Annotated in this window: 49 protein-coding genes, 6 tRNA genes and 1 pseudogene (1 of these 56 running past the window's edge); 32 read left to right on the forward strand and 24 right to left on the reverse strand. The window is 64.4% G+C overall.

Annotated features, from left to right (window positions below):
• Positions 1-72: 72 nt before the first annotated feature.
• The 4 genes from F6X40_RS23995 to F6X40_RS24010 form a co-directional block, all read right to left on the reverse strand.
• A complete protein-coding gene (locus F6X40_RS23995) occupies positions 73-870 on the reverse strand; it encodes a UDP-2,3-diacylglucosamine diphosphatase (protein ID WP_184067678.1) in 798 nt (265 codons plus the stop codon).
• 63 nt (positions 871-933) lie between these two features.
• On the reverse strand, positions 934-1,428 hold the full coding sequence (locus F6X40_RS24000) for a peptidylprolyl isomerase (protein WP_184067681.1): 495 nt from the start codon (positions 1,426-1,428) through the stop codon (positions 934-936).
• A 126-nt stretch (positions 1,429-1,554) separates the two neighbouring features.
• On the reverse strand, positions 1,555-2,136 hold the full coding sequence (locus F6X40_RS24005; protein ID WP_184022474.1) for a peptidylprolyl isomerase: 582 nt from the start codon (positions 2,134-2,136) through the stop codon (positions 1,555-1,557).
• Positions 2,137-2,186: 50 nt separating this feature from the next.
• A complete protein-coding gene (locus F6X40_RS24010) occupies positions 2,187-2,978 on the reverse strand; it encodes a tetratricopeptide repeat protein (protein ID WP_184057269.1) in 792 nt (263 codons plus the stop codon).
• Positions 2,979-3,228: 250 nt separating this feature from the next.
• Here F6X40_RS24010 and cysS point away from each other — a divergent pair, with 250 nt between their 5' ends.
• The 6 genes from cysS (at position 3,229) to F6X40_RS24040 (ending at position 10,383) form a co-directional block, all read left to right on the forward strand.
• A complete protein-coding gene (gene cysS / locus F6X40_RS24015; RefSeq protein ID WP_187629509.1) occupies positions 3,229-4,626 on the forward strand; it encodes a cysteine--tRNA ligase in 1,398 nt (465 codons plus the stop codon).
• 47 nt (positions 4,627-4,673) lie between these two features.
• On the forward strand, positions 4,674-5,768 hold the full coding sequence (locus F6X40_RS24020; RefSeq protein ID WP_187629510.1) for a DNA-3-methyladenine glycosylase family protein: 1,095 nt from the start codon (positions 4,674-4,676) through the stop codon (positions 5,766-5,768).
• Between the two features lie 128 nt (positions 5,769-5,896).
• Positions 5,897-6,868: an acetyl-CoA carboxylase carboxyltransferase subunit alpha gene (locus tag F6X40_RS24025; RefSeq protein ID WP_090800690.1), complete on the forward strand. Its 972-nt coding sequence runs from the start codon at positions 5,897-5,899 to the stop codon at positions 6,866-6,868.
• A 53-nt stretch (positions 6,869-6,921) separates the two neighbouring features.
• On the forward strand, positions 6,922-8,442 hold the full coding sequence (tilS, locus tag F6X40_RS24030) for a tRNA lysidine(34) synthetase TilS (RefSeq protein ID WP_187629511.1): 1,521 nt from the start codon (positions 6,922-6,924) through the stop codon (positions 8,440-8,442).
• 416 nt (positions 8,443-8,858) lie between these two features.
• Positions 8,859-10,109: an aspartate kinase gene (locus F6X40_RS24035; RefSeq protein ID WP_090800687.1), complete on the forward strand. Its 1,251-nt coding sequence runs from the start codon at positions 8,859-8,861 to the stop codon at positions 10,107-10,109.
• Between the two features lie 180 nt (positions 10,110-10,289).
• Positions 10,290-10,383 (forward strand) — tRNA-Ser (locus F6X40_RS24040).
• 275 nt (positions 10,384-10,658) lie between these two features.
• On the opposite strand, the gene F6X40_RS24045 is transcribed toward F6X40_RS24040, so the two are convergent.
• The 3 genes from F6X40_RS24045 to F6X40_RS24055 form a co-directional block, all read right to left on the reverse strand.
• Positions 10,659-11,843 (reverse strand): porin, encoded by a 1,185-nt coding sequence (locus tag F6X40_RS24045; RefSeq protein ID WP_090800656.1) that lies wholly within the window; start codon positions 11,841-11,843, stop codon positions 10,659-10,661.
• Positions 11,844-11,904: 61 nt separating this feature from the next.
• The gene (locus F6X40_RS24050; RefSeq protein WP_187629512.1) at positions 11,905-14,340 is read right to left on the reverse strand and encodes a glycoside hydrolase family 31 protein; all 2,436 of its coding nucleotides are present in this window, start codon (positions 14,338-14,340) and stop codon (positions 11,905-11,907) included.
• Between the two features lie 19 nt (positions 14,341-14,359).
• A complete protein-coding gene (locus F6X40_RS24055) occupies positions 14,360-15,646 on the reverse strand; it encodes an MFS transporter (protein ID WP_187629513.1) in 1,287 nt (428 codons plus the stop codon).
• 464 nt (positions 15,647-16,110) lie between these two features.
• Here F6X40_RS24055 and F6X40_RS24060 point away from each other — a divergent pair, with 464 nt between their 5' ends.
• The 6 genes from F6X40_RS24060 to F6X40_RS24085 all read left to right on the forward strand — a co-directional run bounded on the left by F6X40_RS24060 (position 16,111) and on the right by F6X40_RS24085 (position 23,196).
• A complete protein-coding gene (locus F6X40_RS24060; protein WP_184066281.1) occupies positions 16,111-16,458 on the forward strand; it encodes a hypothetical protein in 348 nt (115 codons plus the stop codon).
• 192 nt (positions 16,459-16,650) lie between these two features.
• The gene (locus F6X40_RS24065) at positions 16,651-18,573 is read left to right on the forward strand and encodes an extracellular solute-binding protein (protein ID WP_187629514.1); all 1,923 of its coding nucleotides are present in this window, start codon (positions 16,651-16,653) and stop codon (positions 18,571-18,573) included.
• Positions 18,574-18,622: 49 nt separating this feature from the next.
• Positions 18,623-19,660, forward strand: coding sequence for a microcin C ABC transporter permease YejB (locus F6X40_RS24070; RefSeq protein ID WP_013089745.1), 1,038 nt, complete (start codon positions 18,623-18,625; stop codon positions 19,658-19,660).
• Complete coding sequence (locus tag F6X40_RS24075) at positions 19,660-20,766, forward strand: ABC transporter permease (RefSeq protein WP_187629515.1); 1,107 nt, start codon at positions 19,660-19,662, stop codon at positions 20,764-20,766. Before F6X40_RS24070 ends, F6X40_RS24075 begins: the two co-directional genes overlap by 1 nt.
• Entirely contained in the window at positions 20,763-22,394 is a 1,632-nt protein-coding gene (locus tag F6X40_RS24080; RefSeq protein ID WP_187629516.1) for an ABC transporter ATP-binding protein, read from the forward strand. The genes F6X40_RS24075 and F6X40_RS24080 overlap by 4 nt, the downstream gene beginning before the upstream one ends.
• A gap of 136 nt (positions 22,395-22,530) precedes the next feature.
• Positions 22,531-23,196 carry a C40 family peptidase gene (locus tag F6X40_RS24085; RefSeq protein ID WP_187629517.1) on the forward strand — a complete coding sequence of 222 codons (666 nt, stop codon included), beginning with the start codon at positions 22,531-22,533 and terminating at the stop codon, positions 23,194-23,196.
• A gap of 113 nt (positions 23,197-23,309) precedes the next feature.
• Here F6X40_RS24085 and F6X40_RS24090 read toward each other — a convergent pair whose 3' ends face one another.
• Positions 23,310-24,257: a patatin-like phospholipase family protein gene (locus tag F6X40_RS24090; RefSeq protein ID WP_187629518.1), complete on the reverse strand. Its 948-nt coding sequence runs from the start codon at positions 24,255-24,257 to the stop codon at positions 23,310-23,312.
• Positions 24,258-24,745: 488 nt separating this feature from the next.
• Between F6X40_RS24090 and gltX the strand changes: the two genes are divergently transcribed.
• The 8 genes and pseudogenes from gltX (at position 24,746) to F6X40_RS24125 (ending at position 28,222) form a co-directional block, all read left to right on the forward strand.
• Positions 24,746-26,155: a glutamate--tRNA ligase gene (gene gltX, locus F6X40_RS24095; protein WP_187629519.1), complete on the forward strand. Its 1,410-nt coding sequence runs from the start codon at positions 24,746-24,748 to the stop codon at positions 26,153-26,155.
• A 118-nt stretch (positions 26,156-26,273) separates the two neighbouring features.
• Positions 26,274-26,349: transfer RNA gene (locus F6X40_RS24100), tRNA-Ala, on the forward strand.
• 187 nt (positions 26,350-26,536) lie between these two features.
• Positions 26,537-26,612 (forward strand) — tRNA-Glu (locus tag F6X40_RS24105).
• Between the two features lie 87 nt (positions 26,613-26,699).
• Positions 26,700-26,776, forward strand: a tRNA-Asp gene (locus tag F6X40_RS24110).
• A 61-nt stretch (positions 26,777-26,837) separates the two neighbouring features.
• Positions 26,838-26,913 (forward strand) — tRNA-Glu (locus tag F6X40_RS24115).
• Positions 26,914-26,993: 80 nt separating this feature from the next.
• Positions 26,994-27,070, forward strand: a tRNA-Asp gene (locus F6X40_RS24120).
• A gap of 468 nt (positions 27,071-27,538) precedes the next feature.
• A pseudogene (locus F6X40_RS42500) lies at positions 27,539-27,622 on the forward strand (group II intron reverse transcriptase/maturase); the annotation flags it as partial.
• A 135-nt stretch (positions 27,623-27,757) separates the two neighbouring features.
• Positions 27,758-28,222 (forward strand): GNAT family N-acetyltransferase, encoded by a 465-nt coding sequence (locus F6X40_RS24125; RefSeq protein WP_018417609.1) that lies wholly within the window; start codon positions 27,758-27,760, stop codon positions 28,220-28,222.
• 48 nt (positions 28,223-28,270) lie between these two features.
• Here the strand turns inward: F6X40_RS24125 and F6X40_RS24130 are convergent, their stop codons facing one another.
• Complete coding sequence (locus tag F6X40_RS24130) at positions 28,271-29,170, reverse strand: AraC family transcriptional regulator (protein WP_187629520.1); 900 nt, start codon at positions 29,168-29,170, stop codon at positions 28,271-28,273.
• Positions 29,171-29,352: 182 nt separating this feature from the next.
• On the opposite strand from F6X40_RS24130, the gene F6X40_RS24135 reads away from it, so the two are divergent.
• Entirely contained in the window at positions 29,353-29,754 is a 402-nt protein-coding gene (locus tag F6X40_RS24135; RefSeq protein ID WP_184066255.1) for a gamma-glutamylcyclotransferase, read from the forward strand.
• A gap of 127 nt (positions 29,755-29,881) precedes the next feature.
• On the opposite strand, the gene aceB is transcribed toward F6X40_RS24135, so the two are convergent.
• Positions 29,882-31,474 (reverse strand): malate synthase A, encoded by a 1,593-nt coding sequence (aceB, locus tag F6X40_RS24140; protein WP_187629521.1) that lies wholly within the window; start codon positions 31,472-31,474, stop codon positions 29,882-29,884.
• Between the two features lie 80 nt (positions 31,475-31,554).
• Entirely contained in the window at positions 31,555-32,361 is an 807-nt protein-coding gene (locus F6X40_RS24145) for a haloacid dehalogenase type II (protein WP_184066249.1), read from the reverse strand.
• A gap of 151 nt (positions 32,362-32,512) precedes the next feature.
• Between F6X40_RS24145 and F6X40_RS24150 the strand changes: the two genes are divergently transcribed.
• Both F6X40_RS24150 and F6X40_RS24155 read left to right on the forward strand, forming a co-directional pair.
• Positions 32,513-33,415 carry a LysR family transcriptional regulator gene (locus F6X40_RS24150; RefSeq protein WP_184004033.1) on the forward strand — a complete coding sequence of 301 codons (903 nt, stop codon included), beginning with the start codon at positions 32,513-32,515 and terminating at the stop codon, positions 33,413-33,415.
• 127 nt (positions 33,416-33,542) lie between these two features.
• Positions 33,543-33,977: a universal stress protein gene (locus F6X40_RS24155; protein WP_090800630.1), complete on the forward strand. Its 435-nt coding sequence runs from the start codon at positions 33,543-33,545 to the stop codon at positions 33,975-33,977.
• 270 nt (positions 33,978-34,247) lie between these two features.
• Here F6X40_RS24155 and aceA read toward each other — a convergent pair whose 3' ends face one another.
• A complete protein-coding gene (aceA, locus tag F6X40_RS24160; protein WP_187615533.1) occupies positions 34,248-35,552 on the reverse strand; it encodes an isocitrate lyase in 1,305 nt (434 codons plus the stop codon).
• A gap of 400 nt (positions 35,553-35,952) precedes the next feature.
• A complete protein-coding gene (locus F6X40_RS24165; protein ID WP_187629522.1) occupies positions 35,953-37,560 on the reverse strand; it encodes a DEAD/DEAH box helicase in 1,608 nt (535 codons plus the stop codon).
• 8 nt (positions 37,561-37,568) lie between these two features.
• Here F6X40_RS24165 and F6X40_RS24170 point away from each other — a divergent pair, with 8 nt between their 5' ends.
• On the forward strand, positions 37,569-37,892 hold the full coding sequence (locus tag F6X40_RS24170) for a hypothetical protein (RefSeq protein WP_184066241.1): 324 nt from the start codon (positions 37,569-37,571) through the stop codon (positions 37,890-37,892).
• A gap of 169 nt (positions 37,893-38,061) precedes the next feature.
• Here F6X40_RS24170 and F6X40_RS24175 read toward each other — a convergent pair whose 3' ends face one another.
• The gene (locus F6X40_RS24175) at positions 38,062-38,331 is read right to left on the reverse strand and encodes an acyl-CoA-binding protein (protein ID WP_187629523.1); all 270 of its coding nucleotides are present in this window, start codon (positions 38,329-38,331) and stop codon (positions 38,062-38,064) included.
• Positions 38,332-38,498: 167 nt separating this feature from the next.
• Between F6X40_RS24175 and tsaB the strand changes: the two genes are divergently transcribed.
• The 4 genes from tsaB to F6X40_RS24195 are packed head-to-tail and all read left to right on the forward strand — an operon-like array spanning position 38,499 to position 41,824.
• Positions 38,499-39,335, forward strand: coding sequence for a tRNA (adenosine(37)-N6)-threonylcarbamoyltransferase complex dimerization subunit type 1 TsaB (gene tsaB, locus F6X40_RS24180; RefSeq protein ID WP_187629524.1), 837 nt, complete (start codon positions 38,499-38,501; stop codon positions 39,333-39,335).
• Positions 39,332-39,826, forward strand: coding sequence for a ribosomal protein S18-alanine N-acetyltransferase (gene rimI / locus F6X40_RS24185; protein WP_187629525.1), 495 nt, complete (start codon positions 39,332-39,334; stop codon positions 39,824-39,826). Before tsaB ends, rimI begins: the two co-directional genes overlap by 4 nt.
• Positions 39,813-40,796 (forward strand): uracil-DNA glycosylase family protein, encoded by a 984-nt coding sequence (locus tag F6X40_RS24190; protein ID WP_187629526.1) that lies wholly within the window; start codon positions 39,813-39,815, stop codon positions 40,794-40,796. The genes rimI and F6X40_RS24190 overlap by 14 nt, the downstream gene beginning before the upstream one ends.
• Entirely contained in the window at positions 40,793-41,824 is a 1,032-nt protein-coding gene (locus F6X40_RS24195) for a DUF1853 family protein (protein ID WP_410452511.1), read from the forward strand. Before F6X40_RS24190 ends, F6X40_RS24195 begins: the two co-directional genes overlap by 4 nt.
• 6 nt (positions 41,825-41,830) lie before the next feature.
• Here F6X40_RS24195 and thiD read toward each other — a convergent pair whose 3' ends face one another.
• The gene (gene thiD, locus F6X40_RS24200) at positions 41,831-42,637 is read right to left on the reverse strand and encodes a bifunctional hydroxymethylpyrimidine kinase/phosphomethylpyrimidine kinase (RefSeq protein ID WP_187629527.1); all 807 of its coding nucleotides are present in this window, start codon (positions 42,635-42,637) and stop codon (positions 41,831-41,833) included.
• Positions 42,638-42,698: 61 nt separating this feature from the next.
• Positions 42,699-44,006: a lysophospholipid transporter LplT gene (gene lplT / locus F6X40_RS24205; protein ID WP_184066227.1), complete on the reverse strand. Its 1,308-nt coding sequence runs from the start codon at positions 44,004-44,006 to the stop codon at positions 42,699-42,701.
• 218 nt (positions 44,007-44,224) lie between these two features.
• Here lplT and alr point away from each other — a divergent pair, with 218 nt between their 5' ends.
• The 3 genes from alr (at position 44,225) to F6X40_RS24220 (ending at position 47,107) form a co-directional block, all read left to right on the forward strand.
• Positions 44,225-45,295, forward strand: a complete 1,071-nt coding sequence (gene alr, locus F6X40_RS24210) for an alanine racemase (RefSeq protein ID WP_187629528.1) — start codon at positions 44,225-44,227, stop codon at positions 45,293-45,295.
• Between the two features lie 3 nt (positions 45,296-45,298).
• Complete coding sequence (radA, locus tag F6X40_RS24215; protein WP_184056927.1) at positions 45,299-46,675, forward strand: DNA repair protein RadA; 1,377 nt, start codon at positions 45,299-45,301, stop codon at positions 46,673-46,675.
• 153 nt (positions 46,676-46,828) lie between these two features.
• Positions 46,829-47,107 (forward strand): DUF2866 domain-containing protein, encoded by a 279-nt coding sequence (locus F6X40_RS24220; protein WP_090800615.1) that lies wholly within the window; start codon positions 46,829-46,831, stop codon positions 47,105-47,107.
• Between the two features lie 70 nt (positions 47,108-47,177).
• On the opposite strand, the gene F6X40_RS24225 is transcribed toward F6X40_RS24220, so the two are convergent.
• Both F6X40_RS24225 and F6X40_RS24230 read right to left on the reverse strand, forming a co-directional pair.
• Positions 47,178-48,233: a CaiB/BaiF CoA transferase family protein gene (locus F6X40_RS24225; RefSeq protein WP_187629529.1), complete on the reverse strand. Its 1,056-nt coding sequence runs from the start codon at positions 48,231-48,233 to the stop codon at positions 47,178-47,180.
• A gap of 108 nt (positions 48,234-48,341) precedes the next feature.
• A complete protein-coding gene (locus F6X40_RS24230) occupies positions 48,342-50,297 on the reverse strand; it encodes an ATP-binding cassette domain-containing protein (protein WP_187629530.1) in 1,956 nt (651 codons plus the stop codon).
• 166 nt (positions 50,298-50,463) lie between these two features.
• On the opposite strand from F6X40_RS24230, the gene F6X40_RS24235 reads away from it, so the two are divergent.
• Positions 50,464-50,943, forward strand: coding sequence for a glutathione peroxidase (locus tag F6X40_RS24235; protein WP_090800611.1), 480 nt, complete (start codon positions 50,464-50,466; stop codon positions 50,941-50,943).
• Positions 50,944-50,953: 10 nt separating this feature from the next.
• Here F6X40_RS24235 and cls read toward each other — a convergent pair whose 3' ends face one another.
• The 6 genes from cls to dapC form a co-directional block, all read right to left on the reverse strand.
• Positions 50,954-52,441, reverse strand: coding sequence for a cardiolipin synthase (gene cls, locus F6X40_RS24240; RefSeq protein WP_184066218.1), 1,488 nt, complete (start codon positions 52,439-52,441; stop codon positions 50,954-50,956).
• A 201-nt stretch (positions 52,442-52,642) separates the two neighbouring features.
• A complete protein-coding gene (gene prmB, locus F6X40_RS24245; RefSeq protein WP_187629531.1) occupies positions 52,643-53,527 on the reverse strand; it encodes a 50S ribosomal protein L3 N(5)-glutamine methyltransferase in 885 nt (294 codons plus the stop codon).
• Positions 53,528-53,541: 14 nt separating this feature from the next.
• Positions 53,542-54,681, reverse strand: coding sequence for a succinyl-diaminopimelate desuccinylase (dapE, locus tag F6X40_RS24250; RefSeq protein ID WP_187629532.1), 1,140 nt, complete (start codon positions 54,679-54,681; stop codon positions 53,542-53,544).
• A 141-nt stretch (positions 54,682-54,822) separates the two neighbouring features.
• The gene (locus F6X40_RS24255) at positions 54,823-55,188 is read right to left on the reverse strand and encodes an ArsC family reductase (RefSeq protein WP_018417635.1); all 366 of its coding nucleotides are present in this window, start codon (positions 55,186-55,188) and stop codon (positions 54,823-54,825) included.
• Positions 55,188-56,015, reverse strand: coding sequence for a 2,3,4,5-tetrahydropyridine-2,6-dicarboxylate N-succinyltransferase (gene dapD, locus F6X40_RS24260; protein ID WP_184066209.1), 828 nt, complete (start codon positions 56,013-56,015; stop codon positions 55,188-55,190). Before dapD ends, F6X40_RS24255 begins: the two co-directional genes overlap by 1 nt.
• Positions 56,016-56,088: 73 nt before the next feature.
• Positions 56,089-56,885, reverse strand: partial view of a succinyldiaminopimelate transaminase gene (gene dapC, locus F6X40_RS24265; RefSeq protein ID WP_187629533.1) — the 3' portion only. The gene runs 424 nt beyond the window's last position; only the last 797 of its 1,221 coding nucleotides appear in the window; its start codon lies off the right edge, out of view; it ends in the stop codon at positions 56,089-56,091.

Genomic DNA, 56,885 nt, shown 5'->3' on the forward strand with positions numbered 1-56,885 from the left:
GTGGAGGGGCTGGCGGGGGAGCGCTAGGTATCGGCGCCTCGGCAGCGCGAAGCGCACGCCGTATCCACGAGGTCAATCCAGCGGCAACGCTCGAATCCCGTCGGCATCGATCTTCAGATAGCCGCCCCGGCGCTCGCCGTGATCGAGATCCCAGTCGGGCAGAACCCAGCGCGTGCCGCCCGGCTCGCGATGCCGCGCGGGCAGATGGGTATGCCCATGAATGATCGTCGCGGTCTTCGATTTCCTGAACAGCGCGGCGACACCTTGCGGGGTCACGTCATACTTGATCGGCATCGGCCGCGTGCGGCCATGCTCGCTCTTCGAGCGCATGTTCTCGGCGAGCTTGCGACGCCAACGAAACGGCCACGCGAGAAACAGAATCTGCGCGAGTCGATTGCGCGCGAAACACCTGAACAACTGATAGCCGCGATCCGCGGTGCACAGACCATCGCCATGGGCGAGCGCAATGCGCGTGCCGAACGCGGTAATCACGAACGGATCGGGCAGCCAGATCGCGCCGGCCGCTTTCATGAAGCGCTTGCCCAGCAGAAAGTCGCGGTTGCCGTGCATGATGTAAAGCGCGATGCCGCGCTCGGACAGCGTGTGCAGCAGCGCCGCAATATGGGCGACGAACGGCTCGCTCAGCATGTCGTCGCCGACCCAGTAGTCGAACAGGTCGCCGAGGATGAACACCGAGTCGGCCGCCTCCGCGCTCACGCGGATGAAATGCTCGAACGCGGCGACCGTGCGCGGAATCGCCTCGCTCAGATGCAGATCGGAGAGGAAGAAAAAAGGGCGCGCGGCGTGCGGGCGTCGGCCCTCGCCTGGCACGCCCGCGGCGACGCTTCGCAGCGGCGTCTCTTGCAGCATTGAAGGTGCCTGATTTCAGTTCAAAGGAGTCGACGCCCGCATGAGGCGCGACTCACTCACGGTTTAGTCGACGACGACAGCTTTTTCGATCACGACGTCATCGACCGGCACGTCCTGATGGAAGCCCTTCGAACCGGTCTTGACCTTCTTGATCTTCTCGACCACGTCCATGCCTTCGACGACCTTGCCGAACACCGCATAGCCCCAGCCTTGCGGCGTCGGCGACGAGTGGTTCAGGAAGTCGTTGTCGTTCACGTTGATGAAGAATTGCGCGGTTGCCGAATGAGGGTCGTTGGTACGCGCCATCGCGATCGAGCCGTTCTCGTTCTTCAGACCGTTGTTCGCCTCGTTGGTGATCGGCTCGGCCGTCGGCTTCTGCTTCATGCCGGGTTCGAAGCCGCCGCCCTGGATCATGAAGCCGTCGATCACGCGGTGAAACACCGTGTTGTCGTAGTGGCCGGCCTTCACGTAGTTCAGGAAGTTCTCGACCGACTTCGGCGCCTTTTCGGCATTCAGCTCGAGTTTGATGAGGCCGTGGTTCGTATGCAGTTCAACCATGATGGAATCCTTTGATGAACAGGTGGATAAAAGGCGCGGCGCGTCGTCATGTGCTGACGACCGGCCGCGCCGGGGCGTTGGTTGGGGCCGGGCTTCGGCCGCGCGGGTTTGCTTGCCCGTTCGTTTTTACTTGCTCACCACCGTCGCCGACTGGATCACGACCGGCTTCTGCGGCACATCGCTCATCGGGCCGCGCGTGGTGGTGGGCGTGGCTTCGATGCGTTTCACGACGTCCATGCCGCTCGTGACCTTGCCGAATACCGCGTAGCCGTTGCCGTCCGGATTCGGGTAGTCGAGATTGGCATTGTCCACCGTGTTGATGAAGAACTGCGCGGTGGCCGAATTCGGGTCGCTGGTGCGTGCCATCGCGATCGTGCCAGCGGTGTTCTTCAGACCGGTGCGGCTCTCGAGCGGAATCGGCGCGCGCGTTGGCTTCTCGACGAAGCTCTGCGTATAGCCGCCGCCCTGGATCATGAAGCCCGGAATCACGCGATGGAAGATCGTGCCGCTATATTGGCCGGCTTTCACGTAGTCGAGGAAATTGGCGACCGTCTTTGGCGCTTTCTCGGGATACAGCTCGACGCGGATGTCACCCTCCGACGTCTTCAGCAGCACGGAAGGATGAGCGGCCTGCGAACCGGACTGCGCAAAGGCGGGTGCGTTTGCGATCAGGGCGGCGCTGCCGAGCGCCAACATCAACCATTTCATGAAAGTCCTCGGGGTTGGAGAAAACTTGCGGCAGGCGACGAGCCCGGCGCTCAGCGCGACGGCGCCATGTACGGCGGCATGGCGAGCGAGCCATTCGGGCCGCCGAACTGGAAGCTCGGGCTGTCCGTGATGTTCGACGTGGGGTGCGCGGCGGGCACGGTCGTCTGCTCGGCGGCAGGCTGTGACGCCGCGGCAGCGGGCGTTGCCGGCGACACGACCTTCTGGATATCCGCGAGACGCTGCGCGGTCCTCGGGCTCGCCTTGCCGAGGCTCTCCGCGCGACGGTACGCGGCATCGGCGAGGCGCAGATAGAGGTCACCGAGGTTCTCGAACGCGAGGCCGTAGTTCGGATTGACCTGGGTGGCCATCTCGAGCGCCGCGCGCGCTTCGGTCAGACGGCCTTGTCTCGCGAAGAGTGTGGCGAGGTTGTTGTACGGCTCGGGCAACTCGGGATACAGCTGCGTGAGTTCGGTGAACGCTGTGATCGCTTCGTCGTCGCGATTCAGGTGCACGAGCACGTTTGCGCGTTTGAACTTCGCTTGTGCGTCGCGCGGATTCGCGGCGACGCGCGCATCGAGTTGGGTCAGCGCGGCTTGCCAGTTTTTCTGCGCGATCGAGGCGTCGATTTCCGGCGTATTGTCACGCACGGCGGGGCCTTGCGGCATCACCGCGGTCTTCTGCGCATAAGCGCTCGCGACCGGCACCGCGGCAAGTGCGGCAACGACGGTGACGCGCCACGCGAGGGCACGCGCCGCTTCGAAAGTAACGCCACCGACAACGTTGCCAAACGCAGTCGCGGCGAGGGTCGCAGCGCTGTGCGCGCGGCCGCTGGAGTGTTTCATAGGCTCAGGTCTCGATGTTATACTCCGAGCCATTCTAACAAAAGGTCTGCGCGTTCCGTCGAACCGCCGACTGTCTTTTCGCCACTCGTGGCCGTCTCCGCCCGGTTCGCAGCCTCGTCTGCAGCCTGATCGCCGCACGAGGTGCGCCGGTTTCAGCTGTATGCGATGTACCCGTTATCCTGTTCGTTTCGCGGGTCGCGGCGCGCATGAAGCACAATGCGGACTTCTTTCGGCCCACGCACCGCTCTCTATGGAATCTCTGCGCATTTACAACACGCTCGCGCGTGACAAACAGACTTTCGTGCCGCTGCGCGAAGGTGTCGTGCGGATGTACGTCTGCGGGATGACCGTGTACGACTATTGTCACGTCGGTCATGCGCGGGTGATGGTCGTGTTCGACATCGTGCAGCGCTGGTTGCGTGCGCTTGGCTACAACGTGACTTACGTGCGCAACATTACCGATATCGACGACAAGATCATCAAGCGTGCAGTCGAGAACGGTGAAACCATCAAATCGCTGACCGATCGCTTCATCGCCGCGCTGCATGAAGACGCGGACGCGCTCGGCATCGAGCGTCCGGACATCGAGCCGCGCGCGACCGACTTCATTCCGCAGATGCTCGGCATGATCGAGACGCTCGAGAAAAACGGCTACGCCTACCAGGCGAGCGACGGCGACGTCAACTACGCGGTACGCAAATTCGCAGGCTACGGCAAGCTGTCGGGCAAGTCGCTCGAAGACCTGCGCGCTGGCGAACGCGTCGCGGCCAACGACGCAAAACAGGACCCGCTCGACTTCGTGCTGTGGAAGCAGGCGAAGCCCGAGGAACCGGCCGACACCGGCTGGGATTCGAAGTACGGGCGCGGTCGTCCCGGCTGGCACATCGAGTGCTCGGCGATGGGCTGCACGCTGCTCGGTGAACAGTTCGACATTCACGGTGGCGGCCAGGATCTGCAGTTTCCGCACCACGAAAACGAGATCGCGCAAAGTGAGGCCGCGACCGGACAAACATTCGTCAATTACTGGATGCACAACGGCTACGTACAGATCGACAATGAGAAGATGTCGAAGTCGTTGAACAATTTTTTTACGATTCGCGAAGTGCTCGCGCAGTACGATGCAGAGGTGGTGCGTTTCTTCATCGCGCGCGCGCATTACCGCTCGCCGTTGAACTACAGCGACGTACATATCGGCGACGCGCGCAATGCACTCGCGCGTTTGTACACGGCGTTGAAAGACGTGACGCCCGATAGCGCCGTGCTCGACTGGAACGAAGCGCACGCGCAGCGTTTCCAGGCGGCAATGAACGACGACTTCAACACGCCGGTGGCCGTGTCGGTGCTGTTCGAGCTGGCCACCGAAGTGAACCGCACGCGCGACCCCGCGCTGGCCCGTCAATTGCGCGCGCTTGGCGCGGTGCTCGGGCTGCTCGGACGCGAACCGCGTGCATACCTGCAGCAGGCAGCGGGTGCTGCAGCCGAAGGCGCGCTCGAGCCCGTCGCGATCGAAGCGAAGATCGCCGCGCGCATCGCCGCCAAGCAGGCAAAGGACTATGCGGCAGCAGACCGGATCCGGGCCGAATTGCTCGATGCCGGCGTTGCCCTTGAAGACAAACCCGGCGGGTTGACCGAGTGGCGGCGCGTGTGAGCGCACCTCGTACTTCCCTCTGAACGACTCGCCAGGCAGGAGGCAGGATGGCAACGGCCACGAAGACGCCGGCTAAACGCGCGGCGTCTCAAACCAGTGCGGCTGCCGCAGCATCGGCTGCCGCAGCTCAGTCGACTCGTGCGGGCGGCGGCGCGGTAGACAAAGCGCCCTCGAAGGCGGGCGGGGCGGCGGCGAAAGCCGACTCGACCGCGGCAAAGAAGAGCGCAGCCAAACGCTCGCTCAATGGCGCGGCCACTGAAGCTGCGCACGCGCCTGCGAAACGCGCGAAAACGGCGTCGCGTGCGAAGGGCAACGGTGCGTTGCCGGCCAAACTCGCGGCCGAGCTTGCCGGCGACGTGCAGGAACTCGCGCGCGACACGAACGCGGGCGAAGTCGTGCGCAAGACGCGCGTATCGGCCACCTCGGCGAGCACGGCCAGCGCGGGCGGCGAAGCGGCCGGTGTCGCATCGCTCGCGAACGAAGTCGCGGTGCCGGTGCAGATCGGCGGTCTCGCGCCTGAAGTCACGCGTCCCGCGTATTGGGACAAGGCGTGCGCGGATCTCGTCAAGCGCGATCGCATTTTGAAGAAGCTGATTCCGAAGTTCGGCCCCGTGCATTTGCTGAGTCGTGGCGATCCTTTCGTCACGCTAGCGCGCTCGGTGGTCGGCCAGCAGATCTCGGTCGCGTCGGCACAGGCCGTGTGGGCGAGGGTCGAAGTCGCGTGTCCGAAGCTCGTGCCGCAGCAGTTCATCAAGCTCGGTCTCGAGAAGCTGACCGCGTGCGGTTTGTCGAAACGCAAGGCCGAATACGTGCTCGATCTCGCGAGGCATTTCGTGTCGGGCGCGTTGCACGTCGGCAAGTGGACGTCGATGGACGACGAGGCGGTGATCGCCGAACTCACGCAGATTCGCGGCATCGGCCGCTGGACCGCGGAGATGTTCCTGATTTTCAACCTGTCGCGTCCCGATGTGCTACCGCTCGACGACCTCGGCCTGATCCGCGCGATCAGCGTCAACTATTTCAGCGGCGAACCCGTCACGCGCAGCGAAGCGCGCGAGGTTGCCGCGAACTGGGAGCCGTGGCGCACGGTGGCGACCTGGTACATGTGGCGTAGTCTCGATCCGTTACCGGTCGACTACTAAAGAAGAACAGGAAACGAAGCCGTTTCAAAGACTATCGCGTATATGATATCGATAGTTGAGAAATGGTTTTGACATCGGCGCACGCGGTTAGAATACGCGCTGCCCGGTAAGTCCAAGGATTACAACCAATGAAGACCACGTTTCTGGATTTCGAACAGCCGATCGCTGAACTCGAAGCGAAGATCGAAGAATTGCGCTTCGTGCAGGACGACTCGGCCGTCGATATTTCGGAAGAGATCGAGCGGCTGTCCAAGAAGAGCCAGCAGCTCACCAAAGATCTGTATGCGAACCTCACACCGTGGCAGGTTTCGCAAATCGCCCGTCATCCGCAGCGTCCGTACACGTTCGACTACGTGAGCGAGCTGTTTACCGATTTCCATGAACTGCATGGCGACCGCAACTTCGCGGACGATCTGTCGATCGTCGGCGGTCTCGCGCGGTTCAACGGCCAGGCGTGCATGGTGATCGGTCATCAGAAGGGCCGCGACACCAAGGAGCGCGCGCTACGCAACTTCGGCATGCCGCGTCCGGAAGGCTATCGCAAGGCCGAGCGGCTGATGCGCCTCGCCGAGAAGTTCGGCCTGCCGATCTTCACGTTCATCGACACGCCGGGCGCGTACCCGGGCATCGGCGCGGAAGAGCGGGGCCAGTCCGAAGCGATCGGCCGCAATCTGTACGTGATGGCCGAGCTGAAGACGCCGCTGATCGCGACGATCATCGGTGAGGGCGGCTCGGGCGGCGCACTCGCTATCGCGGTGGGCGACAGCGTGCTGATGTTGCAGTTCTCGACCTACTCGGTGATCTCGCCGGAAGGCTGCGCATCGATCCTGTGGAAAAGCGCCGCCAAGGCACCGGAAGCAGCGGAGGCGCTCGGCCTGACCGCGCATCGTCTGAAGGCGCTCGGTCTGATCGACAAGATCGTCAACGAGCCGCTCGGCGGCGCGCATCGCGATCCGAAGGGCATGGCGGCGATGCTGCGCCGTGCGCTCGCCGATTCGCTGCGCCAGTTCCAGGGTATGAGCACCAACGACCTGCGCGAACGCCGTTTCGAACGGCTGATGGCGTACGGCAAATTCAAGGAAACGACGCCGGGCGCATAAGCCCGCGCGTTGGCCTGTCTCTTTCGTCCACCGGCGCTTTCCGCGCTAACGACGTGACCACCACCGCCGACTCATCCGCCGAGCGCCTCGTGATCGAGGCGCTCGGCGCCGCGCTGTCCGGGCTCGATTCGAACGCGCGCATTGCGGTCGCATTCAGCGGCGGCGTCGATTCGAGCGTGCTCCTCGATGCGGCGGTGCGCGTCGCGGGTGCGTCGCGCTGTATCGCGCTGCACGTGCATCATGGTTTGAGTCCACATGCCGATACGTGGCTTGCGCACTGCGAGGCTTTCGCGCGCGAACGTGGCGTCGAATTCGACGCGCGACGCGTGGATGTTTCGCGCGCGCCGGGCCTGAGCATCGAGGCCGCGGCACGCGACGCGCGTTATCGCGCGCTCGACGCGATGTGCGCAACGCACGGCATTAGCACGCTATGGCTCGCGCAGCATGCGGACGATCAGGCCGAGACCGTGCTGCTGCAACTGCTGCGCGGCGCGGGGCTCGCGGGTCTCGCGGCGATGGCGCCCGGCACGCTGCCGACAGGTGCGTCGACGACACGTGTGCGGCCGCTTTTGCATCTGCTGCGCGCGCAGCTCGAACACTATGCGAGCGCGCGCAAGCTGCGCTGGATCGACGACGAATCGAACGCGGACACGCGTTATGCGCGCAACGCCTTGCGTCATCAGGTGATGCCGGCGCTCGCGGTGCACTTCCCGGGCTTTCGCGATGCGCTCGCGCGCACGGCCGCGCATTCGGCATCGGCGCAGCGATTGCTCGACACGCTCGCGCGCGCCGACATGGAAAGCGCGTCGCGCGATGAAGGACGCGCCCTCGCGCACGACGTGCTGCTCGCTCTCGACGACGATCGCGCGCTGAATCTGCTGCGCTACTGGATGCGTACGCTCGGCTTCGTCGCGGCATCGAGCGCGCGTGTCGCGGATGCACTGCGGCAGTTGCGCGAAGTGGCTGCGGGGCAGGACGGACATCGGCTGCGCATCGATCATGCGGGGCATGCGTTGCGCAGCTATCGCGGCCTCGTCTACTGGGAAGCCGGCGATAGCAGCGAACCCGCCGACGAAACCGCGCTCGTCGAGCGCGAGATCAGTGAACTCGCGTGGCAAGGGCAAGAGATCTGGCATTTGCCGCAATGGCGCGGCACGTTCGTGTTCGCGATGGTGGATGCAGCCGCTGTGGATGCAGCCGCTGTGGATGCAGCCGCTGTGGATGCAGCCGCTGCTTCCGACGTAGCCGATGCAGCGCACGCAGCGCCACGTAACGAAGCATGCGACATCGTTCCCGTCAGCGTCCTGCAACGAGCCTCTCTAAGCGTGCGGGCGCGCCGCGGCGGAGAACGCATGCGCGTCGGTGTGCCGAACACGCCCAGCCGCACGCTGAAGAACCTGTTTCAGGAGCGCGGCATTCCCGCATGGAAGCGCGACGTGCCATTGCTTTACGTTGGCGATGAACTGCTGTTCGTGCCGCTGATCGGCGTGAATCGCGGGACCGTGCGCGACGCATCTCCGGAGCGCGAAGCGTGCGTGAAAATCGTCTGGCGCGAGGATCTGCTGATCGCCTGAGCGTCGGTCGGACAGTCGCGCAAGCCGTGCGTGCAGATGTCGAAAGCGTGAAACAGGGCGCAAATCAACGATAAAACAGGCCATTGCAGGCCTGATTCGACGCATTTGAGCGCTCGTTGCGTCTTGTCTTTTTGCGCCTAATCAGGTACTTTAGCTTGTTTGCCCGACCCGATTTCGCCGTCGCTTTTGTCGCTATCGGTCGTTAGTGCCGGCGGGCGTGCGTGATCCGTCGTCGCCGTTCAATTCCGATCAGCCATTTGCGATTTTCATCCCGGGCAAATCCGCGCGTGCTGCACGCGTGCTGCATCTACGCCGCCACACACTTTGCCGCCGTTCACGAGACGTTGCGCCCCTGTGCTTTCTGTGCGGTCGTCTCCAGCGCGCCAGCGCGGTTTCTCTTCCAGTTCAGAACGACAATGGCACTCATCGTACATAAATACGGCGGCACCTCGATGGGCTCGGTCGAGCGCATCAAGAACGTCGCCAGGCGCGTCGCGAAATGGCACAAGGCCGGCCATCAGATGGTCGTCGTGCCGTCGGCAATGTCCGGCGAAACCAATCGCCTGCTTGGCCTCGCGAAAGAAATCACGACTCAACCGAGCCCGCGTGAGCTCGACATGATCGCCGCCACCGGCGAGCAGGTCAGCTCGGGTCTGCTCGCGATCGCGCTGCAGGAAGCCGGCGTCGAAGCGGTCAGCTACGCAGGCTGGCAGGTGCCGGTCAAGACCGATAGCGCGTTTACGAAAGCGCGCATCAGCGACATCGACGGCGAGCGCGTCATGCAAGACCTCGCAGCCGGCAAGGTGGTCGTGATCACCGGCTTCCAGGGCATTGACCCGGACGGCCACATCACGACGCTCGGCCGCGGCGGCTCGGACACGTCGGCAGTCGCGGTCGCGGCCGCGCTGAAGGCCGACGAGTGCCTGATCTACACGGACGTCGACGGTGTGTACACGACGGACCCGCGCGTCGTTGAAGAAGCGCGCCGGCTCGACCGCGTGACGTTCGAAGAAATGCTGGAAATGGCCAGCCTGGGTTCGAAGGTGCTGCAGATCCGCTCGGTGGAATTCGCCGGCAAATATCAGGTGAAAACGCGCGTGCTGTCGAGCCTGACCGATCCGCTGATGCCACTCGACGAAGAAATGAAGTCGGGCACCCTGATTACTTTTGAAGAAGACGAGACCATGGAAAAAGCAGTCATCTCGGGTATCGCGTTCCAGCGCGACGAAGCTCGTATCGCCGTGATGGGCGTGCCCGACAAGCCGGGCATCGCGTATCAGATTCTCGGCCCGGTGGCGGACGCGAATATCGATGTCGACATGATCATCCAGAACCAGAGCGTCGAGGGCAAGACGGCATTCACGTTCACGGTTGGCCGCGGCGACTATGCGCGTGCAATGGAAATCCTCACCGGCACGGTAAAGGCGCACGTCCAGGCCGAGCAGGTGCTGGGCGACCCGAAGGTGTCGAAGGTGTCGGTGGTCGGCGTCGGGATGCGCTCGCACGTCGGCATCGCCAGCAAGATGTTCCGCACGCTGTCGGAAGAGGGCATCAACATTCAGATGATCTCGACCTCGGAGATCAAGATTTCGGTGTTGATCGACGAAAAGTACATGGAGCTCGCGGTACGCGCGCTGCATAAGGCCTTCGAACTCGATCAGGCATAAGTGGCGGGAAAAACGGGGCGCTCTGGAGCGTCCCGTTTGTTTTGTGGCGTTCATGTGAATGAATTGCGTGATGAGACGCCACGTTGGCACAAATAATGTTCGTCAGACATTGACCTTATCGGCCCGGCCCGCTATGATCTTGGCTTCGTCGCACTGACTCCCTGTGCGACAGAAAGTTTGGGAGACGTGGCCGAGAGGTCGAAGGCACTCCCCTGCTAAGGGAGCATCTGGGCCAAAACCTGGATCGAGGGTTCGAATCCCTCCGTCTCCGCCAGCAATGGTGGCGAAACCCCGCAGAGTCTAGGCTCTGCGGGGTTTTTGTTTTTGCGGGGCTTGATTTTGATCTCGCTCGATACTTCAGCGATGTCAGCGGCATTCCCAGCCCTCCAGCGTGTGACCACGTCCTACGTGAATAGGCAGCTCTGCTGATCAATGCATGGCGCCGTTAGCCCGCCACGCTGGTCCGCAGAAAACCGCGCCAGATCCGGCGCGGCAGGCAAGGAGTCCGCATGACTGATCCCGTCGTGCCGCTGACCGAGACCGCCTCGCTTAGAACGCGTGCCGCAACCCCACCATGCCGACGAACTGAGACGGACCCGATGACGGCGTCGTGTTCTGCGAGTCGCCGACCACCGCGACCGCGTCGGCGATGGTCACACCGCTGCCCGACGAGATCAGCGACTTGCCGCCTGCATGCTGATAGGCCTCGAGCGCGTACAGCGTGGTGCGCGTCGACAGGTTGTAGGTTTGTTCGAGCGAGATCTGATGATAGTGCGCCGGATCGCTGATGCCGTTCGCCTTGCTTGCCTGGGTGAAGCTATAGCCGCCGCCGACCGTCACGCTCGGCGTGATCCGGTACGTCGCGATCGCACCGTACGTGTTGAACACGGCCTTGTCGAAGAACAGCGAGCCGTGGCCCGGCGCGTACTGCACATTCGAGTAGTTGAGGCCCACCATCAGATCGTGCCACGTATAGCGACCCGCCGCGGCGAACAGCTGCGCGCTGCGCGCGCTCGCGTAACCGTTGTTGACCGGCGAGTTGATCGCGAAGCTGCCGAGCGCCGCGCTCGTCGAAATGTCCTTCAGCTTCACGTAGCCGGCTGCGAGCGACACGGGCTGGAAGTCATAACGCAGCGCCGCGCTGAACAGGCTGCCGTTCGCGACGCTGCCGGGCACGCCGCCGAGACCATACTGCGCGCTTGCCTGCAGGCCCCCGATCGTCGGCGATAGGTAGGTTACCGAATTATTGAAGCGCAGCGTCGTGTCGAGGGCGTCGAGATCGCCGGGGTGCGCGCCGGTCGCGCCGGTCAGCACGCCGGTCGGTCCGAGCGCGCCGACCATCTGGAAGTAGGGTGTGTACTGGCGGCCGAGCGTCACCGTGCCGTAGCGGTCGTTCGCGAGGCCGACATAGGCCTGGCGATTGAACAGGTAGCCCGCGGTGCTTTGCGCGCCAGTCAGCGAATTGAAGCCGCTCTCGAGCCGGAAGATCGCCTTCGTGCCGCCGCCGAGATCTTCCGAGCCGAGGAAGCCGAACTTGCTCGCCTGCAGGTTGCCCTGGCTCATATAGAAATTCGAATGCCCCTTCTGGTTGCTGGCATAGGCGAACGCATTGTCGACGACGCCATACAGCGTGACGCTGCTTTGCGCCGATGCGCTGGTGGACAACGCGGTGCCCGCGAACGGCAGGCAGCAGAGGACGAACGCGCGGGTGCGCGCGCGCTGGTTTATTTTCATGATTGGGATGTCTCCAGACTGATGGGACGGCCTGATCCCTCGGGCCGGTGCGGTGTGTTGTTCAGTGCGGCACCGAAATCGTCAGGCAGCGCCAGCCGTCCGCGGTGTGATCGGTGACGAGCGTGCCGTTAGCGCAGACGACCGCGCGTGTTTCGCGCATCGGCACGAACACGCGCACTTGCGGCTGCACGCGCGGCATCCATTGCGAACGCTCGAGCGTCACCCGCAAAGTGTTTGCGTCGCCCGTCAGCGTGACGTTCCAGCGGCCTTGCTCGCCGTTGCGCCAGGCTTCGGTCTCGCCGTCGTCCTCGATCGAGCCGCCTTGCGCGGTGCCCGCGTCGGCATACGGAACCGCGAGGAATGCGCGTTCGTCGGCGGGGCGGCCAAAATGCTGCTCGGCGATGTTGAGCGGAATCACGCTGCCTTCACGCAGCAGGAACACCGGCCGCTCGAACGGCGCGGGCAACGTGACGGTCTGGCCGCCGTCGAACGTTTCGCCGCTCCAGTACGACACCCAGCGCGAACCGGCCGGTAGATACACGGCGCGCGTGCTCTGGCCCGGATCGACCACTGGCGCGACCAGCATCGACGGGCCGAGCATCATGTCGTCGCCATCGACGAGGCAGCGCGGATCGTGCGGAAACTCCGCGAACAGCGGCCGCAGCACCGGCTCGTACGCGCTATGCGATTGCCACAGCAGCTCGTAGAGATAAGGGATCAGGCGATAGCGCAGCTTGATCAGGTCTGCCACGTGCCGCGTGACTTCGGGATGCATCCACGGCTCGTTGACGGTGCCGTCGTCGTTCCACGAGTGAATCGAAAAGCGCGGCAGGAAGATGCCGAACGCGACCCAGCGCGCGAACAGCTCCGGCTCCGGGGCCGGACCCGAGAAGCCGCCGATGTCGTGACCGCTATTCGACACGCCCGACATCGCGAGCCCGAGCCCCATCTTCAGATTGAAGCGCAGCGTTTCCCACGACGTGTAGTTGTCGCCCGACCACGTCTGCACGTAGCGATGCATGCCGACGCCGCCCGAGCGCGACACGAGGAACGGGCGCCTGTCAGGCGCGTGCTCGCGCTGCGCGTCGTGCGACGCGCGCATCATCAGCTGCGTCTGCAGCACCTTCGCCTGGTGTGCCGGATACGGCTTGCCGAAGCCGCGCGCGATCGCATGCGGCGACCAGATCTCGAACTCGTTGTTGTCGTTCCAGGTGGCCGCGATGCCGTATTTGAGCAGTGCGTCCTTCACGCGAGCTTTCCACCAGTCGATCGTCGCGGGATTCGTGAAGTCGAGGTACGCGCCGACTTCGTCCCAGAACTGCACCCATGCGGGATCGCCATCGGGCGCTTCGATCAACAGGCCGGCGTGGGCGACGTCGTCGAACGCTGGGTGGTCTTGCAGCAGACACGGCTTGATGTTCGCGCACAGACGCACGCCGAGATCGAGATAGCTCCGCACGAAGCCGTCGATGTCCGGAAACTTGCCGTGATTCCAGTTGAACACGTAGCGCTTCGGCCCGATCGACGTATAGCCCGACGACAGATGGAACGAATCGCACAGCACGTCGTGTTCGCGGCAACGCTCGATGAATTTGCCCATCTGCTTTTGCGCGTCCGGCGCGTCGGTATAGCTCATCGTCGAGCCCGAGTAGCCGAGGCCCCACTTCGGCATCCACGCGGGACGTCCGATGAGCCACGTGAAGCGGCGCACCGCGTCGAGCGGCGAGCCGGGCGATGCGATGAAGTAGTAGTCGAGATCGCCATGCTCGGCGATGAAGTGCCGATAGTGACCGTGATAGTTGTCGAGCTCGCGGCCCATGTCGAAGCGGCAATCGGCGAGCGTGTCGTAGAACAGGCCGAAGCCCGTCGACGTCTGCGGCTGCCACGTCACGTAGAACGGGATGTGCTTGTACAGCGGGTCCGTGGTGCGCGCGCTGTAGCCCATCGCGTCGATGTTGCGCATCTCGTAGCTTTGCCGCGCGCGATCGAGCGAGCCGGCACGCTCGCCGAGGCCCACGTACATTTCGTCGCGGCGCCGCTCGACGTAGTGATAGACGCGCGAGTCCCACCAGCCGAAGTTGTACGCCTGGGTCTTGCGATCGCTCATCACGCGATGCCATGTGCCTTCGTGAAGGATGTCCCAGGCGCAGGCGCCGCCTTCGAGCGCCACGCTCACGCGCACGCGCGCCGTTTCGATCACGATGTGACCGGCTGCTTCGTTCACCGTGAACGGCGGCGGCGTGAAGCCGCTCAGGTCGCGGCGCTCGCGGCCTTCGAGCGGCACGTCGTCCATCCCGGGCGCGATCGCCCATGTGCGCGGGCCGCGCGTTTCGCCGTCCGGCAGCACGAGCACGCGGATGATGTCCTCGGCGAGCACGAACAGCTCGATGCGGCAATTCGGCTGCGCGCTTAGCACGACCGGGTTGGCCGCCGGGTTGCCAGCGTGGGGGACGAGCGCGAAACGCGGCGGATGTTTGAGATTGATCTGTGAACGCATGATGAGTCTTCGAGGAAGGTCAGGCAGCAGTGTTGACGCTCAGTTCGACGCGGCGCGCGCGGCCGTGGCGCGGCACACCGCGCATCAGGATGATCAGCAGCGTCGCGCCGATGATGTCGAATGCGCCGAGCGCACCGAACAGCGGCGTGTAGCCGATCGAATCGGCGAGCGCGCCGACCATCAGGGAGAAGCCGAGGCCGCCGATCCACGCGGCCATGCCCGCGAAGCCGGCGACGGTGCCGACTTCGCCCGGATCGAATACGTCGGCGGCGAGCGTGTTGACGAGCGCCGAGATCATCTGGTGCGCGAAGCCGCCGACGCAGAAGAGGGCGATGGCCTGGTAGGGCGACGCGACGAGACCGATCGATGCCGGCCCGATCATCATCAGCGCGCCGAGCACGACGCCCGAGATGCGCGACCAGATCAGCGGCACGCGAAAATGCTTCATCAGGAATGGCGACAGATAGCCGCCGAACAGACCGCCCAGGTCCGCGGCTAGAAACGGCAGCCACGCGAACATCGCGATCTGCTTCAGATCCATATGACGCTGCGTGGCGAGATAGAGCGGAATCCAGAAGCTGAACGTCTGCCACGCGGGCTCGGCGAAAAAGCGCGCTTGCGCGATCGCCCAGAAGCGGCGCGTGCGCAGCACTTCACGCACGCTCGCGCGGCGCGCGGCGGGCGGTGCCTGGCCTTCGACGATCGCGGCGCGCTCGGCATCGCTCACGCGCTTGTGCTCGGCGGGCGAGCGGTACAGCACGAACCATGCGGCGGCCCACACGAAGCCGAGCGCGCCAGTCACCGCGAACGCGCTCTGCCAGCCGTAGCGCAGCGACAGGAAAACGACGAGCGGCGGCGCGAGCAGCGAGCCGAGCGAGGTGCCCGCATTGAAATAGCCGACCGCGACGGATTTCTCGCGATCGGGAAACCATTCGGCGACGACCTTCATGCCGGCCGGAATCGCGACCGCTTCGGACAGGCCCATGAAGCCGCGCAGCGCCGCGAGCGAAAACCAGCTGCCCGCGAAACCGTGGAACACGCCGGTCAGCGACCACAGGCACGCGAACAGCGCGAAGCCGAGGCGCAGGCCGATCAGATCGATGATCAGGCCGCAGACGGGCTGCATCACCGTATAGCCGACCTGGAACGCGCCGACCACGTACGAGTACTGCCGCGTGTTCATGTGCAGCAGTTTCATCAGCTCGGGCGCCATCACGCCGAGCGCGTTGCGCGACAGATAGTTGACGATCGTCCCAACGCACACGAGGGCGATGATCCACCAGCGCAATCCCTTGATCGTTTTCAAAATCAGTCTCCGTGGCGCATTGAGCAGTTGCTTCCGACGCAGTGCTCGGGTATGCGCGAATTCGAACATTTCTTGATTTTCAATGGCAGTCATCCTATCACTTGGAATCGACCTGGATATCCGGGAAAACCATAGTTGTTGCCATGTTTTTCCTTGATTTTTCGGGATAATTTGATATTTTTTTGCCTGGTATCGGAGTGGTGATCGGATGACTATGGTGAAAAATATCGAACAGATATGTTCTTTCGAACTTTAAAATGTTCGTTTTCGGGATGTCAGCCAGGCCGCGAGCCGGCGCCCGCGCGGAGGGTGCTTTTTCACCGCCGTCTGGCGTGTGTAACCAGACATTACGCCGCCGCCGGCGAGGCGATTTTCAGCATCAGTTATTACAAAGTTGAAATACGCGTGTTGCTGCCTTTGCGTTATATTTCCGCCAACAAAACATGTTCCTACAAAGGTGATCAATGAAGTCCGCTCGTCTTGTTCCGCTTGTGTTCGGCGTGTTGACGTTGGCTGCATCGGGTGCCGCGATGGCCGCGGGGCTCAACGTCGGGGTCAATATCGGCATTCCCGCGCCGGTCTACGTCACACCGGCGCCGGTCTACGCACCGCCGCCGCCGCCGCCGCCGCCCGTCGTCTATCAGCCGGCTCCCGTGTACTACGGCGGTCCGCAAATCGTGATCGGCTGGCATGGCGACCGTTACTGGGACGGCCATCGCTACTGGGCGCGCAACGACTGGTATCGCCACCATCCGCCGGGCCGCGGCGACTATGCGCGCGGTCACTACGACCAACATCGCGGCTGGCACTGAGTCGCCATTGCGTCAGCGCTGAAGCGCGCCAACCGGCCGCAGCGATGACAGAACCGCCCTTGGAGGGCGGTTTTGTTTTTTGTGCTGAAACATCCGTCGCTGACGCATTTCGTCGCAGTCGGCCGCCAGATCGCGCAAGCTAATTGGGTAGAATCCCCCACATCGCCACTGCCCATTTACCAGCAGGACTCCATGACAACTGGCTCGCGACGGGTTCAAACGCCTGAGGGACTTCGACACAGCGTGATCCATGGACCCTTGCGCGCCGCGCTCGCCGTCGCGTTGCTGTGCGCGAGTCTGCTCGTCGCGCCGCACGCGCATGCCGCGCATGCGATCGCGCAATACGGCGAGCCCAAATATCCGGCCGGCTTCAAGCACTTCGACTACGTCAATCCCGATGCGCCGAAAGGCGGCACGCTCGTGCTCGCGAACCCGAGCCGTCTAACGAGCTTCGACAAGTTCAATCCGTTCACTCTGCGTGGCAATGCGGCGCCCGGCCTCGAATTGATGTTCGAGAGCCTGACGATCGGCAGCAGCGACGAAGTCGCGTCCGCCTACGGGCTGCTCGCCGACGACATCGTCGTCGCGCCCGACGGTCTGTCGGTCACGTTCCACATCAATCCGCGCGCGCGCTTTTCGAACGGCGACCCTGTGACCGCCGACGACGTCAAGTTCTCTCTCGACACGCTGAAGAGCCCGCAGGCCGCGCCGCAGTTCGCATCGCTTTTCAGCGAGATCAAGCGTGCGGTCGTCGTCGATCCGGCCACGGTGCGCTTCGAGTTTCGCGAGCGCAATCGCGAGTTGCCGCTGCTCGCGGGCAGCATGCCGGTGTTCTCCCGCAAGTGGGGGATGAAGCCCGACGGCAGCCGCGTTCCGTTCGACCAGCTCGCATTCGAAAAGCCAATCGGCAGCGGGCCGTATCTGATCGACAGCTACGACAACGGCCGCACGATCACGTTCAAACGCGACCCGCACTATTGGGGCGCCGATCTGCCGGTGCGCGTCGGCATGAACAACTTCGATCGCATCGTCTACAAGCTGTATGCCGATAGCACCGCGCGGCTCGAGGCGTTCAAGGCTGGCGAGTACGACGCGCTGGTCGAATACATCGCGCGCAACTGGGTGCGGCGCGACGTCGGCAAGAAGTTCGACAGTGGCGAGTTGATCAAGCGCGAGTTTGCGCAGCACAACGGCACCGGCATGCAGGGCTTTTTCCTGAACACGCGCCGGCCGCTGTTCCAGGATGTGCGGGTGCGCAAGGCGCTCGATCTCGCGCTCGACTTTCAGTGGCTGAACCGCCAGCTGTTTTTCAACCAGTACACGCGCATCGACAGCTATTTCGCCAACACCGAATGGCAGGCGAAGGGGCTGCCTTCGCCTGGCGAGCTCGCGCTGCTGGAGCCGTTTCGCGCCCAACTCGACCCGGCGGTATTCGGGCCGCCGCCGAAGCAGCCCGATACCGATCCGCCCGGCTCGCTGCGCGCGAATCTGCTGCAGGCGCGCGATCTGCTGCAGCAGGCCGGCTGGACCTATCGTGACGGCGCGCTGCGCAACGCGAAGGGCGAGCCGTTCCAGTTCGAGATACTCGACGACTCGGGTTCGGCCTCGTCGATGGAGCCGATCATCGCGACCTTCACGCGCAATCTGCAAAAGCTCGGCATTACCGCGAACTTCCGCACCACCGACTTCGCGGTCTATCAGAAGCGGCTCGACGCATTCGACTTCGACGTGACGACGATTCGCATGCCCGACGTGCAGGTGCCGGGCTCCGAGCAGATCACCCGCTTCGGCAGCAAGGCCGCCGATACCCCCGGCTCGGACAACGCGATCGGCCTGAAGTCGCCGGCCGTCGACGCGGTGCTCGACGCGCTCGTGCATGCGCAAACGCGCGAGCAGCTGACCGATGCCGCGCACGCGCTCGATCGTCTGCTGACGCATGGCTACTATGTGGTGCCGCACTGGTACAGCGGCACGCATCGCGTCGCGTTCAAGCGCGGGCTCGCGTGGCCGAAGACGCTGCCGCTGTACTATGGCGCGGAGGGCTGGATCACGACGATGTGGTGGTACGAGGATCCGCGGGCGCGCACGCCCACGCCCACGGGCAGCGCCGACTGATCCGCAGATCCATCGCCCCCACCAACGCGTTCGCACTGGAACACCGCCTATGTGGAGCTACATCCTCAAACGCCTGCTGCTGATGATCCCGACGCTGCTCGGCGTGCTGACGCTGACCTTCGTCGTGATCCAGTTCGTGCCGGGCGGCCCCGTCGAGCAGATGCAGCACGAACTGCGCAAGGGCGCGGAGGGCGCCTCGCCGTTCGGGCTGCGCTCGCATAGCGGCGTCGATGCGCAACAGATCGCGCAACTGAAGCAGTTGTACGGCTTCGACAAACCGCCGCTCGAACGCTACGTGCTGATGCTCAAGCGCTTCGCGACCTTCGATCTCGGCCAGAGCTATTTCCGTCATCAGAGCGTGTGGTCGCTGATCGTGTCGAAGCTGCCGGTGTCGATCAGCATCGGCCTGTGGACGTTCTTTCTCACCTATCTGATATCGGTGCCGCTCGGCATCGCGAAGGCGGTGCGCAACGGCTCGCACTTCGATATCGCGACGAGCCTCGTCGTGCTGGTCGGCTACGCGATTCCGGGCTTCGTGCTCGGCGTGCTGCTGCTCGTGCTGTTCGGCGGCGGCACGTTCCTGCAGCTGTTTCCGCTGCGCAACCTCACTTCCGACAACTGGGACCAGTTGAGCCTCGTCGGCAAGATCCTCGACTATCTATGGCATATCACGCTGCCGATCACGGCGTCGGTGGTGGGCAGCTTCGCGGTCGTCACGATGCTGACGAAAAACGCGTTCCTCGACGAAATCCGCAAGCAGTACGTGCTGACCGCGCGTGCCAAAGGTTTGTCCGAGCGGCGCGTGTTGTGGAAGCACGTGTTTCGCAATGCGCTGCTGCCGCTGATCGTCAATTTCCCGGGCGCGTTCATCGGCGCGTTCTTCACCGGCAGCCTGCTGATCGAAACGCTGTTCTCGCTCGACGGGCTCGGGTTGCTGTCGTATGAATCGGTAATGCGGCGGGACTATCCGGTCGTGCTCGGCACGTTGTATCTGTTCACGCTGATCGGCCTCGTCACGCGGCTGATCTCCGACCTTTGCTATGTGTGGGTCGATCCCCGCATCCAATTCGAACAACTGGAGCGCTGATGAATCGAGCCCGCCTTTCCGCCGACGCGGCGGCGCGCACCGAACCCGCGCGGGCACTGATGTCGCCGTCACCGGCGCGTCGCGTGTGGCAGCGTTTTCGCCGGCAGCGTCTCGGCTACTGGAGCCTGATCATCTTCGTCGTCGCGTTCGCGGCGAGCCTCGTGGGGCCGCTGTGGTCGAACGACAAGCCGGTCGTCGTGCGCTACGACGGCCATCTGTATTTCCCGCTCGTCGAGACCTACGCCGAGACCACCTTCGGTGGCGACTTCCCCACGCCGACCGATTATCTCGATCCGTACATCCGTCACCGCTTCGATGCGCCGGGCAACTTCGCGCTGTATCCGCCGAATCATTACTACTACGACACGCTCAATTACTTTTCGAAGACGCCCAACCCGGCGCCACCGTCGCGCGAGAACTGGCTCGGCACCGACGACCGCGGCCGCGATCTGTTCGCGCGTCTGCTGTACGGCTTCGGCGTGTCGGTCGTGTTCGGCCTCGTGCTGACCGTGATCAGCACGATCGTCGGCATCGCCGCGGGGGCGGTGCAAGGTTACTTCGGAGGGCGAACGGACATCGTCGGGCAGCGTCTGATCGAGATCTGGAACGCGATGCCGCAGCTCTATCTGCTGATCATCTTTTCATCGATCTTCGAGCGTAGCTTCGCTCTTTTGATCGTGCTGCTGTCGCTGTTCAACTGGATCGGCCTGTCCGACTACGTGCGCGCCGAGTTCCTGCGCAATCGCCAGCAGGACTACGTGCGCGCCGCGCGCGCGATGGGCCTGTCGCATTGGCAGATCATGTGGCGTCACGTGTTGCCGAACAGTCTGACGCCGGTCATCACGTTCCTGCCGTTCAGCATGAGCAGCGCGATTCTCGCGCTGACGAGTCTCGACTTCCTCGGCCTCGGCGTGCCGCCGCCGACGCCGAGCCTGGGCGAACTGCTCGCTCAGGGCAAGGCGAATCTCGACGCGTGGTGGATCTCGGTGTCGACCTTCGGCGTGCTGGTGGCGATGCTGCTGCTATTGACCTTCATGGGCGACGCGCTGCGCAACGCGCTCGACACGCGTATCGCCGATGCGATACACGCCGGAGGTGGTCAATGAGCGCGCTGCCGCAAATCGATCCGCAATCGACGGACACGCCGCTGCTCGAACTCGACCATCTGCGTGTCGCGTTCGGCGACACGGTGGCCGTCGACGACGTCACGCTCGCGATCGCGCGCGGTGAACGCGTCGCGCTCGTCGGCGAGTCGGGCTCGGGCAAGAGCGTGACCGCGCTGTCGGTGCTGCGCCTGCTGAACGACGCGCAGGTGAGCGGGGCGATCCGCTTCGATGGCAAAGATCTGCTCGCGAAGAGCGAGCGTGCGATGCGTGGCCTGCGCGGCTCGGACATCGCGATGATCTTCCAGGAACCGATGACCGCGCTCAATCCGCTGTATACGATCGGCGACCAGATTGCGGAAACGATCGTCGTGCATGACGGCGTCAGCGCGACCGAAGCGTGCAGGCGGGCGGTCGCGCTGATCGCGCGCACCGGCATCACCGAGCCGGAGAAGCGCATCAACAGCTATCCGCATCAGCTGTCGGGCGGGCAGCGGCAGCGCGCGATGATCGCGATGGCGCTCGCCTGCCGGCCGCGCCTGTTGCTCGCCGACGAGCCGACCACCGCGCTCGACGTGACGATTCGCGCGCAAATCGTCGAGCTTCTGCTGGAACTGCAGCGCGACGAAGCACAAAAGCGCGGCATGGCCGTGCTGCTGATCACGCACGACCTGAACCTCGTGCGTCACTTCGCGCAGCGCGTCGCGGTGATGGAGCGAGGCGTGCTGGTCGAAACCGGCACGGTCGAGCAGGTGTTCGAGGCGCCGCGCCATCCGTATACCCAGCGGCTGCTCGCGAGCCGGCCGCAGCGCGAGGTCGTGCCGGTGCTGCCGATCTCGCCGGTGCTGCTCGAAGCGCGCGACGTGGCGGTCGACTTCAGAACGAAGCTGCCCGGCCCGCGTGGCTGGTTCGGCGCGGGGCGGTTTCGCGCGGTCGACGCGGCGAACGTGTCGGTGCGCCAGGGCGAGACGCTCGGGATCGTCGGTGAATCGGGATCGGGCAAGTCGACGCTCGCGATGGCACTGCTCGGTCTGCAGCGCACCGCGCATGGCGAGATCCAGTTTCAGGGCAGGGCGCTCGCGAGCTATCGCGGCGCCGAAAAGACCGCGCTGCGCTCGAATATGCAAGTCGTCTTTCAGGACCCTTTTAGTTCGCTTTCGCCGCGGCAGACGATCGAGCGGATCGTCGGCGAGGGGCTCGCGCTGCATCGGCCGCAGATGACTCCGCAGGCGCGGCGCGACAAGGTCGTCGCGGTGCTGCGCGAAGTCGGCATCGACCGGACCGCGCTGTATCGCTATCCGCATGAATTTTCGGGCGGGCAGCGGCAGCGCATCGCGATCGCGCGCGCGCTGGTACTGGAGCCGCGCGTGCTGATCCTCGACGAACCGACCAGCGCGCTCGACGTATCGATCCAGCAGCAGGTGCTCAAGCTGCTCACCGGTTTGCAGCACAAATACAACCTCGGCTTCGTGTTCATCAGCCACGACCTGGCAGTGATCGGTGCGATGGCGCACCGAGTCGTGGTGATGCAAAACGGATCGATCGTCGAGACCGGCGAAGTCGAGAAAATTTTTGCTGCGCCCGCGCATCCTTACACGCGAAAGCTGCTGAAAGCGGCGCTTGATCGTTGATTTTTCACCCTTTCCCCAATTGAGTGCGTCTGCCGATTGATTTTTCCTATTCCTTTTGACAGGCAAATACTTACTGGCTAGTATCGAGCAAACTTTTTTTCTAGACCCCTGATTTTTTGGCAAAAACTACCGACCAATGCAGCACAGAAACTTCACCCAGGCTTGCACGCGCGTCGTCGCCGGGATGTTCATTGGCGTCTTGATGGCAGCAGCTCCCGGCGCGTTCGCCGACGAAGTAAGCGGTTTTAATCAGAATGTCTCATATCCGACCACCAACGGCTCGGATCCTATCTCCCTTCTCACTCCCCAAACCAAGGCCGCCGGCAGCGCAGGCGGCAGCGCCAAATCGTTCCTGTCGGGCATGGCGGGCAAAGCGGGCGACGTGGTGGTCGGCGCGTTGAACATGATCGGCGTTCGCTACCGTTGGGGCGGCAATACGCCTGATTCGGGGCTCGATTGCAGCGGTTTCGTGCGCTACGTGTTCCAGGACACGCTCGGTCTCGCGCTGCCGCGCCGTGCCGAGGAAATGAGCCGCCTGGGCGAGAAGGTGCGGGTAAGCGACCTGAAGCCGGGCGATCTGGTGTTCTTCAATACGATGCGCCGCACGTTCTCGCACGTCGGCATCTATATCGGCGACAACAAGTTCGTGCACTCGCCGTCCACCGGCAGCACGATCCGCGTCGACGACATGGATGACGGCTACTGGGAAAAGCGCTTTACGGGTGCGCGTCGGATCGAGACCTCGTATCAGGCCGACGATCTGCGCAAGCGCGTGACCGCGACGATCGGCGGGAATAACTGATTCGGCGCCAGGCCTGGCGATAAAAAAGCCTGCTTCGTTCGAAGCAGGCTTTTCGCGTTTGATGCGCGCATTTTTGCCATGACGACGCACAGCGACTGTGCGTCGCCGGGCTTTCAGGCGCCCATGCGCCGCGCGGCGAGCTTGCGCTGCAACTCCGGCATCATCTTCGCGACCGCTTCCTCGCCGGCGAGGATCGCGGCGTTGCGCTGTGAGAAATCGCTGCCGCTCATCGCCGCGAGATTCGGCCGGATCACCACGTCGGCGTACTTGTCGAGCTCGTAGGCCTTGATCGTCTGGCCCATGATCGTGAAGGTCTGCATCAACACGTCGAACGAGCTTGCCGTGACGCCGTTTTCCGGTCGCTGGGAGATATCGACGGCGATCACGAAATCCGCGCCCATCTTGCGCGCGAACGACGCCGGTACCGGACTCACGAGACCCCCATCCACGTACTCGTGACCGCCGATCTTCACCGGCTCGAAAATCGACGGCACGCTGCACGACGCGCGCACCGCGATGCCGGTGTTGCCACGCTGGAACAGGATCGGCTGGCCGGTTTGCAGATCGGTCGCGACCACGCCGAGCGGCCTCGCCATCTTCTCGATCGGGCGGTTGTTCAGCGTCCTGTTCAGGTAGTTCTGCAGCGCGACGCCCTGCAGGAAGCCGCGCGTACGAAACGGCATCGCCCAGTCGCTGATCGACGCTTCGTCCATCGACAGCGCGAGCTTGTTCAGCGCGAAGCCGTTCATGCCCGACGCGTACAGCGCGCCGACGACGGAGCCGGCGCTCGTGCCGGCAATCAGGTCGATCTGGATATTGCGCGCCTCGAGAGCCTTGATGACGCCGATGTGCGCAAAGCCGCGCGCGGCGCCGCCGCCGAGAGCGAGCGCGACGCGAACCGGCTTCTGTTGCGCTTTTTCAGGCGGCGGGGGAACGGCGGACGTCGCGGTGATCGGCGCGCCATCGAGTTTGCCGGCGGTCGTGGTGCAGGCGGCAAGCACCGCGGATGCGGCCGCCAGCGAAAAGCTGCGGCGGCTCAAGTTCGGGGATGAGGGTTTCAACGAGTTCTCCAGCAACGGCGCGCGCGACGCGAGCGGCGTCGCGCGTACCGCGATCAGGCTGAGGTCAGACCGGGCGGATCGCCGGCGGCGATTGCGCGCGCTTGCAGCGGTGTTCGCTCCGTATCGGATCGATGTGCGGTAAGCCCGCATCGCAGCGCGCGCACATCTTAATGCAAACGATCGGCTCGCGCGGTCGGCTGTAATGAAACGTTGCAGAGGAAGTATTCGGAACTGACGCGGCGCTTTTTCAAGATGAGTTGGGCGAGCGCTGGGAAGGTGCGTACGCAGATGTCCGGACGCCGTTCGCCCATGCGCCTTAGGCCGTTCGGACGAGGGCGGCAACCCGCGTGCGGAAGGTATAATTCGGCTCTTGCACTTATTCCCTCGTGGCCGTGCGCGACGTCGCGCGCAGCATGGGCACGCTCCGCTGCCGCGCTTCGCAGCCATGTTCGCCTGAGCGCCAGCGCCTGTTTTCCGAGTAACCGCTAATGACCACCTCCGTTCGTACCCGTTTCGCACCGAGTCCCACCGGCTTCATCCACCTGGGCAACATCCGCTCCGCGCTGTATCCGTGGGCGTTCGCGCGCAAGATGAAAGGGACCTTCGTGCTGCGGGTCGAGGACACCGACCTCGAGCGCTCCACGACCGAATCCGTCGACGCGATTCTCGAAGGCATGGCGTGGCTTGGCCTCGATTTCGACGAAGGCCCGTTCTACCAGATGCAGCGCATGGACCGGTACCGCGAAGTGCTGAAGCAGATGCAGGAGGCGGGGCTCGTCTATCCGTGCTACATGTCGACCGAAGAGCTCGACGCGCTGCGCGAGCGCCAGCGCGAAGCAGGCGAAAAGCCGCGCTACGACGGCACGTGGCGCCCGGAGCCGGGCAAGGTGCTGCCGGAGCCGCCCGTGGGCGTGAAGCCGGTGCTAAGGTTTCGCAATCCGCTGACCGGCGTGGTCGCGTGGGACGACGCGGTGAAAGGCCGCATCGAAATCTCGAACGAAGAACTCGACGACCTCGTGATCGCGCGTCCGGACGGCACGCCGACGTATAACTTCTGCGTCGTCGTCGACGATCTCGACATGCGCATCACTCACGTGATTCGTGGCGACGACCACGTCAACAACACGCCGCGCCAGATCAACATACTGCGCGCGCTCGGTGGCGAGCCGCCGGTGTATGCACACCTGCCGACCGTGCTGAACGAGCAGGGCGAGAAGATGAGCAAGCGCCACGGCGCAATGAGCGTGATGGGTTATCGCGATGCGGGGTATCTGCCGGAAGCGGTCGTCAACTATCTGGCGCGCCTCGGCTGGTCGCATGGTGACGCGGAGATTTTCACGCGCGAGCAGTTCGTCGAGTGGTTCGATCTCGAGCACCTCGGCAAGTCGCCGGCGCAGTACGACCATGACAAGCTGAACTGGCTCAACGCGCACTACATCAAGGAAGCCGACAACGCACGCCTCGCCGAACTGGCGAAACCGTTCTTCGCGGAGCTCGGCATCGACGAAGCCACACTCGCCCAAGGTCCGGATCTGACGGGCGTGGTGGGCCTGATGAAGGATCGGGCGTCGACCGTGAAGGAGATCGCGCAGAACGCCGCGATGTTCTATCGCACCCCGGCGCCCGACGCTGAGTCGCTTGCACAGCACGTCACCGACGCGGTTCGTCCGGCGCTCGCTGATCTGGCCGCTGCATTGAATACGGTCGAATGGACCAAGGAGGCGATCGCCGCCGCGCTGAAAGCGACGCTCGGCACGCACAAGCTGAAGATGCCGCAGCTCGCGATGCCGGTGCGTCTGCTGGTGGCGGGTACGACGCATACACCGTCGATCGATAGCGTGCTGATGCTGTTCGGTCGCGACGTCGTCGTTAGCCGCATCGAAAAAGCGCTTGGCTAATCCGTTGGCGGCGTGTCAGAGGTTTCGCATGCCTCCGGAGAAAATTCGAATGTAATTGCTCAAAGGGTATTTACAAAGCGCAGATCGCCCTCTAAAATCTCGTTTCTCTGATGTGCGCGGGGGTATAGCTCAGCTGGGAGAGCGCTTGCATGGCATGCAAGAGGTCAGCGGTTCGATCCCGCTTACCTCCACCAACAGGGCAGAGAGGTGAAAGTGGTTAAGAAGTCTGATGGTTGTAGAAAAAAGACTTCACAAATCGCTGAAATGTAGTTAAAGTAGCGTTCTTCGCTGTTGACCAGAAAATAGCTTGGCGAATTAACTGAAAAGTTAGCGCGAGTTGATCAAGTCAAAAGCGAATTGAGACGGATCTGAAAAGATTTTGTCCCCTTCGTCTAGAGGCCTAGGACATCACCCTTTCACGGTGAGTACAGGGGTTCGAATCCCCTAGGGGACGCCAAACATCAGCGTCGCTTTAGTATTCGAGTAGTAGAGCAGCGCAGCTTGCAGAGAATTAACCGACGCTCGCAAGCAGGGTGTAAAGACTGGAGTGGTAGTTCAGTTGGTTAGAATACCGGCCTGTCACGCCGGGGGTCGCGGGTTCGAGTCCCGTCCACTCCGCCAGACAAAGCCCGTTCACACATACTTGAACGGGCTTTTTCATTAAAGGTGTAAGCGGTACGTTGTCCCCTTCGTCTAGAGGCCTAGGACATCACCCTTTCACGGTGAGTACAGGGGTTCGAATCCCCTAGGGGACGCCAGAACATCGGCGTCGTTCGGTTGGAAGTTTGAACGGTGCAGCAGGCTGAGAGTATGGCTCGCAGGCTGCGATGCAAAATCTGGAGCGGTAGTTCAGTTGGTTAGAATACCGGCCTGTCACGCCGGGGGTCGCGGGTTCGAGCCCCGTCCGCTCCGCCAGATTTGAGAAAGCCCACTTCGCAAGAAGTGGGCTTTTTTTATTGTGCGCCCAGCATGGGCGCACTCCTGCGAGTGCAAGTCCCGCCATAAGCTGGTCACAGCGAATGAAGTGAAGTGCAACTGCATGACGGCGGCCGAATGTGGGAAGCAAGCGTGGAGCGTAAGTCTCGAGCCGATAAACAAGAACCGCATAGAAGGCGTTGCCAAGCAGGGCGGCCGGGTAATAGACCGCGAAGCTCTCGTGACCAGGGCGAAGCGGCGTAAATGCGGTGGCTGTGCCATGAAGGAGTGCGCTCTTACCTGGGGAGATCTCGCCTCATGCCTGAAAGGGCGACGGCGTCGAGCCGGAGAGAGAAGTCAGCAGAGGCCGTAAGTAGTCACAGGACAGGTCGGTGAGACTGGAACTGGTGATGAGGGGCCAAACGGGAGGGAGTGTCCAGCGCCATGACGTGGTGGACAAGGACTGGACGGCGCGGCCACTGCTTCGTGCGCTGTGCCGACGATGCGAACGTGTATGTCCGCAGCCGTCGTGCTGGTGAGCGGGTGATGGCGCCTGGGCATAGGACCGTAACCGCTCCGTTTCTACTGCCGTTGCCGGCCGCCTCCCGGAAGGCTCGGGACAAACAGCCATTGCCAGCGCGCGCGGCCTGTTTTACCGTTTATCCGACTCATCCTCGCGGTCCTGCCATGTTCGATCCCACCGAAGCTCCGTCACCGTTTCATCTGCGCACGGCCAGCATGGACGATTTCGAGTTTGCCGAGGCGCTGACCCGCAACAACATGGGCGGCTACTATCGCCGGCATCATCTGGTGTGGCGCAGCGATCTGTTTCTCGGCAGTTGGCGCGAATCGGAGAATTTCATTCTCGAAGTGGATGGCGTGCCGATGGGCGTGCTGCGTATCACCGAGGAGGGTGATTCGCTGCATATCCGCGACGTGCAGATCGCCGAAGGATATCGTCGGCTTGGCGCCGGTACGTTTCTGCTCGACATCTCGCATCAATGGGCGCGCGAGCGCGGGCTGCGCGAGTTGCAGTTGCGCGTGTTCGTCGACAATCCGGCGGCGCGGCTCTATCAGCGCAAGGGCTATAAGCTCGCCGGGCCGCGGCTAGCGCAGCTAGGCGCAATCCGTCATCTGGCGCGGCGGGTTTGAGGCGTGCCCCGCATTGGATGGCCGACGCGCAGCGCTAGTTGTCGCCATTCACCGCTCGGCGACGTCCGTCGAACCGGCTTGATCCTGTGCCGTTTCATCATCCGCTTGCGCGTCATCATGCTCGCCGTTGCTCGCGCGATGCTCGGCGCCTCGCTCGATAAACGCGCGTGGACTCGCGCCGAACGCACGCCGGAACATCGCGGAGAAGGCGCTCTGGCTCTGATAGCCCAGTTCCTGCGCGACGTGCGACAGCGGTCGTCCCTGGCTCAACAATGGAATGGCGCGCGCGAGAATCGCCTGCTGACGCCACTGCGAAAAACTCACACCCAGCTCCTGGCGGAACAGCCGCGCGACCGTGCGCGTGCTCGCGCCCACCGTCGATGCCCACTGCTCGAGCGACTCGCCATGCATCGGGTCGGCGATCACGGCCTCGCACAGCGCGCGCAGGCGCTTTTCGCTGGGCATCGGCACGGACAGCGGCAACGGCTCGGAGCGCGTCAGTTCATCGAGCGCGAGCGCGCCGAGCAGCTGCTCGCGCGCGGCGGACAGGCCAGCCGTATCGAGCGCGGCAATCACCTCGCGCAACAGGTTCGATACTTCGACGACGCGCGGCGTATCGAGCCCGGCCGGCACCGTACTCTCGGTGATGTACAGCGTGCGCAGGAACGCATCCTCGACGGCGACCACTTCGTGCGTCACATGCGGCGGCAACCAGATTGCGCGCGATGGCGGCACCATCCATGTCGTGCCCGTCGTTGCGACCCGCAGCACGCCGCGCGACGCATACGCGACCTGCGCCCAGGCATGCGTATGACGCGCGATATGCCAGCCCGCCGGCATTGGCCGCGAGCGCACGCGGATCGGATGCATCTCGTTCGGCGCGAACTCGGGCGGTATGTCGGCGAAACGCACGCGGCTCAACAAGTCGGAGTCGGAGGACGAGGTCATGGCAAGGTCGGTTCGGATCACGGAGCTGGCAACGGCGAAGCGCGGTCGAGGCCATTCACCGCCGCGGGCATCAAGCATTGTAGGCCGTGCCCAGTTTCTGTTGCCGACGGGCCGCCGTTGCATAATGTCCCGATGGCCCCCGAGCCACCGACATCACCTCTGACCATGGAGACTCAACGACGATGCAGACCGTCTTTGTCTACGGCACGCTGCGTGCCGGTGAAACCAACGACATCAGCGAAGCCGCCGCGCGCAACGACATCCCCGCACCGAGCCTGCTCGGCAGTACCACCGTGCGCGGCCATCTGTTCGATTTTGGCGCCTATCCGGGTCTCGTCGTCGACGAAGCGGGCATCGACGTGCGCGGCGACGTCTATGAAATCGACGATGCGCTCGTCGCGGTGCTCGACGAAATCGAAGCCGTGTATCCGGGCGTCGAGGATCGTTTTCTGGCACGTGAGGTGATGGTCAAAGTGGACGGCAACGTCGTGAATTGCCGCTTCTATCCGGTCGCGCCGAGCGCGGTAAAAGGGTTGCCCGAGATCCGTTCAGGAGATTGGGTCGAACATCGACGCACGCGCTGAGCTGGTCCACGAAGGTGAGCAAAAAAAACGGCGCGCCACGTATGTCCGCGGCGTGCCGTCGTTCAAGCCGATGGGATCACCTGGCTCGAGCAGGCCCAAGGCGCTCGAGCCCGCATCATCAACACCATCAAATCTCTTCGTAAAGCGGCAGCGTCAGAAAATCGGTGAACTGCTCCGCGGTCGACATCTGCTCGAAGATCTGCGCGGCACGCTCATACGGCTTCGTATCTGCGCCCACCGTCTGTTTGACCTTGTCGAGCTCCTGCGCCGCGAGCTCGCGCACCAGTTCGACCGTCACCTTGCGACCGTCGTCGAGTTTGCCCTTCGGCGAGCGGATCCACTGCCAGACCTGCGAGCGCGAAATCTCGGAGGTGGCCGCATCTTCCATCAGGTTGTGAATCGGCACACAGCCATTGCCCGCGAGCCACGAACCGAGGTAGTGAATGCCGACGTTGATGTTGTTGCGCAAGCCCGCTTCGGTGATCGGCGCTTCCGGGCGGAAGTCGAGCAGGTCGGTCGCGGTCACGAGCACGTCGACGCGCTGCTTGCCGATCTGGTTCGGCCGATCGCCGAGCACCTTGACGAACTCTTCCATCGCGACCGGCACGAGGCCCGGGTGCGCGACCCAGCCGCCGTCGTAGCCGTCGCCCGCGTCGCGCGCCTTGTCTGAACGCACGCCGGCCATCGCCTTGTCGTTCGCGGCCGCATCGTTCCTGATCGGAATCAGCGCGCTCATGCCGCCGATCGCCGGCGCGTTGCGGCGATGGCAGGTCTTCAGCAGCAGCAGCGCGTACGCGCGCATGAACGGCGAGGTCATCGTGATCTGCGAGCGATCGGCGAGGCAGAAGTCGCGGTCGCTCTTGAACTTCTTGATCGCCGAGAAGATGTAGTCCCAGCGGCCCGCGTTCAGGCCCGAGCTATGTTCACGCAGCTCGTACAGGATCTCGTCCATTTCGAACGCGGCGACGATCGTCTCGATCAGCACCGTCGCGCGAATCGTGCCGCGCGGCACGCCGACCGCTTCCTGCGCGGCGACGAAGATGTCGTTCCACAGCCGCGCTTCGAGATGGCTCTCCATCTTCGGCAGATAGAAGTACGGGCCCGAGCCGCGCGCGATCAACTCCTTCGCGTTGTGCACCATGTACAGCGCGAAATCGAAGATGCCACCCGACACGCGCTGGCCGTCGACCTTCACGTGCTTCTCATCGAGATGCCAGCCGCGCGGACGTACGATCAGCGTCGCGGTCCTGTCGTTGAGCCGATACGCCTTGCCGTTCTGTTCGAGCGAGATCGTGCGGCGCACCGCGTCCTTCAGATTGATATGACCAGTGATCTGATTGTCCCAGCTCGGCGCGTTCGAATCCTCGAAGTCGGTCATGTAGGAGTCGGCGCCCGAATTGAGCGCGTTGATGATCATCTTGCGCTCGACGGGGCCGGTGATCTCGACGCGCCGGCACTGCAGATCCTGTGGCAGCGGCGCAATCTTCCAGTCGCCTTCGCGCACGCTCTTCGTGGCGGCGAGGAAGTCGGGCCGCTCGCCCGCGTCGAGCCGCTTCGCGCGCTCGACGCGCGCCTGCAGCAACTGCTGACGGCGCGGCTCGAACGTACGGTGCAAGGCCGCGACGAGTTCCAGCGCTTCGCGGGTGAGGATCGCTTCAAAGCCGGGCTTGATGTCGCCGGTGATTTCCATGCCTTGCGGCAACGACAGCGAATTAGCCATGTTTTCTCCTTGGTCGGTCAGATTGCAAAAATGCGAAGGTTGAAAAGGGGGAAGTGGATTGCCGAATGCGAGGGGCGCCGTCATACGCGCGGGCCGGCGCGCTTGCGACTGCCACTGCCAGGAACTTTCGTTCGACCGCCGCCGCTCGAGCGTGGCGACGTCGCGAGTGTGTGCAGAAAGTCCAGCAGATCGTTCATGCCGCTACCGGTGCCATGCGGCGTCACGCCGAGCTCTTCGACGGGCAGGTTCTGCCGGTTCAGCCAGAACGTCGTGAAGCCGAACCATGTCGCGCCCGCGACGTCCCAGCCGTTCGACGACACGAACGCGATCTCGCGCGCGGCCACGCCGAACGCGTCGGGGCCGAGCGCATACGCGGCAGGCGAGGGTTTGTATGCGCGCACGGCGTCGACCGACAGCACGTGATCGAAGAGGGCGTTCATGCCGGCGCTCTTGACCGCGATGTCGAGCATTTGCGGATTGCCGTTTGACAGAATCGCGAGCCCCACGCGTGGCACGGCGGCGGCCTCGCGCAACGCACGCAGCACGGGCACCGCGTCGGGAAATGCGGACAGGCACGCGTATTCGTCCATCAGCCGCTTTTCGGCCGCGCGGCCGAGCGTGAGCTGCAGTCTTTTCGCGGCGAAGCGCAGCGCGTCGAGCGTGATGTCCCAGAACGGGCGGTAGTGTTCGCCGGGGGCGTCGCTGCGCGCGGCGAGCGTGCGCAATTGCGTGTATTCGATCTGCTTCTGGCGCCACAGCTGCGACAGCGCGTCGCCGTGGCTGGGGAACAGTTGCTCCGCGGCGGCGATCACCGAATGCACGTCGAACAACGTGCCGTAGGCGTCGAAAATCACTGCTCGCGGGGAAGGTGTCGTTGTGGCCGACATTGCCATGCGCTCCTGTCAGAGGTCGGGATCGATTGTATTGCTGACCTTAGGTGCTAAAAAATAGGCTAAAGATCACTTGATCTTTTACTTTTTCGTCCCTAATGTGACGCGTACTGCTCACTGTTCCGCCTCGCCGCGGCGCGTATCGTTCATGGATCGTTTCAAGCAGATCGAGACCTTCGCCACTGTCGCGGCCAAAGGGAGCCTGTCCGCGGCGGCGCTCGCCGAGGGCGTCGCGCCCGCGATCATCGGCCGGCGCATCGACGCACTGGAGGAGCGCCTCGGCGTCAAGCTGCTCGTGCGCACGACGCGCAAGATCACGCTGACCTTCGAAGGCTCGGCCTTTCTCGAAGACTGCCAGCGCATTCTTCACGACATGCAGAACGCCGAGGCGAGCGTGTCGGCGGGCGGCGTGAAGGCGAGCGGCCATCTCCGGCTGTCGGCGCCGGCCGGCTTCGGGCGCCGGCATGTGGCGCCACTGGTGCCCGCGTTCACGGTCGCGCATCCGGACGTGTCGATCACGCTCGATCTGTCCGACCGTCTCGTCGACCTCGTCAACGAAGGCTTCGATTGCGCGGTGCGGCTCGGCGAGTTGCCCGATTCGTCGCTGGTGTCGCTGAAGCTCGCGGAGAACCGGCGCGTATGCGTCGCGTCGCCCGCGTATCTGAGCCGGCGCGGCGCGCCGCACAGCCTGGCCGACCTCGCGCGCCACAACTGCCTCGCGCTCGGCGCCAGCGCGAACCAGCAGCGCGGCTGGATGTTTCAGCACGACGGCAAGGTCGTGTCGATCAAGGTGTCCGGCACGATGGAGTGCTCGGACGGCGCGGTGCTGCACGAATGGTGTCTCGCTGGACACGGGCTCGCGTGGCGCTCGTGGTGGGAGGTCGGCGCGGAGATCGCGACGGGCCGCCTCGTCAGCGTGCTCGACGAATTCGCCGCGCCGCCGATCGGCATCCACGCGGTGTTCCCGCAGCGCCGTCATCTGCCGCTGCGGGTGCGGCTGTTTCTGGACTTTCTCAAGCATACGTATGGCGAACCCGGTTACTGGGACTGATGCGCCAATCTCCAGACAGACGCGAATACCCGCATTCATACGCATTACAATCGTTTCGAGCAGCCTGCACCCTGGGCTTTGTTGGACGCTGACGCCGTGCTGCGGGCAGCCGGCGACGGAGGGGATCATGTTCAGGCACATCCTGGTTCCGACCGATGGTTCAGATCTGTCACGCAAGGCGATAGCGGGCGCGATCGACCTCGCGCAGGCCGTGGGCGCCCGCGTTACCGCATACGCCTGTCTGCCGCAATATCCGTACTCGCCGTTCTCCGATGTCGTGGTCGAACCGCCCGGCGAGTTCCTGCAACGCAGCGAACGCGAGGCGCGCGTGCATCTGCGCGAAGTCGAGCATGCGGCGCACCGCGTCGGCGTCAGTGTCGAGAGCCGCACGAGCGTGCATCCGGCGCCGTATCTCGGCATCATCGAAGCGGCCGAGCAGGGGCGCTGCGACGTGATCTTCATGGCATCGCATGGGCGGCGCGGGCTCGGTAGCCTGCTGATCGGCAGTGAAACGCAGCGCGTGCTCACGCATACGAAAATTCCTGTGATCGTCTATCGCTGAATCGCTTGGCACTGCCGGCAGCGTGCCGGCATGCACCGCCTTCGAAAAAAAGCGCGCCGGCGGCGCTGCCGGCGCGTTCAGGTTCGCCGCACGCTTGCCGCGTGCTGGCTTCTTTGAGACTCTCCGGCCGTCGGCGTTCGCGCTGACGCTCTCACCAATCCAGGACGGCACGGCCCTCCCTGCGTCGGCGGCACTCTGGTGGTGCCGCTCGACGTTTGCCGATCGTTGCTGCGCTCAGGCCACGGGACTGCATAACCCGACTGGCTGATCTCAGGCGACCTTCTTGTCGAAGAACTGCTCGTTTTCCGTCGAACCGTGCAGCGCGGTCGTCGATGCTTCGCGCTCGACCGTCTGCGTGACCGCGTCGAAGTAGCCGGTGCCGACTTCACGCTGATGCTTGACCGCGGTGAAGCCTTTTTCGGCCGCCGCGAACTCCGCCTGCTGCATTTCGACGAATGCGGTCATCTGGTTGCGCGCATAGCCGTACGCGAGGTTGAACATCGAGTAGTTCAGCGCGTGGAAGCCGGCCAGCGTGATGAACTGGAACTTGTAGCCCATCGCGCCGAGTTCGCGCTGGAACTTCGCGATCGTCGCATCGTCGAGGTTCTTCTTCCAGTTGAACGACGGCGAGCAGTTGTACGACAGCAGTTGATCCGGGTACTCCTTGTGGATCGCGTCGGCGAATTTCTTGGCGAACTCGAGGTCCGGCTTGCCGGTTTCGCACCAGATCATGTCTGCGTACGGCGCATAGGCGAGGCCGCGCGAGATTGCCTGCTCGAGACCGGGCTTCGTGCGATAGAAGCCTTCGACGGTACGCTCGCCGGTCAGGAACGGGCGGTCGTTGTCGTCGATGTCCGAGGTCACGAGGTCGGCGGCTTCCGCGTCGGTGCGGGCGAGCAGCACGGTCGGCACGCCCGACACATCGGCGGCCAGACGCGCGGCTGTCAGCTTCGCGACGGCTTCGCGGGTCGGCACGAGCACCTTGCCACCCATGTGACCGCACTTCTTGACCGATGCGAGCTGGTCTTCGAAGTGCACGCCGGACGCGCCCGCTTCGATCATCGCCTTCATCAGTTCGAACGCGTTCAGCACGCCGCCGAAACCGGCTTCCGCGTCGGCCACGATCGGCGCGAAGTAATCGACGTAGCCTTCATCGCCCGGGTTCTTGCCTTCCGACCACTGGATCTGGTCGGCGCGCGTCAGCGTGTTGTTGATGCGCTTGACGACGAGGGGCACCGAGTTGGCCGGATACAGCGACTGGTCCGGGTACATTTCACCGGCGACGTTGGCATCCCCCGCGACCTGCCAGCCCGACAGATAGATTGCCTTCAGACCAGCCTTCACCTGCTGCATCGCCTGGTTGCCGGTCAGCGCGCCGAGCGAGTTGACGAACGGCTCGTTGTTGACGGCGGCCCACAGCTTTTCCGCGCCGCGCTTCGCGAGCGTGTGCTCAGGTTGCACCGAGCCGCGCAGACGCACCACGTCTTCGGCCGAGTAGGTGCGCTTGACACCTTTCCAACGCGGGTCCGCTTCCCATTGCTGCTTGAGTTGCTGCACTTGCTGTTCGCGGGTCATGGTCATGATGTGCTCCTTCGATGCCAGTTATGGAGGATGGGTGACTCTGTCTTCTCGAAGCGTCGGGCCCGGAGAGGCGTTCTGTTTCGTGAAGTCTTATATAAGAGTCTAGGCAAATCGAAGGACGCGCAATAGACGCCGCAAAGCGTTTTTCCAATATTTATTTTTATATAAAATCAATGACTTGATGCTTGCGTTTCGCGATAAGAAACGATATTTTCCCTGTTGCAATAGTCCTTCTTGTGCCTTGCAGCATGATTTTTTACGACGCAAAAAAATTTTTTACATCGTGAAATTTGGGGCGGGCAGTCGATAGACGAAAAAAAACCGGCGCCGAGCGCCGGTTTTCTTCAGTGTCACGGACGGCGCGAAACCATCCGGTCGGTCAGGTGGGTCGCTATTAGCTGCCGCGACGTGCCGAACGGGGACCGTCGTTGCGGCGCGCGCCGTAGCCGTCGCGCGAGCCACCGCCGAAGCCTTCGCGCGAACCGCCGTGGCTTTCGCGCGAGCCGAAGCCTTCGCGCGAACCGCCGGCCGACTTGTTACCCCAGCCGCCGCCGTTGCTGTTGCCGGTGCCGTTACCGTTGCGCGAGCCGCCGTAGCCGCCCGGCTTGCCCGAGCCGCTGCCGAAGCGACGGCCGTTACCACCGCCAGGACGGCCGCGGCCGCCGAAGCCAGGACGGCCGTTGCCCGAGGGCGCCGCCTTGCGCGGCTCGAAGCCTGCGACGACGTTGACCGGAAGCGGCGTGCGCACGAAGCGCTCAATTCGCTTCAACGCGCCCTGTTCGGCGTGATGCACGAGGCTCACGGCGATACCCGAGCGACCCGCACGGCCGGTACGGCCGATACGGTGCACGTAGTCTTCGGCGAACTTCGGCAGGTCGTAGTTGAACACGTGCGTGATGCCCGGGATGTCGATACCGCGAGCGGCGACGTCGGTCGCAACCAGCACGCGCACGCGGCGCTCGCGCAGTGCGCGGATCGTGCGGTTACGCGCGCCTTGCGGCAGGTCGCCGTGCAGCGCGGCCGATTCGAAGCCGGCGTCGGCCAGACGGCCCGCCAGCTGGTCGGCGTCCATCTTGGTGGCCGTGAAGACGATGGCCTGGTCGAGGCCGTCGTCACGCAGCAGATGGTCGAGCAGACGGTCCTTGTGATCGCGGTCGTCGACGTAGTGGACGGTTTGCGCGATGTTGGTGCGCTGTTCCATGCGCTGGACGATCTCGATCCGCTCCGGGTCCTTCAACAGACGGCCGGTCAGCGAACCGATCTTGCCGTCGAGCGTGGCCGAGAACAGCATCGTCTGGCGCGTAGCCGGCGTAGCGGCGACGATCGTTTCGATGTCTTCGATGAAGCCCATGTCGAGCATGCGGTCGGCTTCGTCGAGCACGAGGATCTGCAGTTGCGACAGATCGATGCGGCCGCGCTCGAGGTGGTCGATCAGACGGCCCGGCGTTGCGACGAGGATTTCGGGGTTCTTCGCGAGCAGCATCAGTTGCTGGCCATAAGCGACGCCGCCGAGAATGCTGAGGGTGCGCAGGCGCTTCAGGTGCTTGCCGTACGTCGCGGCGGCGGTCGTGACCTGCATCGCGAGCTCACGGGTCGGGGTCAGCACCAGCATGGTCGGACGCGCGACCGGCTGCGGACGGCGGCCGCGGCCACCGTCGGCCGGGCGCGGTTCGCGCGGCTGGCTCGCCTGCGTCTTTTGCAGCTGCGAGAAACGCTCGATGGCGGGCAGCATGAACGCGGCGGTCTTGCCCGAGCCGGTCGGGCTCGAAACCAGCAGATCGCGGCCGGCGATCGCTGCCGGCACCGCGCGTTGCTGCACCGGCGTCGGATGCTCGTAGCCGGCGGCGGTCAGCGCGGAGACGACGTCCGCGGACAGGCCGAGCGACGCGAAGGTCGGCTTGGCGTCAGCCTGCGCGGCGGCTTCGGGAGCGGCGGGCGAAAGACCGAGTGCTTCGTCGCCGATGGCGTTCAACGGGCTGCTGGAGGTATTGCTCAAAGTCATGTGAATCCTTGAAAACGATCCTGGGTGGTTCATCGGATGAAAACGTCAACGCCAATCGGCATACCCAAGTCGTCGGATTCAGCGAGCAAAACAGCAGCGAGCAAATCGAAAAACGGGGGCAACTCGCGACAATGAAGGCGAGTTTTTCGTTAGAAGCTGTATCGGATGCGACGTGCCAACATGGCGAGTCGCCAGCCTGGGACTTGAGCCCGGAGTGGGCTAGGCAGAAGGGGACAGGTTCTAAACTGGATTGGAGCAAACGCTATGGACGCTGCGCCGCGAGGACCGCTGGAAAAGACGGGCAAAGCAGTGAAGCGCAGGCAGGATTATAGCGACATTTGCTGCACTGCGCCACCATTCAGGCAGTTCCGAGAGAAGAAAGTGCCGGAATGAAGTAGGCGAGTGAGGGCGGCGGCCCGGAGCTTCGTGTCCGAAACCGCCGCGAGGCGGTCGCAGCATTGCCAGACGGCCATTTCGGCAGATGATTGGCGCGCCGGAAACTCAGGCCGCGGTGCCGCTCTTCAGCGATTCGACGAGTTCGACGTATTGCTGCTTCGCAGCGTCCTGCGTGGTGCCCTTGAGCGCCGCCCACGCATCGTACTTGTATTTGCCGACGATGTCGGTGAAGCCCGGCTTGTCGCCGTGCACGTCGCCTTCGCTCGCCTGCTTGAAGAGCGCATAGAGACGCAGCAGCGTCAGGTTGCCCGGACGCTCGGGCAGTTGCTTGACGTCTTGCTGGGCTTGCTCGAACTGGGAATTGATGTCGGTCATGGTCGTTTGGCCCGCGTGGCGGGATAGATGAGATCGGCCGAAAATCATAGCAATTGCCCGCCGCCCCGGGACCGAGGGCTTATTCCAAACGATGGCGGCCGCGAAGCCGGGCAGCGCGGCTGTGCAAACCACGATTCAGGCGCACCGCGCCGATTACAATACGGTCCATGACTCAAACAGTGCTCCTTGCCCTCGATACATCGACCGAGTTCTGCTCGGCGGCGCTCGTGTCCGCGCCCGTCGATGCCGCCGGTCAGCCCAGCGCCGAACCGCGCGTCTGGGTTCGTCACGAACAAACCGGCGCGGTGTCCAGTACCCGCCTGCTGCCGGCGATCCGCGAGCTGTTCGACGAAGCCGGCCTCACGCTGGCGGATTGCGACGCGATCGCGTTCGGCTCGGGTCCGGGTTCGTTCACCGGGCTGCGTACGGCGACCGGCGTCGCCCAAGGCCTCGCGTTCGGCCTGAAGCTGCCGGTCGTACCGATCGGCACGCTGCTCGCGTGCGCGGAGAGCGCCCGCCTGCGCGATCCGTCGACGACGCGCGTGCTCGCCGCGCTCGACGCGCGCATGGACGAAATCTACTGGGCCGACTACGCGTGGGACGACACGCAACACGAATGGCGCACCGTGCAGGCGGCGACGCTCGATGCACCCGAGCGGCTCGTGCTGCCCGACGTGCCGTTCACACTCGCCGGCAACGCGGCCGCCGCGTTCGGCGAGCGCTTGCCGGCGGTCGCGGCCGCGCGGAGCGTCGATGGCCAAGCGTTGCCGCATGCGTTGCCGCTCGCGTACGCGGCGCTGCGCGCGTTTCATGCGGGCCGCACGGTGCGCGCCGATCAGGCCGCACCCGAGTACGTGCGCGACAAGGTCGCGCAGACGACCGCAGAGCGCATGGCCGACAAAGCGGCGAAATCAGCCAAAGCGGCTCATAGCGCCGAGCAGTCCGCGCAGCACGCGCCCGATGGCGGCTCCGGCCAACCGTCCCACGACGAGGCGCGCCCATGAGCGGCGTGCTGCTCACGGACCGCTACATGTCGCCGATGACCGAAAGCGACCTGGACGAAGTCGCCGCGATCGAGAAACTTGCGTATGAGTTTCCGTGGAGCCGCGGCAACTTCGGCGACTCGCTGCGCAATGGCTATTTCGGCGTCTGTCTGCGTCACGTGACGGGGACGTTGATCGGCTACTGCGTGCTGATGCCAGTCGTCGATGAAATGCATCTGCTGAATCTGTGCGTCACGCCGCAAGCACAAGGCGCCGGCGCAGGCCTCGCGCTGCTGCGCGAGGCGGTGCGCATCACGCACGCGGAGGGGCTCGAGGGGCTGCTGCTCGAAGTGCGGCCGTCGAATCGTCGGGCGATCCGGTTGTACGAGCGCTTCGGCTTCGCGTCGATCGGCCGGCGCAAAAATTATTATCCGGCGCGGCATCGCGGCCGGGAGGACGCGATCGTGATGCGTCTGTCGTTAGCCACGGAGGGCGCAGATGGCGCTGCATGAATCGGTGCTCGAAGAATTCGGACTCGCGCCGTTGTGGGTGCGTCGCGGACTCGCGGCGCGAGAGGAGGTCGGGCAGCGTGATGCGCTGCAGTCGCCGCGGGAACACGCGGAAGACTTGCGTCGCGCGGAGCCTGCGACGCAGACCTCGCGCGAACCGCTGCGCGCGTCCGCCGAGGTGCAGCCGCCGCAAGTGCAGCGCGAATCCACGCCGCGCTTCGACGAAACTGCAGCGCGGCGCGAAACATCAGAATCGCAAACTGACTTTTCAGCCCCGCCGACTTTCGACGCCCCTCCCGAGCACGACTTCGCGTGGTTCGACGATCCAACCGCATCGGCCCCCGCGCCCGCCGAAGCGCGCCGCGACGCGCCCGCGCTGCCGTCTATCCACACACTCGACTGGGACGCGCTCGCCGAGCGCGTCGCCGGATGCGAGGTGTGCCGGCTGTGCGAGAAGCGCACGAACACGGTGTTCGGCGTCGGCGATCGCGAGGCCGACTGGATGCTGATCGGCGAAGCGCCCGGCGAGAACGAGGACCGTCAAGGCGAACCGTTCGTTGGCCAGGCCGGCAAGCTGCTCGACAACATGCTGCACTCGCTCGCGCTCGCGCGCGGCACCAACGTGTATATCGCCAACGTGATCAAGTGCCGGCCGCCTGGCAATCGCAATCCGCAGCCGGACGAAGTCGCGCGTTGTGAACCTTATCTACAGCGTCAGGTGTCGCTCGTGAAGCCGAAGCTGATCGTCGCGCTCGGCCGTTTCGCCGCGCAAAGTCTGCTCAGGACCGACGCGAGCATTTCGTCGTTGCGCGGCCGCGTGCATACGTACGAGGGCGTGCCGGTGATCGTCACCTATCACCCGGCCTATCTGCTGCGTAGCCTGCCCGACAAGGCCAAGGCCTGGGCGGATCTGTGCCTCGCGCGTGCCACGTGGCTCGCGAACGGCGGCGTGCCGTCGAACGAATCAAAGTGACGATGCCCGAGGGACCGGCGGCGCGCATGCCCGTCGCGTTTGTCAGCCGCGCGGCGCTTCTCGATACCTTGCTGGGTTTGCGTGGCGATGCTTCCGTCGATGCGCTGCGCGATCCCGCTGTCCGCGATCTCGCGTGGCTGCTGCTCAGTCCCGATCTGTTGCGCCCTCAGCTTCCCACAGGCGCGCTCGCCGATCCTTTCGGCACGCCGCAGGAATTGCAGGCCACGCTCGACTGGCTGCGCGCGCTCGACGCCGCGCCGGCACTTCTGCGTCAGGATCTCGCGGCAACGCGTATCACGCGCCTTGGCCGCTACGCCGAACGCCTGCTGGGCTTTTTCCTTCGTCATGGACCGGCGACGCAACTGATCGCAGCGGGTGTGCCGCTACGACATGCGGGCCTCACGCTCGGTGAATGCGATTTCCTCGTGCGCACGCGCCAGGGCGCGCGACTGCATTGGGAACTCGCGGTGAAGTGCTATCTGCATGCGGGCGATGCGAATGGGGCAGAGGCGGCGCGTCTCGCCGATTACGTCGGCCCCAATCTGAAAGACCGCCTCGATCTGAAGCTCGCGCATCTGCTCGATCATCAGTTGCCGCTCAGCGCACGCGAGGAATTTGCCTCGACGGGCTATGCGGGCGCGTGGACGCCGCAGATGTTCGTCAAAGGCTGGCTGTTTTACCGGCATGGCGAGATGCCCACCGATCCTGCCGAACTCGATCCCGCGCACGGTCGCGGCTGGTGGGTCACGCATCGCGACTGGCCGGCTTTCGCGTGCGCGCATGCGCACAGGTGGCGGGTGTTGCCGCGGCTCGAATGGCTCGCGCCGCAAGATCGAACGCAAGCCGGTGCGGACGACACGTGGTACGTCGACGCAAACACGCTCGCCGCGCGGATCTCACCGCAACAGGGCCCGACGATGGTCGCCGGATCCATCGAAGACAACACGGGGTGTGTACTTGGACGCTCGCGCGGCTTTATCGTGCCCGACGACTGGCCCGAGCACGCGCGGCGTTACGCGAAGCAATGACGTCGCTCACCACCACCGATGAAAGTGATGCACCGGCCCCACGCCGTGGCCGACGTCGAGCCGCTCGCTCGCCTGCAACGCACCCGTCAGATAAACCTTCGCATCGGCGACGGCGCTAGCGAGATCGTCGCGCTGCGCAATCAAGGCCGCGATCGCCGACGACAACGTGCAGCCCGTTCCGTGCGTGTTCTTCACCGGCACGCGCGGACCGCCGAGACGCAGCGTGCCGCTTTCCTGCACGAGCCAGTCGGGGCTATCGGTCGCGCTCAGATGGCCGCCCTTCATCAGCACCGCGCGCGCGCCGAGCGCGCGCAACGCTTCGCCTTGCTCGACCATGCCGGCTTCGTCGGCGGCGGGTTGGATGCCCAGCAATGCGGCCGCTTCCGGCAGATTCGGCGTCAGCAGATCGGCGAGCGGCAGCAGTTCGTCGCGTACCACCGCGACCGCATCGGGTAGTAATAGCGCGTGATTGCTCTTCGAGATCATCACCGTGTCGAGCACGATGTGTTTGGGCTGATGACGGCGCAGCGCGTCGGCGACCGCACGCGCGATCGGCGCATTCGCGAGCATGCCGATCTTCACCGCGTCGATGCGGATGTCGTCGAACACCGCGTCGAGCTGCGCGGTGACGAAGCCCGGGTCAGGCGCGTGAATCGCGCTCACGCCGCGCGTGTTCTGCGCGGTCAGCGCGGTGATCACGCTCGCGCCATAGGCGCCGAGCGCGGAGAATGTCTTCAGATCGGCCTGGATGCCGGCGCCGCCGCCGGAGTCGGAACCGGCGATCGTCAGCACATTGGGAATCGATTGAGTCATGGTCGAGCGAGGAAGAAGGGGGGCGCGCTCGTGTGTGCCGCGGCCGGCCCGGCGCAGCCGATCAGTGCTTGGCTTCGCCGATCAGCGCGACCGAATCGAAGGCGCGCTGGTTCGCCTGATGGCGTCGCATCACGAGCCACATCATCAGGCAGACGAAGGTGCCGAACAGCACGATCACGATGGTGACCGGCACGTCGAGCCACACGAGCACCGCGTACAGGCACAGCATCACGAGCACGGACAGATTCTCGTTGAAGTTCTGCACGGCGATCGAATGGCCCGCCGACAGCAGCACGTGCCCGCGATGCTGCAGCAGCGCATTCATCGGCACGACGAAAAAGCCCGACAGGCCGCCCACGAACATCAGGAAGATATACGCGAAAATCAGATAGCCCGACACGTGCATGCGGCCAAAATATACGCCCCAATGCGGGGGAAACAGATCGCGCGTGTAGAACGCCATCAGCATCACGGAGATACCCATCATGATGCCGACCGGCAAGACCGACAGCGACTTCTTCAACGGCACACGCGAAGCCGCGAAAATCGCGCCGAACGCGACGCCGACCGCGACCACCGCCTGCAGGATCGCCGCCTCGGACAGCGACATGCCCAGCGACACTTCGGCCCACTTCAGCACGATGAATTGCAGCGTCGCGCCCGCACCCCAGAACAGCGTCGTCACGGCGAGCGAAATCTGTCCGAGCTTGTCACGCCACAGCACGAGAAAGCAGTCGGCGAAATCGGTGATCAGGCGGATCGGCCCGTGCTCCTGTCGCGGATAGCGCGCGCCGGTGTCGGGAATGCGCAGATTGAACAGCGCGGCGATCACGTAAATGGCCATGATCACGACCATCGCGGCTTCCGCGGGCGTGTTCACGGTGGGGACGTGCCATTTGAGAATCGGCGCGGCGATATGCGGGCTGATCAGCGCGCCGCCGAGCACCGTGCCGAGAATGATCGAGCCGACCGTGGTGCCTTCGATCCAGCCGTTCGCGGCAACGAGCCGGTCAGGCGGCAACAGTTCGGTGAGAATGCCGTATTTGGCGGGCGAGTAGGCCGCCGCGCCGAAGCCGACGATGCCGTACGCAATCAGCGGATGTGCGCCGACCAGCATCGTTATGCAGCCAACCACCTTGATCGTATTGGTGATGAACATCACGCGTCCTTTCGGACGGGAGTCGGCGAATGCGCCCACGAAGGCGGCAAGAACGACGTACGACAGCACAAAAAACAGCTTGAGCAGCGGCGTCATCCAGTTCGGAGCGTGAAGATCTTTCAGCAGTGCGATAGCAGCGATCAGAAGCGCATTGTCGGCCAGCGACGAAAAAAACTGCGCGGCCATGATGGTGTAAAAACCTTTTTTCATCTGATGCGATGCTGTCCTCGCTGCGGTCTGTCCGCCCCGGCCGTTTGTCATGTGTCCGGGCTTATGCCGATCGAAATGGGTTGTGCGCACGGCTTTATATCATGAAAATAGCTGAATTCGGACTAGCAGAATCCTTGATCGCACCGCCCAGCGGGCCGCCGAGCGCTGAAAACGCCCTGTAAGCCGCTGATTCGCAAGTGTCTTTACGAAAAAATCCCATGCCGCGCCCCCTTTCCGCCACGATTCATACCGCTGCTCTCGCCAATAACCTCGCTGTCGCGCGGCGCTATGCGCCGAAATCGAAAATCTGGGCCGTCGTCAAGGCTAATGCCTACGGGCATGGCCTCGCGCGCGCGTTTCCCGGTTTGCGCGCTACGGACGGCTTTGGGTTGCTGGACCTCGAAGAAGCGGTGAAGTTGCGTGAATTGGGCTGGGCGGGCCCAATTCTTCTGCTGGAAGGCTTTTTTCGGCCGACCGATATCGACGTAATCGACCGCTACAGTTTGACCACGGCGCTGCATTCGGACGAGCAGTTGCGCATGCTCGAAATGGCGCGTCTATCGAAACCGGTCAATATTCAGTTGAAAATGAACACCGGCATGAACCGGCTCGGCTACACGGTCGAAAAATTCCGTGCCGCGTGGGAACGTGCGCGCGCCTGTCAGGGCGTCGGCCAGATCACGTTGATGACGCATTTTTCCGATGCCGATGCCGAGCGCGGCATCGCGCATCAGATGGAGGCGTTCGAGCGCGGCGCGCAGGGCATCGCCGGTGCGCGCAGTCTGTCGAATTCGGCCGCGACGCTGTGGCATCCGGAAGCGCATTTCGACTGGGTGCGTCCGGGCATCATCCTGTACGGCGCGTCGCCGTCCGGCGTGACGGCCGCGATCGACGGCACGGGCCTGCAGCCCGCGATGACGCTCGCGTCGGAACTCATCGCCGTGCAGACGCTCGGCGAAGGCAGCTCGGTCGGCTATGGGTCGAGGTTCACTGCGCGCAGTCCGATGCGCATCGGCGTGGTCGCGTGCGGTTACGCGGACGGCTATCCGCGCGTCGCGCCGGAAGGCACGCCGGTGATCGTCGATGGCGTGCGCACACGGATCGTTGGACGTGTGTCGATGGACATGCTGACCGTCGACCTGACCCCGGTGCCGACCGCCAACGTCGGCTCGCGCGTGGAATTGTGGAGCACCGCGCTGCCCATCGACGACGTCGCGCAGGCCTGCGGCACGATCGGCTACGAGCTGATGTGCGCGGTCGCGCCGCGTGTGCCGGTTCGGGCGGAGTAACGCGTGGCGAAAGCGAAGACGTTGTACATCTGCGGGGAATGCGGCGGACAGTCGCCGAAGTGGTCCGGTCAATGCCCGTCCTGCCAGACGTGGAACACGCTCGTCGAATCGGTCGCGGAGGCGCCGTCCGGTCACCGTTTCCAGTCGCTCGCGAAGAGCACGCCGGTACGGCGCCTCGCCGACATCGACGCGTCGGACGTGCCGCGCTTTTCCACCGGCGTCAGCGAATTCGACCGCGTGCTCGGCGGCGGCCTCGTGCCGGGCGGCGTGGTGTTGATCGGCGGCGATCCGGGCATCGGTAAATCGACGCTGTTGTTGCAATCGCTCGCGGAAATCGCGGCGGACAAACGCGCGCTCTATATCAGCGGCGAAGAATCTGGCGCGCAGATCGCGTTGCGCGCGCAACGGCTGGCGTTGCTCGAACCCGGCTCGAAGGCAAGCGAGCTGCAATTGCTCGCGGAAATCCAGCTCGAAAAAATTCAGGCGACGATCACGGAGCAACGGCCTGAAGTCGCCGTGATCGATTCGATCCAGACCGTCTATTCGGATGCTTTGACATCGGCGCCGGGCTCGGTCGCGCAGGTGCGCGAGTGCGCGGCGCAACTCACGCGCATCGCCAAGCAGTCGGGCACGACGATCATCATGGTCGGGCACGTGACGAAAGAGGGCGCGCTCGCAGGTCCGCGCGTGCTCGAACATATCGTCGATACGGTGCTGTATTTCGAGGGGGATACGCACTCGTCGTACCGTCTCGTGCGCGCGATCAAGAACCGTTTCGGCGCGGTCAACGAACTCGGCGTGTTCGCGATGACCGAGCGTGGTTTGCGCGGCGTCGCGAATCCGTCGGCATTGTTTTTATCGCAGCACGAGCAGTCGGTGCCGGGCTCATGTGTGCTCGTCACGCAGGAAGGCACGCGGCCGTTGCTCGTCGAAGTGCAGGCGCTCGTCGATGCGGCCAACGCGCCAAATCCGCGACGCCTTGCGGTCGGCCTCGAACAGAACCGGCTCGCGATGCTGCTCGCGGTGCTGCATCGGCACGCGGGCATCGCCTGTTTCGATCAGGACGTGTTCCTGAACGCGGTGGGCGGGGTGAAGATCTCCGAGCCCGCCGCCGACCTCGCGGTATTGCTCGCGATCCATTCGTCGATGCGCAACAAGCCGCTGCCGAAGGGGCTCGTCGTATTCGGCGAAGTGGGCCTCGCCGGCGAAATCCGGCCGTCGCCGCGCGGTCAGGAGCGCCTGAAGGAAGCAGCCAAGCTCGGCTTCTCGGTGGCGGTGATTCCGAAGGCCAATGCACCGAAACAGCCAATCGAAGGCTTACAGGTCGTTGCGGTCGAACGGATCGAACAGGCCATCGACCGCGTCCGCACGCTCGAATAGACGGGGGCCGGGACGGCTCGCCAGTACTTTGTACGCTTGCGGCACCGTAATGCCCGGTAAATATCTTCATATTGGCTGTAACCTGGTCGCCATCCCTTTTTTCTAAGCTGTAAGGATATGCATCCCGTCTGATGCTCGAAAAAGGATCGCGCCTTGAAACAGTCTCGTGAAACCGCTGCCCACCATAACATCCAGGTGCGCGGCTGCCGGGTCTCCGCACCGATTCATCAGCCGTGGGGCGGCGCTTGCCGGATCGTCGAGTGGATCGACACCGCGGGCCAGATCTCGCGGCGGGTAGTGGCCGAAGACGTAACGGCCGCCGAAGTGCGTGCCACGATCAGCCGCCATGTGGAAGGCCGCAAGCACCTGCTGTACGACGACGAAAAATCGCCGCGGCAAACGCTGCCGAGGCAGACGCCGACGCGGCGTTGACGGCGGCGGGTTTTTCGATTGCCCGGGCCTTGATCTTCATTGCGCCCGCGTCGCGGCTGCGCCACGCGCTTTAGGCCCCGTCGTCGTGTGAGTCGGCGGCGCTCGCGGCCACCGCCGCATGCGCGTGCGGATTGAACAGCGGATGCTGCGCCGCTTCAGCGGGCGTCAGCACCGGCGACACGCAGCAATCGAGCGATTCCAGCGATTCCACCCATTCGCCGAGCGTGCGCGTCGCAATCAGATTGGCGACTTCCTGAATGAGTGCCACGGCATCGGGACCGCCGATCGCCTGACCCAGGCTCCAGTGACGCGTCGCCCATTCCGGCCGATCGAGCGCCATGCACAGCGTTTCCCAGAACTTCAATTCGAGCGCGCCGACCGCGAGCCAGCGTTCATCGCTGGTGCGGTAGAGGTTGTAGCAGGGCACGCCGCCGTTCAACAGACCACTGCCCGCGGCGGGCGCCGCACCTTCGTTGACGAGCGACACCTGCGCGACGAAGTTGTGCGCATAGCTCGTGTGCGTCATCGATACATCGACGAAGCGGCCCGCGCCGCCTCGCGCGACATGCCAGAGCGCCGCGAGAATCTGCGTGACCGCGCTCAATGCGCCGCCGAGCAGATCGGCGATCTGGAAGTTCGGCAGGATCGGCGCACCGTCGCGGTTCGCCAGTTGATCGAGCACGCCTGCATAGCCGATGTAATTCAGATCGTGGCCGGCATGGTCCGCGAACGGACCGCTCGCGCCATATCCGCTGATCGCGCAATAGACGAGCCGCGGATTGGCTGCGCTGAGCGTCGCGTAGCCGAGGCCGAGCCGCTGCATCACGCCGGGCCGGAAGCTCTCGATCAGCACGTCGGCTTCAGCCGCGAGTGCGCGCAGCACCTGGCGTCCTGCTTCGGACTTGAGGTCGAGGCGCGTCTCGCGCTTGCCGCGATTGACCATCCGGTAAAACGCGCCGGGTCGGCCCGCGACACGATCGCTCGACGACTGCATCATCGTGCGAGTCGGGTCGCCCGCGCCGGGCGCCTCGATCTTCAGCACATCGGCGCCGAGCTCGGCGAGGCGCAGCGCGGCCACCGGACCCGGCAACAGACGCGTGAGGTCGAGCACGCGCAGTCCTTGCAACGGCGGCGCATCGGCTGCCGATGCAGCTACGGATTCTGGGGCCGATAACCCGGACGATGAATTCGCAAATGACAAAGCCAAGCTCCCGTGGATGCCGGCGCGGTGCCGCTAGCCGATCTGTTCGAGTTCCTCGTGCGTCTCGAGCCATTCGGCTTCGAGCGTGTCGAGGCGCGCGTTCACGTCTGCCTGACGGCGGATCGCCTCCGTCAGCTTGCTCTTCTGCTCCGGTTCGTAACTCGCGGGATCGGCGACGAATGTATCGAGCGTCGCTTTCTCCGCGTTGAGTGCGTCCATTTCCTTTTCGATTTTCGCGATGCGGCTTTGCAGCGGCTTCTTCAGATGCGCGAGCTTCTGCCGCGTTTCCGCTTCGAGGCGGCGCTGTTCCTTGCGATTGACGTTGCTGTCGCCACTTGCCGCGCCGTTGGACGCTGCGTCCGACGCACCGGAAGCATTGGCCTTCAGCGCGGCGCGCTGCTCGGCTGCATGCTGCAGCAGCCAGTCGCGGTAGTCGTCGAGATCGCCGTCGAATTCCTGCAGACGATGCTTCGCGACCAGCATGAACTGATCGGTCGTCGCGCGCAGCAGATGCCGGTCGTGCGAGACCAGGATCAGCGTGCCTTCGAATTGCGCGAGCGCCATCGTCAGCGCGTGGCGCGTTTCGAGGTCGAGGTGGTTGGTCGGCTCGTCGAGCAGCAGCAGGTTCGGCTTTTGCCAGATGATCAGCGCGAGCGCGAGGCGTGCCTTCTCGCCGCCCGAGAACGGCGCGATCTTCGCGGTCGCCATGTCGCCGGAAAAGTTGAAGCTGCCGAGGAAGTCGCGCAGCTCCTGCTCGCGCGTATCGGGCGCGAGACGCGCGAGGTGCTGCAACGGGGTGTCGTCCGGACGCAGCGTTTCGAGCTGATGCTGCGCGAAGTAGCCGATGCGCAGACCCTTGCCTTCGCGTACGTGGCCGCTCAACGGTTCGAGCGTGCCCGCGAGCGTCTTGATCAGCGTCGACTTGCCCTGGCCGTTCGCGCCGAGCAGGCCGATGCGCTGACCATTCTGGATCGACAGCATCACGCGCTCGACGATCGGAATCTCGCTGCCGTCTTCGGCATGGTAGCCGCAGCGCACGTCTTCCATCACCATCATCGGATTCGGCGCGGAGTCGGGAGTGCGGAACTCGAACGTGAACGGCGACCCGACGTGCGCGGGCGCGATCAGCTCCATCTTCTCGAGCGCCTTCACCCGGCTTTGCGCCTGACGCGCCTTGGTGGCCTGCGCCTTGAACCGGTTGATGTAGCTCTGCAGATGCGCGACCGTGCGCTGCTGCTTTTCGTACGCGCTCTGTTGCAGCGCGATCTGCTGCGCGCGCAGCACTTCGAATTGCGAGTAGTTGCCGCCGTAGCGTTTGATCTGCTGGTTCTCGAGATGCAGCGTGACGTTGCAGGCGGAATCGAGAAACTCGCGGTCGTGCGAGATCACGATCAGCGTGCCCGCATAGCGATTCAGCCAATCTTCCAACCAGACGATCGCGTCCAGGTCGAGGTGGTTGGTCGGTTCGTCGAGCAGCAGCAGATCGGAGCGGCACATCAGCGCCTGCGCCAGATTCAGGCGCATGCGCCAGCCGCCCGAGAAGCTGCTGACCGGCTCGCGGGTCTGCTCGAGCGTGAAGCCGAGGCCGAGCAGCAACGCTTCGGCGCGAGCCGGCGCGGTGTAGCCGTCGGCGTCGGCGAACGCGGCGTGCGCTTCGGCTTCTGCCGCGCCGTCGTGCGCCGCGGAGGCCGAAGCGATGCGCGCTTCGATGTCGCGCAGCGCGGCGTCGCCGTCTAGCGTGTAGGCGAGGGCGGTTTTGTCGACGGCGGGCGTTTCCTGCGCGACGTGCGCGATGCGCCAGGTCGGCGGGATCGAGAAATCGCCGCCGTCCGCATGCAGCTCGCCGAGCAGCACGGCGAACAGCGTCGACTTGCCCGCGCCGTTCGCTCCGACGAGGCCGGCTTTTTCACCGGGGTTCAAGGTGAACGTGGTGTTGTCGAAAAGCGGCTTGGTGCCGCGCGCGAGGCTGAACTGATTGAAGCGGATCACGACGTGGCCGGCTGAAGAAAACCGCTATTTTAGACTGCCCGGCGCGTTGCCGGGCGCGCGGCGCCGATTGCCCGTCTGTCACTTCGCGCGCAGCGCTCATCGGCCATCCGGCCGACTGTATCGGCAGCGCTTTTGGCATAGACTGACGGCTTTCACGGGAGGGCACATGACATCGATCTTTTCGTTTTCGGCACGCACGCTCGGCGGCGAGGAAGCGAGTCTCGCGCAGTACGAAGGCAAAGTTATGCTGATCGTCAATACCGCGAGCGAATGCGGGTTCACGCCGCAATACGCGGGCTTGCAGAAACTGTATGACGCGTACGCGGCGCGCGGGCTCGCGGTGCTCGGTTTTCCGTGCAACCAGTTCGGCAAGCAGGAGCCGGGCGACGCCGCGCAGATCGGCAGCTTCTGCGAGAAGAACTACGGCGTGACGTTTCCGATGTTCGACAAGATCGACGTGAACGGTCCGAACGCGCACCCGCTGTTCCGCTATCTGACGATCGAGGCGCCGGGACTGCTCGGTCTCGAGGCGATCAAGTGGAATTTCACGAAGTTTCTGATCGGCCGCGACGGCAACGTCGTCAAGCGCTATGCGCCGCTGACCAAGCCCGAGGCGATCACCGGGGATATCGAAGCGCTGCTGTAAGCGGGCACGCCTACAGGATCGGCGAAAAGAGCCGCGCGACGTGCATCAGCATGCGTCGCAGCGCGCTCGACTTGTGGTACTCGTCGCGGTCGATTTCGCGCGACTCGGCAAAGTCGTCGAGCAGCATCGTCTCGACTTCGAGCGCGAAGCCGCGGTCGACGGTCAGCACCATGATCTCGAAGTTCAGGCGAAACGAGCGGTTGTCGAGATTGGCGCTGCCGATCGCGGCCGCGCTGCTGTCGATCAGCACGACCTTCTGATGCAGGAAGCCCGGCTGATAGCGGAAGATGCGAATGCCCGCGCGCAGCGAGTCGTACGCATAGAGCTTCGACGCCGCGAACACCACGAGGTGATCGCGCCGGCTCGGAATCAGGATGCGCACGTCGACGCCGCGCAGCGCAGCGAGGCGCAACGCAGCGAATACGGCTTCGTCGGGGACGAGGTAGGGCGTCGTGATCCAGATGCGTTCACGTGCCGCGTTGATTGCTTCGACGAAAAACAGCGAGCAGGTCTCCTGCTTGTCGGCCGGGCCGCTCGGCAGCACAAGGCAGTGCATGTTGTTCGCGGCGCGCTCGTTGGCGCCGTGGTCGCCGGGCTGGTCGAAGGATGGGGTCACGGAATCCGCGGCCGGCGCGTCGAACTTGGGCAACTGCTGGGTGGCCCAGTACCAGTCCTCGATGAAGACGAACTGGATGCTTGCGACCGCCGGACCACGCACTTCGATGTGCGTATCGCGCCACGGCGACAGCGGCGGCTTCGCGCCCAGATATTCGACCCCGACGTTATGACCGCCGACAAACGCGCGCTCGCCGTCGACCGCCACGATCTTGCGGTGATTGCGGAAATTCAGTTGCAGACGGTTGACGAATAGGCGGTTCGTGGCGAACGGCTGCATCTCGATGCCGGCGGCGCGCAGCGCCGCGACGTAGCGGTGGGGCAGATCGAAGCTGCCGATACTGTCATACAGGAAGTACACCCGCACGCCCTGTTTGGCTTTGGCGATCAGCGCGTCCTTCAGCATGTCGCCGAGCGCGTCGTCGCGCACGATGAAGAATTGCACGATCACATAGCGGCGCGCGTTCTCGATCGCCTCGAAGATCGCCTCGAAAGTCGCCGTGCCGTTGACCAGCGTGCGCACGCTATTGCCGGGCAGGAACGGCATGCCGCCGAGGCGCGTCAGCGACTGCACGAGCCGCGAGCCGAGCTGCTGCGTCGGCACCCCGGCCGACGACGCCTGCGTGTCCCACACCAGCGGATGCGCGCGCGTGCGCAGCAGCTCGTTCTCGACGCGGCGCGCGTCCGCGTAGCCGGCGAACTTGCTGCGGCCAAGGAACAGGTAGGGTACGAGCGTCAGATAAGGCATCGCGACCAGCGACACGGCCCACGCGATCGCCCCTTGCGAGGTGCGGGTATGGAGAATCGCGTGAGCGGCCGCGATGATGCCGAGAATGTGGGCAACAGCAACCAGCGTGCCGACGTGAAGCAGGTCGAATGACATAAGCTCGCGAACAGTTGGCGAAGCGCCGTGGTTCAGGAAACGGAGGCGGGCACGGGCTCGCTCCGTGGTCTGCGGCGAACGCGTCGGGCAACGGGCTCAGGCTGCGGTTGCGGGCAAGGCCACGCGCTGTCGCGGCGATTGCTCGTGACCCTGCCTGAGAAACGCGCTTGAAACGACGCTCAAACGGTCAGCATGCCGGACTCAGACCGGCAAGTCGCTGGCCTGGATCAGAAACACGTTGTCGTCGCCGGCGCTGGTCGACAGCCACACGAGGTCGAGACCGCCGAACGCGGCCTCGACGTGCTCGCGTTCGTTGCCGATCTCGATGACGAGCACGCCGTCTTCGGTCAGCCAGTTGCGCGCGTCGGCAATGATCCGTCGCACGATGTCCATGCCGTCCGCGCCACCGGCGAGCGCCATCGCCGGCTCGTGCCTGTATTCGGCCGGCAGCTCCTGCATCGAGGTGGCGTTCACGTACGGCGGATTGCTGATGATCACATCGTAGCGGCGCTCGGCGAGCGGCGCATACAGATCGCCTTCGAACAGCGCGATGCGCTCGTCGAGGTGGTAGTCCAGCACATTGCGCGTCGCGACTTCGAGCGCGGGCGCGGACAGATCGACCGCGTCGACGTCGGCGTTCGGGAACGCGTGCGCGGCGAGGACCGCGAGGCACCCGGAGCCGGTGCACAGTTCGAGCACCGCGCCGACCTGCTCGGGGTCCTCGACGTACGGCTGCAGGCCGTCCTGCAGCAGCTCGCCGATGAACGAGCGCGGCACGATCACGCGCTCGTCGACGTAAAAGCGATAGCCGTGCATCCACGCTTCCCGCGTGATGTACGCGGCCGGCACGCGTTCGGCGGCGCGTCGCTCGATCACTTTCAGCACCGCCTCGATTTCGGCCGTGGTCAGGCGCGCGTCGAGAAACGGTTCGAGCAGGTCGAGCGGCAAATGCAGCGTGTGCAGGATCAGATAGGCGGCTTCGTCGTAGGCATTGGCCGAGCCGTGGCCGAACGACAGTTTGGCCTCGCTAAAGCGCGACACTGCATAACGCAGCAGGTCGCGGACGGTGCAAAAAGGAAGCGTCATCGCAAAGTTCCAGGTTACGCGATCAGTTGTTCGAGCACGCGGCGATACACGTTCTTCAGCGGCTCGATATGGGCGACTTCGATATGTTCGTCGATCTTGTGGATGCTCGCGTTCAGCGGGCCGAACTCGATCACCTGCTTGCAGATGCGCGCGATGAAGCGGCCGTCCGACGTGCCGCCGGTGGTCGACAGTTCGGTGTCCACGCCGGTTTCGTCCTTGATCGCCTGCGCGAGCGCGCTCGACAGCTCGCCGCTCGGGGTGAGAAATGGCAGGCCGCTCACCGTCCATTGCAGTTCGTATTCGAGGCCGTGTTTGTCGAGAATCGCATGCACGCGCTTTTGCAGTCCTTCGACGGTGCTCGCGGTCGAGAAGCGGAAGTTGAACATCACGTCCGCGTGGCCGGGGATCACGTTGGTCGCGCCGGCGCCGCTGTGGAGGTTCGACACCTGCCAGGTGGTCGGCGGGAAATATTCGTTGCCTTCGTCCCAGCGCTCGGCGACGAGTTCGGCGAGCGCTGGCGCCAGCAGGTGCACCGGATTCTTCGCCAGATGCGGGTAGGCGATATGGCCCTGCACGCCCTTGACGATCAGCTTGCCCGACATCGAGCCGCGCCGGCCGTTCTTGACCATGTCGCCGAAACGCTCGCTCGAGGTCGGCTCGCCGACGATGCAGTAGTCCAGGCGCTCGCCGCGCTGCTGCAATGCTTCGACGACCTTGACGGTGCCGTCGGTGGCGGGGCCTTCCTCGTCGCTCGTGATCAGGAACGCGATCGAGCCGCGGTGCTCGGGGTGCGCGGCGACGAACTCCTCGCTCGCGACGACGAAGCCGGCGATCGACGCCTTCATGTCCGCCGCGCCGCGGCCGTACAGCTTGCCGTCGCGCTGGGTCGGCTCGAACGGCGCCGAGCGCCACTGTTCGAGCGGGCCGGTCGGTACCACGTCGGTGTGGCCGGCGAACGCGAGCAGCTTGCCTTGCGTGCCGTCGACGCCGCGTTTGACGGCCCACAGGTTGGTCACGCCGTTGGATTCGATCGTCTCGTGCTCGAAGCCGAGCGCGGCGAGGCGCTCGATCAGGAGACGCTGGCAATGCTGATCGTCGGGCGTGACGGACGCGCGCGCGATCAGTTGTTCGGTAAGGGCGAGGGTGCCGGACATGGATTCAGTACAAGCCACTTTGAAATGAAAAAATGCCGGCTCGCGGTGAGGCACCGGAGCCGGCAACAGCCTTTGAACGACGCGGCGCGAGGCCGCGCGTTCGACTACCTCGTGCTGGAGCCTGGCGCTTCAGCGCCGCGCTCAGACAAACAGCGCCGCGTACTCGTCCGCCGAAAAGCCGAGCGACTTCACCCGCCCGTTCACGACCAGCACCGGCCGCTTGATCACCGACGGCTTGTGGATCATCAGCGCGATCGCGCCCGGCTGCGTTTCCGCGGCCGCCTTCATGTCGTCGGACAGAGCGCGCCACGTCGTGCCGCGGCGGTTCAGCAGCGCGTCGAGCTTGACGTCCTTGAGCCAGTCCTGCACGAGCGGCTCGGTCACGCCGGCCTTCTTGAAGTCGTGGAACTCGAACTCGACGCCGTGCTCTTCGAGCCACACACGGGCCTTCTTCACGGTGTCGCAGTTCGGAATGCCGTAGACGACGGTTTTGGTGCCGCGCGCCATCAATCGCCTCGCAGCAACTCGTTCAGGCCGACCTTCGCGCGCGTCTTCGCGTCGACCTTCTTGACGATGACCGCGCAGTACAGGCTGTGCGTGCCGTCCTTCGACGGCAGGTTGCCCGCCACCACGACCGATCCCGCCGGAATGCGGCCGTACGTGACTGCGCCGGTTTCGCGGTCGTAAATCCTGGTGCTCTGGCCGAGGTACACGCCCATCGAGATCACCGAGTTTTCCTCGACGATCACGCCTTCGACGACTTCCGAGCGCGCGCCGATGAAGCAGTTGTCTTCGATGATGACCGGGTTCGCCTGCAGCGGCTCCAGCACGCCGCCGATGCCGACGCCGCCCGACAGGTGCACGTTCTTGCCGATCTGCGCGCACGAGCCGACGGTGGCCCACGTGTCGACCATCGTGCCTTCGTCGACGTACGCGCCGATGTTGGTGTACGACGGCATCAGCACGACGTTCTTCGCGATGAACGAGCCGCGGCGCGCGATCGCGGGCGGCACCACGCGGAAGCCGCCGGCGGCGAAGTCTTCAGCGGTGTAGTTCGCGAACTTCGACGGCACCTTGTCGTAGAACTGGCTGTAGCCGCCGGCCGGCATCGGCGCGTTGTCTTCCAGACGGAACGACAGCAGCACGGCCTTCTTCAGCCACTGGTTGACGACCCAGTCGCCGTCCTTCTTTTCGGCGACGCGCAGCGCGCCCTTATCGAGTTGCTCGATCGCATGGGCGACGGCTTCGCGCACTTCTGCCGGCGCGGCCTTCGGCGACAGTTCGGCGCGGTTGTCCCAGGCGGTATCGATGATGCTCTGAAGTTGTTGCGACATAGGCGTGATTATCTGAAGGGTTGAAGTCTGAAGAAGGGGATGCCGTGTAGCTCAAGCGAGGCTCAGGCTGCACTCAGTTGACACTGGACGAGCGGCAGAATTCGACGATCCGCTGCGCGCCCGCCGTGCATTCGTCGACGTCGGCGACGAGCGCGAGGCGCACGAAATTGCGGCCGGGATTCACGCCGTGCGCGGTGCGCGCGAGGAACGAGCCCGGCAGAACCGTCACATTATAGTCGGCGTAGAGGCGCTGGGCGAACTCGGTGTCCGTGAGGCCGGTGCGCTCGACGTTGGCCCACAGGTAGAACGCGGCGTCGGGCAGCCGCACGTCGAGCACGTCGGCGAGCATCGGCGTGACGGTCGTGAACTTGCGCAGGTACCTGGCGCGGTTCTCGCGCACGTGCGTCTCGTCGCTCCACGCGACCACGCTCGCGCTTTGGAACACGGTCGACAGCGCCGTGCCGTGGTACGTGCGGTACAGCAGGAATGCCTTGAGAATCGCGGCGTCGCCGGCGACGAAGCCCGAGCGCATGCCCGGCACGTTCGAGCGCTTCGACAGACTCGACAGCATCACGAGGCGCTCGAAGCCGCGTCCGAGCTTGTGCGCCGCCTCCAGTCCGCCGAGCGGCGGCGTCGACTCGTCGAAATAGATTTCCGAGTAGCACTCGTCCGAAGCGATCACGAAGCCGTAGCGGTCCGATAGCGCGAACAGCTCGCGCCAGTCGTCGAGCGTGAGCACGGCGCCGGTCGGGTTGCCCGGCGAGCAGACGTACAGCAGTTGCGTGCGCGCCCACACGTCGGCGGGCACTGCCGAGTAGTCGCACGCGAAGTTGCGCGCCGGGTCGCTGTTGACGAAGTACGGCTGCGCGC

Source organism: Paraburkholderia sp. UCT31 (genome assembly GCF_014397655.1).
GTDB classification, from domain to species: Bacteria; Pseudomonadota; Gammaproteobacteria; order Burkholderiales; family Burkholderiaceae; genus Paraburkholderia; species Paraburkholderia tuberum.

Excerpts from the sequence above, each read along its gene's own strand:
- cysS (WP_187629509.1), top strand. The coding sequence starts at position 3,229 with ATGGAATCTCTGCGCATTTACAACACGCTCGCGCGTGACAAACAGACT.
- F6X40_RS24020 (WP_187629510.1), top strand. The coding sequence starts at position 4,674 with ATGGCAACGGCCACGAAGACGCCGGCTAAACGCGCGGCGTCTCAAACC.
- F6X40_RS24150 (WP_184004033.1), top strand. The coding sequence starts at position 32,513 with ATGGATCGTTTCAAGCAGATCGAGACCTTCGCCACTGTCGCGGCCAAA.
- alr (WP_187629528.1), top strand. The coding sequence starts at position 44,225 with ATGCCGCGCCCCCTTTCCGCCACGATTCATACCGCTGCTCTCGCCAAT.
- F6X40_RS24065 (WP_187629514.1), top strand. The coding sequence starts at position 16,651 with ATGACAACTGGCTCGCGACGGGTTCAAACGCCTGAGGGACTTCGACAC.
- F6X40_RS24080 (WP_187629516.1), top strand. The coding sequence starts at position 20,763 with ATGAGCGCGCTGCCGCAAATCGATCCGCAATCGACGGACACGCCGCTG.
- F6X40_RS24005 (WP_184022474.1), bottom strand. The coding sequence starts at position 2,136 with ATGAAATGGTTGATGTTGGCGCTCGGCAGCGCCGCCCTGATCGCAAAC.
- tsaB (WP_187629524.1), top strand. The coding sequence starts at position 38,499 with ATGACTCAAACAGTGCTCCTTGCCCTCGATACATCGACCGAGTTCTGC.
- F6X40_RS24255 (WP_018417635.1), bottom strand. The coding sequence starts at position 55,188 with ATGGCGCGCGGCACCAAAACCGTCGTCTACGGCATTCCGAACTGCGAC.
- prmB (WP_187629531.1), bottom strand. The coding sequence starts at position 53,527 with ATGACGCTTCCTTTTTGCACCGTCCGCGACCTGCTGCGTTATGCAGTG.
- F6X40_RS24010 (WP_184057269.1), bottom strand. The coding sequence starts at position 2,978 with ATGAAACACTCCAGCGGCCGCGCGCACAGCGCTGCGACCCTCGCCGCG.
- F6X40_RS24000 (WP_184067681.1), bottom strand. The coding sequence starts at position 1,428 with ATGGTTGAACTGCATACGAACCACGGCCTCATCAAACTCGAGCTGAAT.
- dapD (WP_184066209.1), bottom strand. The coding sequence starts at position 56,015 with ATGTCGCAACAACTTCAGAGCATCATCGATACCGCCTGGGACAACCGC.
- F6X40_RS24155 (WP_090800630.1), top strand. The coding sequence starts at position 33,543 with ATGTTCAGGCACATCCTGGTTCCGACCGATGGTTCAGATCTGTCACGC.
- F6X40_RS24175 (WP_187629523.1), bottom strand. The coding sequence starts at position 38,331 with ATGACCGACATCAATTCCCAGTTCGAGCAAGCCCAGCAAGACGTCAAG.
- cls (WP_184066218.1), bottom strand. The coding sequence starts at position 52,441 with ATGTCATTCGACCTGCTTCACGTCGGCACGCTGGTTGCTGTTGCCCAC.
- F6X40_RS24075 (WP_187629515.1), top strand. The coding sequence starts at position 19,660 with ATGAATCGAGCCCGCCTTTCCGCCGACGCGGCGGCGCGCACCGAACCC.
- F6X40_RS24190 (WP_187629526.1), top strand. The coding sequence starts at position 39,813 with ATGGCGCTGCATGAATCGGTGCTCGAAGAATTCGGACTCGCGCCGTTG.
- F6X40_RS24060 (WP_184066281.1), top strand. The coding sequence starts at position 16,111 with ATGAAGTCCGCTCGTCTTGTTCCGCTTGTGTTCGGCGTGTTGACGTTG.
- F6X40_RS24085 (WP_187629517.1), top strand. The coding sequence starts at position 22,531 with ATGCAGCACAGAAACTTCACCCAGGCTTGCACGCGCGTCGTCGCCGGG.
- F6X40_RS24045 (WP_090800656.1), bottom strand. The coding sequence starts at position 11,843 with ATGAAAATAAACCAGCGCGCGCGCACCCGCGCGTTCGTCCTCTGCTGC.
- F6X40_RS24165 (WP_187629522.1), bottom strand. The coding sequence starts at position 37,560 with ATGACTTTGAGCAATACCTCCAGCAGCCCGTTGAACGCCATCGGCGAC.
- lplT (WP_184066227.1), bottom strand. The coding sequence starts at position 44,006 with ATGAAAAAAGGTTTTTACACCATCATGGCCGCGCAGTTTTTTTCGTCG.
- F6X40_RS24070 (WP_013089745.1), top strand. The coding sequence starts at position 18,623 with ATGTGGAGCTACATCCTCAAACGCCTGCTGCTGATGATCCCGACGCTG.
- dapE (WP_187629532.1), bottom strand. The coding sequence starts at position 54,681 with ATGTCCGGCACCCTCGCCCTTACCGAACAACTGATCGCGCGCGCGTCC.
- F6X40_RS24035 (WP_090800687.1), top strand. The coding sequence starts at position 8,859 with ATGGCACTCATCGTACATAAATACGGCGGCACCTCGATGGGCTCGGTC.
- F6X40_RS24135 (WP_184066255.1), top strand. The coding sequence starts at position 29,353 with ATGCAGACCGTCTTTGTCTACGGCACGCTGCGTGCCGGTGAAACCAAC.
- F6X40_RS23995 (WP_184067678.1), bottom strand. The coding sequence starts at position 870 with ATGCTGCAAGAGACGCCGCTGCGAAGCGTCGCCGCGGGCGTGCCAGGC.
- F6X40_RS24025 (WP_090800690.1), top strand. The coding sequence starts at position 5,897 with ATGAAGACCACGTTTCTGGATTTCGAACAGCCGATCGCTGAACTCGAA.
- F6X40_RS24145 (WP_184066249.1), bottom strand. The coding sequence starts at position 32,361 with ATGTCGGCCACAACGACACCTTCCCCGCGAGCAGTGATTTTCGACGCC.
- aceA (WP_187615533.1), bottom strand. The coding sequence starts at position 35,552 with ATGACCCGCGAACAGCAAGTGCAGCAACTCAAGCAGCAATGGGAAGCG.
- F6X40_RS24050 (WP_187629512.1), bottom strand. The coding sequence starts at position 14,340 with ATGCGTTCACAGATCAATCTCAAACATCCGCCGCGTTTCGCGCTCGTC.
- F6X40_RS24235 (WP_090800611.1), top strand. The coding sequence starts at position 50,464 with ATGACATCGATCTTTTCGTTTTCGGCACGCACGCTCGGCGGCGAGGAA.
- F6X40_RS24125 (WP_018417609.1), top strand. The coding sequence starts at position 27,758 with ATGTTCGATCCCACCGAAGCTCCGTCACCGTTTCATCTGCGCACGGCC.
- rimI (WP_187629525.1), top strand. The coding sequence starts at position 39,332 with ATGAGCGGCGTGCTGCTCACGGACCGCTACATGTCGCCGATGACCGAA.
- thiD (WP_187629527.1), bottom strand. The coding sequence starts at position 42,637 with ATGACTCAATCGATTCCCAATGTGCTGACGATCGCCGGTTCCGACTCC.
- gltX (WP_187629519.1), top strand. The coding sequence starts at position 24,746 with ATGACCACCTCCGTTCGTACCCGTTTCGCACCGAGTCCCACCGGCTTC.
- F6X40_RS24130 (WP_187629520.1), bottom strand. The coding sequence starts at position 29,170 with ATGACCTCGTCCTCCGACTCCGACTTGTTGAGCCGCGTGCGTTTCGCC.
- aceB (WP_187629521.1), bottom strand. The coding sequence starts at position 31,474 with ATGGCTAATTCGCTGTCGTTGCCGCAAGGCATGGAAATCACCGGCGAC.